This window comes from Streptomyces sp. NPDC007095 (assembly GCF_040634475.1).
Classification (GTDB): Bacteria; Actinomycetota; Actinomycetes; order Streptomycetales; family Streptomycetaceae; genus Streptomyces.
Genome location: NZ_JBEYFS010000014.1, coordinates 1 through 57,315, shown reverse-complemented (window position 1 = coordinate 57,315; position 57,315 = coordinate 1). Strand labels below are relative to the sequence as shown.

Here is a 57,315-nt window from a genome sequence, read left to right as displayed (position 1 = left end):
AGCTGCGCGTCACCGGCGTACAAGCGGCAGTTCTACGCGAACACCGCTTTCTCCGGCACACCGAAGGGGCACGGCTGATCCGGCCAGGCGGCCACCGTGACGATGACCCGCCCCGCGGGCGACGACCGCGTCATCGGCGGGTACCAGTGGCGCGTCACCGGCGGCACGTACGCGCAGACCACGAACGGCAGTCTCACCTGGACACCGCCCACGAGCGGGACCTAAGTCGTCGAGGTGGCCACCGTGGACGTGTACGGGCGCGTCGGCCCGTCCACCCACCTGACGTTCGAGGTCACCTGACCTTCAAAGGGCGGCAAAGATCCGTACAACCAATCCCCTTCCTTGTCGGTCCTGATCGTCAACGGCTTTGCCCGCCGTTGACGATCAGGACCGAAGGAACGCATGAACCCAGCCAGACGCACGACGGCCGTGACCGCCACCGCTCTCGTGCTCACCACCGCAGGCGGCCTCCTCACCGCCACCTCCGCCGCCGCGGCCACCACCTGCACCTCGCCGGTCTACAAGCGGCAGTTCTTCGCGAACACCGCTTTCTCCGGCACACCGAAGAAAACGGACTGCGACGCCGCGGTCAGCGAGAACTGGGGCACGAAGGCCCCCGCCTCCGGCCTCCCCAAGGACAACTTCGGCGTCCGCTGGACCGTGACGAGGGACTTCGGATCGGGAGGCCCCTTCGCCCTTCCCGTCACCGCCCAGGACGGCATCCGCGTCTACCTCGACAACACCCGCAAGGTCGACCTCTGGAAGAACGCCTCCTCGACGGTGAAAAAGACCGTCAACCTCACGATCCCCTCCGGCAAGCACACCCTCCGCGTCGACTACGCCAACTGGACCGGCGCCGCCAACGTCTCCTTCACCTACACCCCCCGCACCACCACCGTCGACAAGGTCAAGCCCCTCGCGCCGACCGGCGCCCGGTTCGACGAGTTCCCGGACGCGGAGAATCTCCCCCTCGTCAAGGTCGACTGGGCCGCGAACAAGGAGATGGACCTCGCCGGCTACCGCGTCTACCGGCGGGTGAAGGGCACCGGCACCTGGACGAAGGTGGCGACGACCACCAGCCGGGGCCACACGGACGCCCCGCCGGCCACGGGCCAGTCGTACTACTACGAGGTCCGCGCCTACGACAAGGCGGGCAACGAGTCGGCAGGCGGCGCCGACCAGGGGCCGGTCACCACGTACGACCACACCGCGCCCGCCGCTCCGGTCCTCACCGCCACCGCCACGGAGGCCTCCAACAACCTCTCCTGGACGGCCTCCGCGGACGCGGCCACCTACCGGATCCTCCGCAAGCGGGACACCTCGACCTCGTACACCGAGCTCGCCGAGACCACGGCCACCACGTACACCGACACCACGGCGTCGTACGGCAAGGCGTACGACTACAAGGTCAGCGCCGTCGACGCGGCCGGGAACGCCGCGGCCTCCGCCGTCGTGCGCAGCGCGCGCACCATCACTCCGCCCACGAACGTGGTGGCGACCACGCCCAGTTGGGGCGCGGTCTTCACCTGGACGGAGCCCGCGGGAGGCGACACCGCCGACTACGAGGTGTTCCGCTCGGAGACCTCCCCGGTGAACATCTCGAGCGCCTACCCCGTCGACTGCCGCAGCCGTAAGACCCGCACCGACGCGGCCGGCAACACGATCCGCAGCTGCACCGACTACGACGGCGACCAGGGCCGCACCTACCACTACGTGATGATCCGGAAGAACACCGCGGGTCTGTGGTCCAGCGGCTCCGCGGAGCTGACCGTCACCCGGCCCGGCGACGAGATCCCGCCGCCGAACGTGACCGGCCTGACCGCCGAGCCGCTGGAGTACGGCGTCGAGCTCGACTGGGACGACAGCACGGCGACGGACCTGGACCACTACGAGGTCTACGAGTACCGGTCGTGCTGCACGCCGGACTTCCTGGGCGAGGTGCCGGCCGGCACCTCGGAGTTCGTCGTCGGCCCGGAACCCGCGGACGGCGAGGAGAAGACCTACGTCGTCATCCCTGCCGACGTCTACGGCAACTACGCCGAGTGGACGGGAGCGTACTGGGACCGTCCCGTCTCCACCGTCACCGTCACCGAACTCGACCTCAGGCCGACAACCGTCCCCGAGGACACCGCGCCCTGCTCCGTGGCCGCGTACACGACCAGCGGCGACGCGGGCGGCATGTACATCGAGTGCGCCGACTCGGTGGCCACGGAGGCCGCCGGCATCAACGTGTACCGCTGGGACCGCGCGACGAGCACCTACGTCCGCGTGACGGACGTCCCCCTGGCGCCCACCGCCACCAACTACACGGACACCACCATGCCCGCCGGCACGACCGTCTACTACCTGCTCTCGGTCGTCGCTCCCGACGGCTCGGAGACCTTCAGCAACGTGGACTCCAGCGTGTCCCCGCCGAGCGGAGCCTGACCTCCCGATGAAGACCACCCTGCGGGCGGCGGCCATGGTGCTGACCACCACGGCCGGTGTCCTCACCACCGTGGCCACCCCCGCCGCCTCCGCCGCGACGAACTGCGTCTCCCCCGTCTACAAAAGGCAGTTCTACGCGAACACCACTTTCTCCGGCACACCGAAGAAAACGGACTGCGACGCCGCGGTCAGCGAGAACTGGGGCACGAAGGCCCCCTCCTCCGGCCTCCCCAAGGACAACTTCGGCGTCCGCTGGACCGTGACGAGGGACTTCGGATCGGGAGGCCCCTTCGCCCTTCCCGTCACCGCCCAGGACGGCATCCGCGTCTACCTCGACAACACCCGCAAGGTCGACCTCTGGAAGAACGCCTCCTCGACGGTGAAAAAGACCGTCAACCTCACGATCCCCTCCGGCAAGCACACCCTCCGCGTCGACTACGCCAACTGGACCGGCGCCGCCAACGTCTCCTTCACCTACACCCCCCGCACCACCGCCACCGTCGACAAGGTCAAGCCCCTCATCCCGACCGGGACTTCCGTCTCGTACGACACGACGGGCGGCAACGCCAAGCTGACCTGGGCGAAGAACAAGGAGATGGACCTCGCCGGCTACCGCGTCTACCGCCGCCTCAAAGGCAGCACCACCTGGTCGGGACTGAGTGCGCCGACCACCACCTCGTACACGGACACGACCGTGCCCGCGACCGGCGACACCTACTACTACGAGGTCCGCGCCCACGACAAGGCAGGCAACGAGTCGGCGGGCAGCCCGGACCAGGCCGTGACCACCACCGACCGGACCCCGACCGCCGCGCCCGCCGGGCTGATCGCCACCTCCCTGTCCCGCGGGCTGCAGCTCGACTGGAACGGGGTCGCGGGAGCGGTGTCCTACCGCGTCTACCGGGCGACGAGCGAGAACGGCGTGTACACCCCGGTGGGCAGTACGGACAAGCTCTCGTACCTGGACACCTCGGCCGTCGAGAGCGTCACCTACTACTACCGGGTGACCGTTCTCGACGCGGCGGGCAACGAGTCCGCGCGTTCCGTGGCCGCCGCCGGGGAGCGTGAGGACCTCACCCCGCCGCCCGCCGTCACCGGGCTGACGGTCACCCCGACCGAGTACGGCTTCGAGCTGGAGTGGGACAAGAACCCGGCCGCCGACCTCGGGAGGTACACCGTCTACTGGGGTGAGCTCTGGGGCGACGAGCAGGTGTGCTCCGGAACGCTGACGGAGTATCTGCCGGCCGACACCACCTCGTACTCGTACACCACCCGTCCGGACGGCGACCGCGTCTGCTTCTTCGTCGACGCCATCGACACCTCCTGGAACTCCTCCTTCAAGTGGACCCGGACGGCCGAGGCGGTGGCCGCGACCGAGCTCGACACGACGCCGAGCGTGCCGACGCCCGAGGGCTCGCCGCTCCGTCTGGAGGCGTCCGCGGCGGAGGGCGACGAGGGCAACCAGCTGACCTGGTCCGGGCTCGGAGCAGGCGAAGAAGGGTCTCCCGAATCCGCGCAGGGCTTTCGCATCTACCGGTGGAACCCCGCCACCGCCGCGTACGAGAAGATCCACGAGGCCCCGGCCGGAGCGTTCGTGTACTTCGACACCGGCGCGAAGCGCGGCACCACGTCCTACTACTGGGTGACCGGTGTGAAGGCCGACGGCACCGAGACCCTGCCCGCCGGCGACTGGACGGTGACCGCGCCCGCCAAGTGACGCGCAGGGGCCCGGAGGCTCAGCCTCCGGGCCCCTGCGACAGATGGGCGTCCAACGTCAGTCCGAGGACTGCTGCCTCTTCGGGCGCCAGACCACCAGCGCGCTCGTCTGCTGGACCTCCTGGTACGGGACCAGGTCACGGCGGTACGAGGCATGCACCGCGGCCTCGCGCTGCTGCATCGCGGCAGCGGCGCCGTCCAGGGCCGATTCCAGTTCCGCGACTCGGGACTGGAGGGCGGCGACCTGGTTCTCCAGCTCGATGATGCGCTTGATGCCGGCCAGGTTGATGCCCTCGTCCTGGGACAGCGCCTGCACCGTGCGGAGCAGCTCGATGTCGCGGGCCGAGTAGCGCCGGCCGCGCCCGGCGGTGCGGTCCGGGGAGACCAGGCCGAGGCGGTCGTACTGGCGCAGGGTCTGCGGGTGCAGGCCGGAGAGCTGGGCCGCCACCGAGATGACGTAGACCGGGGTCTCCTCGGTCAGTTCATAGGGGTTTCGACGACGGCCGTCCATCTGCTCATGCTCCCTTCGCGGCCTGGAACAGCTCCGCCCGCGGGTCCTCGCCCGCGGTGGCCTCGCGATACGCCTCCAGGGCGTCGCGAGCCTTGCCCGACACGTCCGTGGGGACCGCGACCTCGACGGTGACGAGGAGGTCGCCGCGCGTACCGTCCTTGCGGACGGCACCCTTGCCGCGGGCCCGCATCGTACGGCCGTTGGGCGTGCCCGGGGGCAGTTTCAGGGTGACCGGGGGGCCGCCCAGCGTCGGTACACGCACCTCGCCGCCGAGCGCCGCCTCCGCGAAGGTGACGGGCACGGTGACGGTGAGGTTGTCGCCCTTGCGGCCGAAGACCGGGTGGGCGTCCACGTGGACCGTGACGTACAGGTCGCCCGCCGGGCCGCCCCGTTCGCCGGGTGCGCCCTTGCCGCGCAGGCGGATGCGCTGGCTGTCGCTCACTCCCGCCGGGATGCGGACCTGCATCGTGCGCGAGGACTTGGCGCGGCCGCTGCCGTGGCAGATCTCGCAGGGGTTCTCCGCTATCAGACCGCGGCCCTTGCAGTCCGGGCACGGGTCCGTGAGCGAGAAGCCGCCGCCGGAGCCGCGCGCGACCTGGCCGGTGCCGACGCACGTCGGGCACACGCGCGGTGTGCCGTTCGCGTCGCCGGTGCCCGAACAGGCCTTGCAGGGCGCCTGGGACGTCATCCGCAGCGGGACCGTCGCGCCGTCCACCGCCTCGGTGAAGCTGAGCGTCACCTCGGTGTCGATGTCCTGGCCGCGCCGGGGCTGGGTCCGCGTGCCGGTTCCCGCGCCGCCGCGGTTGAACAGGCCCCCGAAGACGTCTCCGATGCCGCCGCCGAAGCCGCCGGCACCGCCCGCTCCGCCCTGGGCGCCGCCTCCGAAGAGGTCGCCCAGGTCGAAGTTGAAGTTGCCGCCGCCCGCGCCGGGACCCGGACGGAAGCCACCGTTGCCGAAGAGGGCGCGTGCCTCGTCGTACTCCTTGCGCTTCTTGGGGTCTCCGAGCACGTCGTTCGCCTCGGAGATCTCCTTGAAGCGCTCCTCGGCCTTGGCGTTGCCCTTGTTGGCGTCCGGGTGGAACTCGCGGGCGAGCTTCCGGTACGCCTTCTTGATCTCTGCCTCGGTGGCGTCCTTGGGGACGCCGAGGACCTTGTAGAAGTCCTTCTCGATGAAGTCCTTGGTGCTCATCCTCGACGCCCCTCCTCTCTCATGCGTTCAACGTCAGCCCTCGTCCGGGCCACCGCTCTCCTTGTCGTCGGCCGCCTCGGCCTCGTCGGCCTTGACGGTCTGCGCCCCCGGCTGGGGTTCGGCGACCGCCACCCGCGCGGGGCGGATGGTGCGCTCGCCGATGCGATACCCCGGCTGCAGAATCGCCACGCACGTCGTCTCCGTGACGTCCGGCGCGTACGAGTGCATCAGGGCCTCGTGGATCATCGGGTCGAAGGGCTCGCCCTCCTTGCCGAACTGCTGGAGGCCCATCTTCGCCGCGACGGTCTCCAGCGACTCGGCCACCGACTTGAAGCCGCCGACCAGTTCGCCGTGGTCCCGCGCGCGGGCGATGTTGTCGAGCACGGGCAGGAGTTCGGTCAGGAGGTTCGCGATGGCGATCTCCTTGACCGCGATCCGGTCGCGCTCGACCCGGCGGCGGTAGTTCTGGTACTCGGCCTGGAGCCGCTGGAGGTCCATCGTGCGCTCGCCGAGCGCCGTACGGACCTGGTCCAGCTGTGCGGTCAGACCGGCCATCTGTGCTGCTGATGCGTCCCCGGCCGGGGCCGCCGCCTCCTCCGTGGAGGAGGCGGCGGCCTTCGGCTCGGCGTCGTCAGGGGTGGCGCCGGAGGGGACGGCAGGCTTCTCTTCGAAGCCCGGGGTCTCCTCCGTCACGCGGCACCGTCCTTGCGGTCCTCGTCGACGATCTCGGCGTCGACGACGTCGTCATCGGCCTTGGCCTGCTCGGCACCGGGGGCACCCTCGGCGCCACCGGCGGCCTGCGCGGCCTGGGCGTCGGCGTACATGGCCTGGCCGAGCTTCTGCGAGACCGCGGCGACCTTCTCCGTGGCGGTGCGGATCTCGGCGGTGTCCTCGCCCTTGAGCTTCTCCTTCAGCTCGGCGATGGAGGCCTCGACCTCGGTCTTGACGTCACCCGGGACCTTGTCCTCGTTGTCCTTGAGGAACTTCTCGGTCTGGTAGACGAGCTGCTCGCCCTGGTTGCGGGTCTCGGCGGCCTCGCGGCGCTTGTGGTCCTCGTCCGCGTACTGCTCGGCCTCCTGGCGCATCCGGTCGACCTCGTCCTTCGGCAGCGAGGAGCCGCCGGTGACGGTCATCTTCTGCTCCTTGCCCGTGCCCAGGTCCTTCGCGGTCACGTGCATGATGCCGTTGGCGTCGATGTCGAAGGCGACCTCGATCTGCGGGACACCGCGCGGGGCCGGCGGCAGACCGGTCAGCTCGAACATCCCGAGCTTCTTGTTGTACGCCGCGATCTCGCGCTCGCCCTGGTAAACCTGGATCTGGACGGACGGCTGGTTGTCCTCGGCGGTGGTGAAGATCTCGGACCGCTTGGTCGGGATCGTCGTGTTCCGCTCGATGAGCTTCGTCATGATGCCGCCCTTGGTCTCGATGCCGAGGGACAGCGGGGTGACGTCGAGGAGCAGGACGTCCTTGACCTCACCCTTGAGGACACCGGCCTGCAGGGCGGCGCCGATGGCGACGACCTCGTCCGGGTTGACACCCTTGTTGGCGTCCTGGCCGCCGGTCAGCTCCTTGACGAGCTCGGCGACGGCGGGCATGCGGGTGGAGCCACCGACGAGAACGACGTGGTCGATCTCGGAGAGGTTGATGCCCGCGTCCTTGATGACGTTGTGGAACGGCGTCTTGCAGCGCTCCAGAAGGTCCGCGGTGAGCTGCTGGAACTGGGCGCGCGTGAGCTTCTCGTCCAGGTGCAGCGGGCCCTCGGCGGAGGCCGTGATGTAGGGCAGGTTGATCGAGGTCTCGGTGGACGAGGACAGCTCGATCTTCGCCTTCTCGGCGGCTTCACGCAGACGCTGGAGCGCCATCTTGTCCTTGGCGAGGTCCACGCCGTGGCCGGAGCGGAACTGCTGCACCAGGTAGTCGACGACACGCTGGTCCCAGTCGTCACCACCGAGGTGGTTGTCGCCGTTGGTGGCCTTCACCTCGACGACGCCGTCACCGATCTCCAGGAGGGACACGTCGAAGGTGCCGCCACCGAGGTCGAAGACGAGGATCGTCTGGTCGTCCTTGTCCAGGCCGTACGCCAGGGCGGCGGCCGTGGGCTCGTTCACGATGCGCAGGACGTTCAGGCCCGCGATCTCGCCGGCCTCCTTCGTCGCCTGGCGCTCGGAGTCGTTGAAGTACGCCGGAACGGTGATGACCGCGTCCGTGACCTTCTCGCCCAGGTAGGCCTCGGCGTCGCGCTTCAGCTTCTGCAGGATGAAGGCGCTCATCTGCTGCGGGTTGAAGTTCTTCCCGTCGAGCTCGATCTTCCAGTCCGTGCCCATGTGACGCTTCACGGAGCGGATGGTCCGGTCCACGTTCGTGACCGCCTGGCGCTTGGCGACCTCGCCGACGAGCACCTCACCGTTCTTGGCGAAGGCGACGACGGACGGCGTGGTCCTGGCGCCCTCGGCGTTGGTGATGACGGTGGGCTCGCCGCCCTCCAGAACGCTGACGACGGAGTTAGTCGTGCCCAGGTCGATGCCGACCGCACGTGCCATTTCAATTCCTCCAGCAATGACTTGAGTGGAACGGACTCAAGTGTGCACGACACTCACCGCTGGGTCAACAGACATGAGTCATGGAGGCTCAAGTCTTATCTCTTGCTTACACGCAGGTGTGCTTGTAGACGTGGCCCGACCTGCGGCTTCTCGGTCAACTGACTCCCGGACGCGGGGGCATGCCGTCCCCCGTAGGTGGGGATCCGAAGCAGCACGAGTACGCCGACACAGGCGCCGCCCGCCACCCACAACGCCGCCGTCGCGCTCACCCATCCCATGTCGATCAGCATCCCGACGAGTGCACCCGCGAAGCCGGTGACCCCCACGACGACCGCGGCACCCCGAGGGGTGACACCGAGGCGCCGCAGCCGGTGGACCAGATGATCGGGGGCGCCGCGCAGCAGCGGACGCCGGGCCCGCCGCCGCGACACCAGCACCAGTACGGCGTCGGCGGTCGCCACGGCCGTCAGCGCGAACGCGGCGCCCACGCTCGACCCGGCCGCCCGCCCGGCGTGGACCAGTACCGCCGCCGAGGTCAGCATGAACCCGACGAACAGCGCGCCGCAGCGCCCCGGCACGATCCGGGCCGGGGGCCAGTTGTGCATCAGGAACCCGGTCAGCGCGGCGGACAGCACGCTCAGCAGCGCCGCGAGCCCGTCCATGACCTCGGCGGCCGCGCAGCCGCTCAGTGCGAAGGCGGTCACCACCGCGACCGTCCCCATCACTCCGTCGGCGTGATCGAGCGAGGTGAAGGCATGGGTGGCGAGGGCGATCCAGCCGACGGCCACCATCCCGGCCACCGGTCCGAGCTCGTCGTAGGGCACGGTCAGCGCGGCGGCGCCGGTCACGACGGCCGCCTGGAGCGGAACCCGCAGAAGAGCCGGCGGGGGCCACAGGTCGGCGACGAGCCCGAGGGCACCGACCCCGATCCCGGCGGCCAGCAGCCGCCCGGCCGCCGGCCCCAGCGGCGCCACGTCCGTCCAGTCCCCGACCCCGGCGACGAACGCCGTGACCGCCACCACGGCCACCCCGCCGAGCAGCGGCACCGCGCGCGCCCGCCGCCGTTCGACCACGCCGAGGCGCAGAGCGAGGAGCCGCAGCAGGGCGGCGAGCACGGCGGCGAGGAGCAGGGCGGAGGTGGCGGCGACGATTCCGTACAGCACGCCGCCAATTTAGTATTAAATGTCGCAAATACGCCGCAGATAACACGATCGGGTTTACGTGTCGGCCGGTGACCCCGCGACCGCGGGTCGGCGACTTCGGCGACTCAGGTGGACCTCAGCGACGCAGATCACCGCACCGCTGGCTACAGTGCGGCGGAAGATATGGGTAGTCTCAGACGGACTGCATAAGTTACCGCTTAGTAATCAGCTGAAGGTCGGCCTTCAGCTCCCCCCTCGCAGGCCCGAGGAGCCCCCAATGCAACTCGCCGCGATCATTGTGTCGCTGACGCTGACCGTGGTCGGCGTTGCTCTCATCGCACGAGCCGTCGCACAGATCTACCGGTTCATCAAGCTGGGCCAGCCGGTCCCGGCCGGTTCCCGAACCGACGACTGGAAGGCCCGCAGCATCACGCTGGCCAAGGAGTTCGTCGGCCACACCCGGATGAACCGGTGGGGGATCATCGGCGTCGCGCACTGGTTCGTCGCCGTCGGCTTCCTGACCCTCGGCCTGACGATCGTCACGGCGTACGGTCAGCTGTTCAAGGCCGACTGGACGCTGCCGGTCCTGGGCGGCTGGCTGCCCTACGAGCTGTACACCGAGTTCATCGCGCTGTTCACGACGCTCGGCATCCTCGTACTGATCGCGATCCGGCAGCTGAACCGGCCGTCGAAGCCGGGCCGCAAGTCGCGCTTCGCGGGCTCCAAGACGGGCCAGGCGTACTTCGTCGAGGCCGTGATCCTCGTCATCGGCCTCGCGATCATGACCCTGCGCGGCCTGGAGGGCGCGATCCACGGCGTGCACCACTACGAGGCCGCGTACTGGGCCTCGTACCCCCTGGTCGCCGCCTTCAAGGGCCTGAGCCTCGGCACACTGCAGAACCTGGTCTACCTGACCGCCATGATCAAGCTCGGCGTCACCATGGGCTGGGCGATCACGGTCGGTCTCAACACCAACATGGGTGTCGCCTGGCACCGCTTCCTCGCCTTCCCGAACATCTGGTTCAAGCGCAACGCCAAGGGCGAGACCGCTCTCGGCGGACTGCTCCCGATGACCAGCGGCGGCAAGGCCATCGACTTCACCGACCCCGGCGAGGACGACGTCTTCGGTGTCTCCCAGGTGGAGCAGTTCTCCTGGAAGGGCCTGCTGGACTTCTCCACGTGCACCGAGTGCGGCCGCTGCCAGTCGCAGTGCCCCGCCTGGAACACGGGCAAGCCGCTCTCCCCCAAGCTCCTCATCATGTCGCTGCGCGACCACGCGCACGCCAAGGCGCCCTACCTGCTCGCGGGCGGCGGCAAGAACATGGAGGGCGAGGAGAAGGCGAGTGAGGAACAGCTCGCCGGTGTGCCCGCCGCCGCGCTCGCCGAGGCCGAGCGCCCCCTCATCGGCACGTTCGAGGAGAACGGCGTCATCGACCCCGACGTGCTGTGGTCCTGCACCACGTGCGGCGCGTGCGTCGAGCAGTGCCCGGTCGACATCGAGCACATCGACCACATCGTCGACATGCGCCGCTACCAGGTGATGATCGAGAGCGCGTTCCCGTCCGAGGCGGGCACGATGCTCAAGAACCTGGAGAAGAAGGGCAACCCCTGGGGTCTGGCCAAGAAGCAGCGCCTCGAGTGGACGAAGGAAGTCGACTTCGAGATCCCGGTCGTCGGACGCGACATCGAGGACCTGTCCGAGGTCGAGTACCTGTACTGGGTCGGCTGCGCCGGTGCCCTCGAGGACCGCGCCAAGAAGACCACGAAGGCCTTCGCGGAGCTCCTCCACATGGCGGGCGTCAAGTTCGCCATCATGGGCGGCGACGAGAAATGCACCGGTGACTCCGCGCGCCGTCTCGGCAACGAGCCCCTGTTCCAGGAGCTCGGCATGGAGAACGTCGCCGCGCTGAACATGGCCTTCGGCGAGGATGACGAGGACGAGTCGACGAAGAAGCCGAAGTCGGCGAAGAAGATCGTCGCGACCTGTCCGCACTGCCTCAACACCATCGGCAACGAGTACCCGCAGCTCGGCGGCGACTACGAGGTCATCCACCACACCCAGCTGCTCCAGCACCTCATCGACGAGGGCAAGCTGCTGCCGGTCACCCCGGTGGACGGCCTCATCACCTACCACGACCCCTGCTACCTGGGCCGCCACAACAAGATCTACACGCCGCCGCGCGAGATCATGTCGGCCGTCCCGGGCCTGCGTCAGCAGGAGATGCACCGTCACAAGGAGCGTGGCTTCTGCTGCGGTGCCGGTGGTGCGCGGATGTGGATGGAGGAGCGGATCGGCAAGCGCATCAACAACGAGCGCGTCGACGAGGCTCTTTCGCTGAACCCGGACATCGTGTCCACGGCCTGCCCGTTCTGCCTCGTGATGCTGACCGACTCGGTCAACGGCAAGAAGAACGACGGCCAGGCCAAGGAGTCCGTCCAGGTCGTGGACGTGGCCCAGCTCCTCCTCGACTCCGTCAGGACGCCGGTTGATCCGGCGGGGGCGGCGGAGGCGGAGAGTGAGCCCGAGCCGGAGCCGGTGAAGTAACCGGCTTGATCGTCCGGACGCCGGTGGGCCGAGATTCTCGCCCGCCGGCGTCCGCGTTTCCTCGCCCCCGCCGCCCCTGCCCGACCCATCCCCGGGGCTACGCCCCGGACGAGCCCGCGCCCGACGCGAGCGCGCTCAAGGCGAAGCCACCGGCTACGGCGACTCCGGCGGTCGCGCCGATACCCATGACGACGGTCCTGCGCTTCACTGCCCTGTGCTTCGCGGAAAGCCTTCTCCCTGTTCACGGCGGCCATACGGCGGCCGAAACGGCCGGTCAGGGGCGTTCGGTCCATTCTTCGCGCCGGGCGCCGCCCCCGTCTGTCCGGTCCTTGCGAACGTAAATCGAGCCGCGCAATATTGTCAACAATTCTGTAAAACTCATCGCTGACACACGGTCCTTTCCGAGGTGGCGATACCGCTCCCACCGAATCCGGAGCATCATGGCGAGGTTGTTGTCAGTGGGGCGGATGAGGTGAACGGTGGGCGGGCGAAAAGCCGGTGTACGGGCCGGAGCGATCAGCTTCGTACTGCTGCTCGGGGGATGCGCCGGCACCGGGAACACCGGTTCCGCGCGACACGAACCCGTGACCGTCGCCAAGGCCCCCGCCCAACTCCCCGTCCCCCGCGGCAAGGGCGGCAAGGCCGTGGACGACTTCAACGGCGACGGCCGTCGCGACCTGGTCCTCAATGACCTCGTCAAGGGCCCGGACGACGCCCACGGCGACGACGCGGGCATCGGGATCGTCTACGGAACGGGAACCGCACATGGACTCGCGCCCGGCGCACGGCAGTTGCTGAACCCCGCGCGCCAGGCGGCCCGCACGAAGGGCCGGTCGCCCGCCGTCTTCGACGCGGAGGCGAGCTGCGACCTGGACAGGGACGGCTTCACCGATCTCGTGGTGTCGACGGACCCGCCGTACGACGGCCAGGGCCGGCCCCCCGTCCCCCTCCAGATCCTCTTCGGCTCCCCGGCCGGCCTCACCGGCAGGGCGGTCGAGCTGGTCATCCCGGAAGGGGCCCGCGCCGGCAACGACTGGCCCGACCAGCCCGTGTGCGGCGACTTCGACGGCGACGGCGCCGAAGACCTGGTCGTGCACGCCTCGGACGGCCGACTCAGCTATCTGCGCGGCCCGTTCACCAGGAAGGGCACCCCGCGCGCGGCGGGCAGGCCCCTCCCCTCACCCGGCACCGTGCCCACCGGCCCCGCCCTCGACGTGAACCGCGACGGCTACGACGACCTCCTCGTCCGTACGGCGGAAGGCCCAGGCACGTCCGCGCTCGTCCTCGGGGGCCCGGCCGGCCCCACCCGCACCGGCACCGCCCTGCCGAGCGGCATCGACGTCGCCCTCGGCCGCTTCGGCAGGGGCCGCGCCCTCGACGCGGCGGTCGGCTCGATGGACGGAACGTATCTGCGCTACGACCTCCCCGCCGCCGTACGCGACAGCATCAGCACCCCCGGTTCGGTGCTGGACGCCGGGGACTTCGACGGGGACGGCGTGAGCGAACTCGTCTCCAGCGGAGCGGAGTTGCGGATCCTGCGGGGCCGTACGACCGGACTGTCCGCGACGGGGATGGTGACCGTGCCGCCACCCGCCCGGGGCACCACCCGGGTCCTGACCGTCGCCGACTTCACGGGGGACGGGCGGGCGGACCTGGCCGTACGGACGTACGACGGGGAGACGAAGGACACGGTCGCGGTGTACGCGGGCAGCAAGGAGGCGCTGGTGACGGCGAAGCCGACGGTCACGTTCTCCACGTCCGAGTTCCTGGGAATGGGCTCCTGAAGCACGAGTCACCTCACCAACAGAGGCACTCGCCACAGGCGTTACGGGAATTAATCAAACTCACGTACAACCCTTGCCCCCCTTTCAAGGTCTTCTGTTCGCCGACCAGCCTCCGACCCCCGGGACAACTCCCGGTGAACGCGGGCGGTCCGCACCCCATTGACTGGGAATGCCCGCCAGGCATCCCCGCATGCCGCAGGAGACCCCCGCATGCACAAGCAGTACTCGCAGCACCGCACACACGCCTTCAGACTCGCCCTCGCGACGGCCACCGCGGCCGCGCTGACGGGCGGTCTCCTCACGTTCTCGGCCGCGACGGCGACGGCCGCCGACTCCACGAAGGTCCCGCAGGCCGACTTCAACGGCGACGGAATCGGCGACGTGGCCTTCTCGGCCCAGGGCGCCTATGTCAGCGGCCAGAAGGCCGCCGGCCAGCTCGTCGTCCTCTACGGCACCCACAGCGGCGTGTCCGCCGCCAAGCGCTCCACGCTCAGCCAGAACACCGCCGGGGTCCCCGGCACCGCCGAGGCCGGGGACGCCTTCGGCGCGGAGACGGCGTACGCGGACTTCAACGGCGACGGCTACGACGACCTCGCCGTGTCGTCCCCGCACGAGAAGTTCGGCAACGACGCCGACGCCGGTGGCCTCGCGGTCCTCTGGGGCTCCCCGAGCGGCCTCACCGGCAAGGGTGTGGCCATCGCCGACCCGGCCTCCTCCTCGCACGACCTGTGGGGCAAGAACCTGGCCGCGGGCGACTTCGACGGCGACGGCAAGGCGGACCTGGCCGTCGGAAACACGTCGAGCACGATCTACGTCTACAAGGGCGGCATCACCTCCAGCGGCACGGCCGGCCTCGCCCGCACCACGATCAAGCCCCCGATCCAGTCCGGCGGCAGCGCCCGCGGCCCGATGAACCTCACCGCCGGTGACATCAACGGCGACGGCCGCACCGACCTGGTGGTCGACGGCTTCGAGACCAAGACCGACTACGGCTGGAACACGAACTACTACGTGCCCGGCACGGCGAACGGCCTGAACGTCTCCGCCGCGAAGACCCTCAAGACCGGCATCATCACGGCCATCGGCGACATCAACGGCGACGGCTTCGGCGACATCGTCAGCGGCGCGCCCTGGGACAACACCAAGCTCAGCGACGGCACGACCCCTCCGGACTCCGCGTACGGCGGCAAGGTGAACATCACCTACGGCTCCGCGTCCGGCCCCGCCTCGACCGCCGGGATCAGCCAGAACACCGGCAGCGTGCCCGGCACCGCGGAGAAGAACGACAGCTTCGGCTACGAGCTGGACCTCGGCGACATCAACGGCGACGGTTTCCAGGACCTCGTCGTCAGCACCGCGTACGAGGACCTCGACGGCCACGCGGACGCCGGCATGGTCACCGTCCTGTACGGCTCCGCGCACGGCGTCAACACCTCCTCCGGCGCGCAGGCCTTCGCCCAGAGCACGCCCGGCGTCCCCGGCAACGACGAGAAGGGCGACCTCTTCGGCCTGGACGTGAAGCTCGACGACGTGAGCGGCGACGGCAGGGCCGACCTCCTGGTGGGCTCCGACGAGAACGCCGGCGACGGCACGGTCACCTACCTGCCCTCCACCGGCTCCAAGATCACCGCGACCGGCTCCCGCGCCATCTGGCCGGCCGACGCGGGCGTCTCGACGACGGGCACACCGTCGTTCGGCTCCAACTTCGCGGACTGATCCCAGCTGCCCCCGGCCGGGCCCGCACCCGCGGGCCCGGCTTCCCCCTCGCACGGAACCCGAGGGCTGTGACCCCGTAAGGGACACCGGTGCACTTCCCCTTAGGGGATGTCACAGCTCGGACCCAAACCCCCCTCCGATGGCCCGCACCCGGCACGCCACTGTGCGGGACCAGGTACGTTCGATTACGTGGCTGGATTCAGGATCGGACGCGGCCGGGACGACCGGGCCCCGCAAGCGCGACCGCAACAACACCGACCGTCGTACGGACAGCAGGCTCCGCAGGGAGGCCGGCAGCCGTACGGCTACCCGCCCGCGCCCTCGCAGCAGCAGCCGTACGGGGGTCAGCAGTACGGCGGCGGACAGCAGGGCGGGCAGCCGGGCTGGCCCCAGGCGAACGGCGGCGGCGCCGGCGGTCACGGCGAGCCGGAGTACTTCGGCGACGGTCACCCGCAGCAGGGTGGCGACCCGTACGCGGCGAACAGCCCCGGTCACACCCAGGCCTTCTCGGTCGGCGAGGACCCCTACACCCAGGGCGGGACCTACCGTGCCGGCCAGGCGGCGGCCCCGCCGATCGGCCCCCGTCTGCACTGGAAGGACCTGCTGAGGGGCATCGTCACGGCCCCCAACCAGACCTTCCTGCAGATGCGCGACTACACGATGTGGGCCCCGGCCCTGATCGTGACGTTCCTCTACGGCCTGCTGGCCGTCTTCGGCTTCGACGGCGCCCGCAAAGACGCCATAAACGCCACCCTCTCCAACGCCGTCCCGATCGTCCTGACGACGGCCGTGGCGATCGTCATCAGCACGTTCATCCTGGGTGTGGTCACCCACACCCTGGCCCGCCAGCTCGGCGGCGACGGCGCCTGGCAGCCCACGGTCGGCCTCTCCATGCTGATCATGTCCATCACGGACACCCCGCGCCTGATCGTCGCCATGTTCTTCGGCGGCAACGCGTCCTTCGTGCAGCTCCTCGGCTGGGCGACCTGGGTCGCTGCGGGCGCCCTGCTGACCCTCATGGTCGGCAAGTCCCACGACCTCCCGTGGCCGAAGGCACTGGCCGCGTCGGCGATCCAGCTGATCGCGATCCTGTCGATCATCAAGCTGGGCACGTTCTAGCGAGGACGCGCGGTACGCCGCGTACGCCGAGTACGTACGAGAGGGCCCCCGGCACCGAACCACTGCCGGGGGCCTTCTCCATCCCTTGCCGGGGCCAGGTCAGAGCGCTTCCTTCGACGGGGTGACCGGCTCTCCGGACTTACGCACGGGAGGCAACACACTCCAGGCGTCGTTGACTTGTCCCCCGGCTTGTTGCGCAGAACGATCAGGACACCGCAGGCACGCAGGTGGGGCTGGAACGACGACCAGCCTTCGATGTCCTTTGGGCGACTGCTTGCGGTCAACGGTGCCGGCGCCCGTGATGCCCCCGACCGGCAGCCGGAATACTGGAAAGTCGAGCTGCAGCTCGTCTTCGGCGAGGACCCGGCTTGGGCAGGGCTCGACAGCCTCGGGCATCAGGACACCGGGTTCGACTACGACGAGATCGGCATGCCCAGGACTGTCGCGCTGAGAGAGATGCGCCGGTTCATCGAGTCCTACCCCCAGCTGGCGGCCATGTGGCGAGCCGAGCCCATTCGCAGCAACCTGACCCTGGAGCAAGCGGGCTAGAGATCTTTGACGGTGCGGGTTACGTCGGGTCGTGACGGCTCCCGTGGGATGCGCTATGCCGGGAGGTGAGGTATCCCGATGGCGGTGGGCCGGCGGCCGAGGAGCGGGCTCGGCGTGAGCAAGTGCGGTTCGAAGCCGCTGATCTGATCGAGGCCGGGGCCAGTGACCGGGAGGTGGCCCGGCGGTTCAGGGTGACCCGGATGTCGGCGAACCGGTGGCGGCGTGCGTTGGCTTCGGGCGGTCGGCAGGCTTTGGCCTCCAAGGGTCCCGGCGGGGCGCGCGGGAGGGCGACTTGGAACAGGCGCTCGTCATGGGCGAACGCGCCCTCGAAGGCGAGCGCCAGTCCGTCCCTTCGCTCATCATGACGAGCCGCGAGCCGGCAGCCGAGATGAGGAGTTCCCACCCGCCACGTGCTTCCGGGCCGACTCGGACCCAGCGTGCCCGACGGGTCGGCACGGTCCCTGCGACTCTCCCGGCTACGCTCGCGCGGGAGCGCCCCGCAGCGCGTGGCTGCGGGGCGCCTAGTGGGGTTTAGTCGACCATCTGCCCGTCGAACGTACCGCCCCTGCAGGTGTTGGTCGCCCAATTGACAGTTCCGCCGCCCTGCTCGCACTCACCCGGGGTGAGGCTGGCGGCGGTGGCGGTGGCCGCGCCTGTGAGGCCGAGTCCGGCGAGGGCTGCCGTGGCGATGACGGCGGCGAGGATTCGTCGAATGCGCATTTGGTTCCCCTTTCACGGAATGCCTCAATTGGGGCACTAGTCAGCTTGATCTTCACCCATGTGGGTGGCACGCCATGTTGCGCCATTCGGGTGACATTGCTGGCGGGTGCGGGGTCGGTGACGCGACCCGTCAGACAGGCCCCAGGAGATCTCCAACGGTGCGGGTTACGTCGGGTCGTGACAGCTCCCGTGGGATGCGCTATGCCGGGAAGGTGAGGTGTCCCGATGGCGGTGGGCCGGCGGCCGAGGAGCGGATCAGAAGGTCACCGGCATCCCGAACAACACGAGAGCCCCTCGATGATCTTCGAGGGGCTCTTGCACATCTGCAATCTACGAAGAAACAGCGGGTCAGAGCGCTTCTCTAGACGGCGTGATCGGCTCGCCCGACTTACGTACTACAGGCAAAACACTCCAGGGGAAGTTGATCCAGTCGTCGGTCCGCTTCCACACGTACTCGCACTTCACCAGCGAGTGGGACTTCTCATAGATCACGGCGCTGCGGACCTCGGCGACGGTGTCGACGCAGAAGTCGTGCACGAGCTTGAGCGTCTTGCCGGTGTCGGCGACGTCGTCGGTGATCAGGATCTTCTTGTCGGAGAAGTCGATGGCGTTCGGGACGGGAGCGAGCATGACGGGCATGTCGAGCGTCGTACCCACACCGGTGTAGAACTCGACGTTGACCAGGTGGATGTTCTTGCAGTCGAGGGCGTACGCCAGTCCACCCGCGACGAAGACACCCCCGCGGGCGATGCTGAGCACTATGTCGGGCCGGTAGCCGTCGTCGGCGATGGTCTGGGCGAGCTCACGGACCGCGGTCCCGAACCGCTCGTAGGTGAGGTTCTCCCGCGCGTCGGACAAGCTCATGTCCCCGCTCCCGCTCACACCTGGGTCCGATGGAAGTTGAGGAAGGACCGGGAGGCGGTCGGCCCGCGCTGGCCCTGGTAGCGGGAGCCGTACCGGTCGCTGCCGTACGGGAACTCGGCCGGCGAGCTCAGCCGGAACATGCACAGCTGCCCGATCTTCATGCCCGGCCAGAGCTTGATCGGAAGCGTCGCGAGATTGGACAGCTCCAGGGTCACGTGCCCGGAGAAGCCGGGGTCGATGAACCCGGCGGTGGAGTGCGTGACGAGCCCCAGCCGTCCGAGCGAACTCTTGCCCTCCAGCCGCGAGGCAAGATCCACGGGAAGCGAGATCACCTCGTACGTGCTCGCGAGCACGAACTCCCCGGGGTGCAGGATGAACGGCTCGTCCCCCTCGGGCTCGACGAGCCGAGTCAGATCGGCCTGCTCGACGGAGGGGTCGATGTGCGGATAACGGTGATTCTCGAACACCCGGAAGTAGCGGTCGAGCCGCACGTCGATGCTCGAGGGCTGCACCATGGATTCGTCGTACGGGTCGATACGGACCCGGCCGGCGTCGATCTCGGCCCGGATGTCCTTGTCTGAGAGAAGCACGCCCCGAGGATACGCGGGGACTGTCAGCATTTCGCACAGTCCCCGCGCCCCAGGTCCTACCGCTGAGTCCTACCGCTTCTCGAGCGTGACCGGAACGACGCTCCGGAGCCGCGCACATCGCGGACACCGGACCAATCGACCGGGGCCGAGACGCTCGGCCTGCTGCATCGGGAACGAAGCGGTGCTGAACACGTGCCCCTCGGCACAACGGACGACGGTGCGCTCCATCAAGTCCTCAGAGTCCCTTCCCCAAGAGCCGCGTCTGACTGACGACGTAAGCCACATTACGGGATGAAAGGGACGGCTCTCCAGGCGGCACTCCGGCCCCGCCCAGACCCTCTTCCACCCCTCCACCGTACGCCCCAACTCCCGTCCCCCGCACCCGCGTCCACCCCCCGAAACGCGCACCGGCCCCACGGCGTCAGCGCCAGGGACCGGGCATGAGGTAGAGTGAGCGAGCATTCGACACCGGACAACCGGCGTCTTACGCGGGTGTAGTTTAGTGGTAGAACATCAGCTTCCCAAGCTGAGAGTGCGAGTTCGATTCTCGTCACCCGCTCCATGTGAAACCCCCAGGTCGATGACCCGGGGGTTCTTTGTTGTCTAGACCGGTGGGCGGGGCGTGCACCACATCCGCACCATAAGGGCTCGACTAGGTGCCAGTGGGCTTCCCTTTGTGGTGCACAGGGTCGTCGTCGTGGTGCTTCGCACGCTCGGCACGAACCATGCCATCAAGCCCCGCGGCTACGTCGCGCTGCCGCTCCTCGTCGGAGTGCTGATAGATCAGCGCGGCCTTCTCGGAAGACTGACCGGCCCGGACCATCGTGTCCTTGAGGGTGGCGCCCGAACGAGTCGAGAGCGTGTGTCCGGTGTGACGAAGGTCGTAGAAACGGAAGCCGTCCGGGAGGCCCACGGCTGCACGGGCCCGGCGCCACTTCCGGCCGAAGGAGGTGCGCCGGAAAGGAGCTCCCTTCTCGCCGACGAAAAGCAGACCGTCCGGGCCCTTCTCGGCGAACCAGGCGAGGTGCTGCCTCACCTCCTTGTGCAGGAAAGCCGGAAGCAGGACGGCACGGACGCCCGCGTCCGACTTGGTCTCACCGGGAGCGCGCTTGCCGTTCGTCCGCTCCGGCTCGGCGACGCGGACACGGATCACCAGGTTGCCGGGGTCGACGTCACGACGGCGCAGGCCGGCTAGTTCCTCGGGCCGCATCGGACCGTACGCGCCGAGGTAGACCATGAGGCGCCAGCGGATACCGATCGCATCGGCGAGGGCGTCGACCTGGGCGACGGTGGCGACGAGGCGTTCAGCGGCGGACTCCTTTCCCGCGCCCTTGATCCGGCACGGGTTGCGGCTCACCAGATCATCATCTACGGCCGTCTCGAAGATGCCCTTGAGGAGGCGGTATGCCTTGGCGACGGTGGTCTTGGCTCCGGTGGTGCGGAGGCGCTCAGACCGCCATTCACGGACGCGAGGAGCGGTGATCTCGTCCAAATCGAGCGCGCCGAAGGTCGGAAGGAGGTGCTTGTACAGATCCTCGGTGCGAACGGCCAACTCCCGCTCCTCGACCCACTTCTCGGCGTAGACGCGGAAGTTGACCGCCCCGGCGTCGGGAGCGCGCCAGTCCCCTCGGCTGAGATCTGCCTCAACCTGGGAGAGCCAGATCGGCGGACGGGATGGGAGCTGGGGTGAGTGGTGGGTCGAGGAGAGTCCAATGGCTACGGGCGTCGCATAAGTAGCCACAGGAGGGTCGTCCTCGTTCCGGCAACCGTCTGCGCAGAAAGCGTCATCGAGATTCCTAGGCGGCGCCGCTCGTCCCAGACTCGGGTCACACCTCCGCTCGCCCTCCGTGTGCTTTCACAGCCCGGCATCCTCTCCTTCTGCGGACCGGGGAGGCTGTAGAAACAGCAGAACATGGCTGCACCGGTCACACACCAAGACCCTGGTCCCGCGCTGACGCGCCAGCCTTTTACCCGCCAGACGGACCTTTATGGATAGCGGGTGCATACCCGCGGCAACTCCCTCCGCCCTAACGAGCGGCCCCTCACACAGCGGACATTGAGACGGATAAAGGCCTCCTACTGGCTCACCACTCAGCTCGTCAAGCACCAATGCTCCTTGATCTCCTAGCAGTTAGTAGCCTGGAGGCTATCCATGGCAGACAACACCGATGCGCCGTGGTCCCCACCCCGTAGCGTCCCCAATGCAGCCGAAGGGCGACCTGTATGACCGTCCGTGACCGATCTCTGTAGAGCTACGGATCAGAAGGTGCGCCGCGGCGGACTGAGTGTTCAACCGCGGTACAACGGCCTTGCACTACGGCTGATAGCCGCGGAAGGGGACGTGGAGACGTCTGTCGTCGGCGGGTGAGGCGGACCGCTCCCTCATCCATAGCCGGGGCGCCAGTCTTCCTGGCACAAGAGATCGATCTGTCCAGAGATGAGCCGCACGTAAAGAACACGGATCGTGTCGGGCGTAAGTCCCCGCAGATGCTGAGTGGTGGTTTCAGCCTCATCCTCCAGGACGACGAGACCAGCATCCCCCGCGAAGGCGAGGAGGCTCCATCCTGACTCATGGTCGGTGATCCAAAGGTCAGGGTGCTCAACATCTTCAATGTCGCGGGTTAGCTCGGAGAGCAACGCGTCGAGTTGCTCGTCCGTTACGACGTCGGCCTCAGTGCAGTCGCCCCAGCGGTGGTTCAAGGAGTAGCGCACAGCATGGAGACTACGGGGCCGACCACCGCGAGCTTCCAGCGAGTCTCATGCCACAGCCGTGCCAGAACGGGCGGGGCCCCACGGGGAATCAGGGTGCGCAAGGGTGCGTGATGCCAGACTCCGCCAAGACAAGGAGCCCAAGGTCAGGCCTGGACCGCCCAGCCTCTCTCCTAAAGCGGTTGTCCGCACTTGCGGGTGAGATCATCGAGGATGACAGGCGCTCAACTACCCCCAGGCTGGACCCTCCAGCGGATCCGCGACGTATCCGGGGACCGGGAGGCTGTCGCACTGGATCCAAACCGGGAGGTGCAGTGGGTGGTCGGCACCGGAGCCCACGAGGTCCTGCACCCAGCGATCATTCTCGGGTTCCACAGTCTGTGCCTCGTGAAGCCTGTCCAAGACGACGACTGGTACATGGGCAGCCTGAACGACGACGGCAGCGTCGACTGTTGGTCAGCCTACGGCGATCTGTACGAGGCGCTACGCGGTCTGTAGCGGCATGCGGGCTGGGCGAAACGGCGCCACCACTCGCTACGGCCCGGGCCGCCTCGGGGCCGTCGGAGGGTGCTCAACGTCGACCAACGCTGACAACCACCGACAGCTAAGTCGCAGGTCGCAGCGTTGATCGATTACACGGCCGCAGGTCAGAGACCCGGCCCTTCACTTCCAGAAGAACTGATCTCGCGGCGGTACAAGGTTAGTTGTAAGGTCGGCGCGTGACAGACAAGCGTGCAGGCACAGGTTCTCCTGACTGGGCCTACAACTGGGCAGACGGTACAGGTCTGCTCGGGATGGACCAACCGGAGTAAATCGACGCGGCATTTGAACGCGGCGAGCCGCACGTCGGATTGGCCGTGATCGGCATTGCCCTCAATTACTCCGATCCCGTGGCCATCCTTCCCCGGATCGCCCGCGCTCTCCGCTCGGACTCGGAAGAACTGCACCGACAGGGCACGGTCGCGCTAGCGCACGTTGCACGTCTTCACCACTCGGTCGATACCGAGTGCCTGGCCCTCTTGCGAACCCGCCCCAGGGGCAACGAAGCCGACGACGATCTCTGGACGTTTGTCCCGCACCGGCGCCTGCCTCTCTGGCTCTGGCGTCATCACCTGCCCCAGCACACGAAATGGCTACTTTGGGACCGCTGGCGCGCTTGAGACCGCGCACCCCCCAGCCATCCACCGTTGGAGGCGAGTGCTAGCCGTGCTCGTTGCGTGCCCGATCCGGCGAGATCTCCCGAGGTCTCACGGGGAACCGTGGGGCCAGTCGCGCTCCAGCCCAGGTCAGAGACTTCCCAGGTCAGCCGCCATCCACATACGCCGTCTTCCAAACTGGCGCTCTACGGCACCGCCAGGCCACAGACCAAAGCCGTTCCGCCCGTGCACTAGCCTTCCCATGGAGGGGTGCCATGTCCGCGTGGATCATGTTGGGTTCCGGCTGCGTTTTCGTAATTCTGGGCGTGTTGACCTTGAACGGCCGGGGAACCGCGGCGTATGCGCCGTCACCCAGGGCTGGTTGGGGTTGGATAGCGATGGCTGGCGGCCCCGTCCTGGACGGAGGACCCAAACTCCTCGGCTTCCCTTCCGGAGCGGCGATGGTTCTTTCCACCGTAGCTCTGGGGCTCGTCGCGCTCGGTGCGGTGCTTCTGGTCCGGGGCGGAGCATTCGCCAAGGCTCGTCGTGCCGGCGACGACGACTGAGTGCCGCCCCTCACCCCTATCTAGGGCGACCGTCAAGTGGGCCACTGATGTCTGACAGCAGCGGCCGACACCAACAGCGGCGGACGAAGGCGTATCACGGCGAACCCTAGCGACCACTCCCACGCCGCATGGCGGCCAAGATCCAGTGCCGACAGCTCGCGATGATCGACCTGATAAGTCTTGGCCTCGAACGGGCGCCGTCCGTAGTGTCGGCCGGCGCCCGTCGCCTTGACTCGGTCATTGACCGGCTAATGAAATCGTGAAGCCTCAGACGTGCATCTGTTCGTCGGTGGCCGAGCGTCGGCCACGGTACGAGGTGACCAACGCGTCAGCGACGGCCCCCGCGTCTGCGTCGGCTACGTCTGCCGGGTACTCCGGCAGAAGGTCGTCCCAGACGGGCATCCACGACCCATAAAGCTGGGCCTGGCCCTCGGGCCGGGCGAAGAACCAGATGTGCAAGTGTGCAGCTCCGTCCCCGATCCGGTAGACGTGGGCTCGGGAGATATGCGGTAGTGCCTGCACATGGCGGACGATGTGAGTGGTGAGCACCCCGAGTTCGGCGGCCATTTCGTCAGACAGATCCGCCATGTCGAAGTGGTCTCGGGAGTACAGCATCAGTACCAGAGGCACACCGACGCCTGTGACCCGGGCCAGTCGCCATCGTTCGTTGAACCAGATTCCTTCGTCTCGGGCGCGGCACACGTCGCAGTTCGCCGGGTCTTCACCGTGCCGTTTTGGCTCGGGCAGAACGGGCGGGCGCAGCGGCGCGACGCGAAGTCCATCAGGCTCGAACGGACTTATGTCCCAGCTGGTCATCCGTGCCAACGGAAGTCGAAGCTCACCATCCGCGGCCGCACGTGCGTGGTCGTAGAACTCATCAGGTCGCAAGGCCATGATCGGAGACTAACGTGACCCATAGGCACCCTGACCCGTGCCAGACGCGTGCCAGATCGTGCGGGGAGCCACGGGGAACAGCGGATACTCAACTCCGCAGATGGAACGCGCCTGCACCGCTGTAGTGCAGGTCAGTTCCACCACAACTGGTAGATCACCTCAGCTTCCCAAGCTGAGAGTGCGAGTTCGATTCTCGTCACCCGCTCCATAATTGAGGCCCAGGTCCGAGACCTGGGCCTTGTTTGTTGTCCAGTCCTGTGGGTGGCACACCACGACGGCATCATGGGACGGCCTTCTTGGACGAACGGACTGCCCGAGGGACGTACGAGTAGCGGGACCGCTCGGTCGATGTCAGACCCTTGCGGAATCATGACGCTCGGAAGCCTGGTCGACCCTGCTGGAGGGGCACGTGGTGAACGCGGACCTGATACGGGACCTCGGCAGGCCAGACCGACACGAGGCAGCAGCAGACGCGTTGGTCACGCTCGGCGCCGGCGGGGTGGAGCAGTTGGTGCGGGAGGTGATGGACGCGGAGTCCCCGGTGGACTGGCGGCCGATCACCGCCGTACTCGGGCGGATCGGGGATGCGGGGTTCGACGGTCTGCTCCAGGGGCTCGTCTCCGCGTCCACCGAGGAGTCCCGCAAGCGAGTCGGCTTCGCGTTCTCCCGGCTCGGCGTGGCCGTTCTCGACCGTTACACCGCGGCCCTCGCCCACCCCGTGCCGCTCGTGCGCCGTCAGGCCGTCCGTGGGATCGAGCACTGCGGGGAGGCCGGCCGGTCCGCCGCCGTCCTGCTGCCGCTGCTCGGCGACCCGGACCAGGAGGTCGCCCGGCAAGCCCAGGACACCCTGATCCGCACCGGCGAGCACGTGATTCCGCTGCTCCGGCGCGTCCGGGAACGGGGGCCGGGCCGGCAGCGGGCGCGGGCGTTGCCTGTACTCGCCGAACTCGGTGGCGAACCGGCTCTGTCGCGCGCCGACACAGCCGCGATCGAGCGACTCATCCGCATCAAGCTCCCGGACGATCGGCCCGAACCGCTGTGGGCCTGCTGGAACTACTGGATGGCCGTCCCTGGCGGAGACCAGGCCGGGATCATGCGCACCCTCCGCCTGACCGACCCACGACCCGTGACCTTCGCACTCGGCAACGACATCGTCGACGCCGACGGTCACGGCTGCGACACGGACGAACACACCGGCTACGAACGGGTCTTCGTCACCCCGGAACTCGATGGCTGGACCCTCGTCCTCGGCGCCTGGTGCGACCCGCACGGTCAGGAGCGCCGCGAGGACGTGCTACGCCTGTGCACCGAGCTCAGTGCCCGCTACGGCCGGGCACAGGCGTACTACTACGGCGGCCAGGGCGACGGCTCCGCCTGGCTCGTGGCCGAGCACGGCACGGTGATCCGGCGTTACTGCGAAACCGGCGAGGCGGAGGACGAGTTGCTGACCCTCGGCGGGCCGCTGCCGTACGAACGAACACGCCGTACGGAACTGGCTCTGCACCCCGACTGGGACGCCGCGCAGGAGAGCGAGGACGACGAGGACGAGTGGCGCTGGACTGCTCACGAACTCGCCCCGGACATCGCCCGCTCCCTCGGCGCCGCAAGCCCTCTCGACCTCACTGCAGACACACCGTCACGCGGCACCGGCGTCATTGCCCTGACTCCGTACGGCGTCGCCCATGGCGTACCGGCGGGCGCCTACCGCATCTGAGTCACGGCGGCAAGGATCGCCGATGCTCCGTACTCGACAAGCAGCGGCGCAGCCTCGGCTCACTCAAGCAGCGCGCCGTCCTCCCCGACCTCACCACCCAGCAACGGCTCGACGATGCCAACGACGACGTGCACGGCCACTGGGCCGGATTCTGTCCGACGGCTCCAAGCCACCTCTGCCCGAGTTGTTCGGTCACTGCCGAGCTGCCCTCGATGTGCTCCCGCAACGGCACCCTTCCGGCCGGTGCTCGCTTCCCGTGCTCGGCCGCTCGTGGACCACCCCGAGGGGCTCTCCACGTCTCGGAGCCGACGGCGTGCCCATAGCGTGCCCTTAAGACCGGTAAACCACGGTCGACAGCGGTGCGAACCCGCACTCCCGGGCGCAGCACTGCAAGGTATACGCCCAGGTCAGAAGCCATCCAGCTCGCCAAGCGCCGTCGCTTCCCAAGCTGAGAGTGCGAGTTCGATTCTCGTCACCCGCTCCATGACAAAGGCCCCGGTCATCGACCCGGGCCTTTTCGCTGTCCGCGGTGATCAGTTGTCGCGTGCCAGATTCGTGCCAGAAGGCTCATCGGGCTTCGTCCTGGTGCAAGCGTCCCGAGCCCCCGGACTGTGGTGTCCGGCCCGGCGGCGACCTCCTCTTGCCGCTCGTCGTCGGAGTGCTGATGCCAGGTCCACGGGACGGCCGCGGCATGTCGGCGACTACGGTGCTTGTTCGCACGGCGGCCGGCGGGACGTCACGACGTGATGTCCACCAGGACCTTGCCGACGGCGCCGCTCTCCACCGCCCGGTGCGCGTCGGCGGTGCGGTCGAGCGGAAAGCGGACCAGTGGCAGGCCATGTTCCTCGCCGACCGGCAGGGCGCCGTCACGGACTGCGGCGGCGACGTCCTCCATGGCTGCGGCGAGCGCCTCCGGTCCGGCCGTGTAGAGCACCAGGAACTGGAAGCGCGCGTTCAGCACCATGTTCTGCAGCACGTCCATTTCGACCGGCCGGCCACCGTCGTTGGCGTAGGTCGAGACCGTGCCGCGTGTCCGCAGCACGGCCAGGTCCAGTGCGAGGTTCGCGCCCAGCGCCACCTCGGCGACCATGTCGACGCCGTCCGGGGCGATCTTGCGGATCTCGGCGGCCGGGTCGCCCTCGCGATAGTTGATCACGTGGTGAGCCCCGGCCGCGGTGGCCAGCCGGGCCTTCTCCAGGCTGCTGACCGTGCTGATCACGGTGGCGCCGGCCCTTCGAGCGAGCTGGGTCACCGCGTGCCTGACCGCCCCGGCCCCGCCCGCGGCGAGCACCACCCTGCCGTCGAGCGCCCCGGGCCGCAGACGGCGCGGCCCGTCCTCGGCGACGGTGAGCGCACGGTGCGCGGTGAGCGCGGGGACGCCGAGTGAGGCACCGACATCGAAGCCGGCCTCGTCGGGCAGCGGCACGGCCCGTTCAGCGGGCACGACGGTGAACTCGGCGGCGGTACCGGTGGGCCGCCCGGCGGCGGCCATGAACAACCAGACCCGCTGACCGACCCGGTTCTGGTCGATCCCCTCACCGACGGCGTCGATCGTGCCGGCACCGTCGAGGTGCGGGGTGACCTCGGAGAAGTGCTTGGGGAGGGCCGCGCCGGAACGGGCCTGCCAGTCGGTCGGGTTGACCCCGGACACGGCGACCCGGACGCGAACCTCGCCGGGGCCGGGCGCGGGCAGGTCACGGTCGACGAGCCGAAGAACGTCGGGGCCGCCGTTGTCGCGGTAAATGATGGCCTTCATGATCCGTCCTTGGAGCTGGTGAAGAAGGGGTTCCCGGCGCGGCCGGGAGGTCCGCCACGGGGGCCGGCGCGTGCTCGCGCCCCGGGTCTCGTCGGTTCCGGTCAGCCGATGGGGACCTCGCTGGAACGGGACTCGATGGCATCGAGGGTGGCGAGGGTCGCGGCGTCGAAGGTGATCTCGCCGGCCGCCATATTGGCCTCGAGGTGGGCGGCGTCGGCGGTGCCGGGGATCAGTAGCACATGTGGGGCGTGGTGCAGCAGCCAGGCGAGGCCGACCTGGGAGGCCGTGACGCCCAGGGACTCGGCCACGGCGTGCACCGCCGGCTCGTCGGTCGCCTTGGGCAGGCCCGGGAAGGCTCCACCGAGCGGGAAGAACGGCACCCAGGCGACGCCCTGGGCCGCGCACAGCCGCAGCATGTCCTCGTCGTCGCGGGAGACGAGACTGTAGGCGTTCTGCACGCAGACGATGTCCGCCGGCAGGGCACGGTGCAGGCCGTCGAGGGTGACGCTGCTCAGGCCGATCGCACCGATCTTGCCCTCGTCGCGCAGGGCGGTCATCACCGCGAGCTGGTCGTCGAGGTCGACGACCTGGTCGCCCTCGGGACGCAGGCCGGGGCCGGAGTCGAGACGGCGGAGGTTGACCACGGGGAGCTGGTCGACGCCGAGGCTGCGCAGGTTGTCCTCGACGCTGGCGCGCAGTTGCTCGGGCCGCTGTGCCAGACGCAACGGCCGGCGTCCGCCCGGGTCGGGGTCGGCGCCGACCTTCGTGACGACCAGGACGCCGTCCTCGGGGCGCAGCGCCTCGCGGATCACGGCGTTGGCGAAACCGAAGCCGTAGAACTCGGCGGTGTCCACATGGTCGACGCCCAGCTCGACCGCGCGGCGCAGCAGCGCGACGGCCTCGCCGCGACGGTCGTGCAGGCGCTCAAGCTGCAACGCGCCATAGCCGACGCGTAAGACGGTGCGGCCGGCAAGCAAAGCGGTCGGGGTGGTCATGACGCTGTCTCCTCGGTCGGTGATCGCAAGGCGGTGTACAGCAGTTCGGCCTGATAGAGCGCCATCACCCGGTGAGCGATCGGGGTGGCGCTCTCCCGGGCCTCGGCCGGCTCGTGGTGCTCGACCTTGACGAGCCAGGCGGTGACGCAGTCGTGCAGCATCGCGCGCATCCGGTCGGTCATGTCGACGACGATGTCGCGGATGGCCGGATTGGTGGTCGCCTCGCCCCAGGTCTGCACGCCTACCCGGGCCTCGGCCGGGTCGATCGCTGCGATCAGGCGGGCGAGCAGTTCGTCGGGGTCGGGCGGGGTGTCGCTCGCGGCGTGCTCGCCGAGGACCTTGGCGCGCTCGGCGAGCACTTCGCGGGCGGCTGCCTGGACCAGGTCGGCCTTGTTGCGGTAGTGGGCGTAGATCGAGCCGGCCGAGAGTCCGGACTCGGCGATGATGTCGGCGATCGAGGTCCGTTCCAGGCCGTTGCGGCCGAAGCAGCGGATGGCGGCCTCGGCGATCTGGGCGCGCCGGAGTTCCTTGCGCGCGTCGGTGAGCCGCGGCATCACACCCCCCACAAAAAGAATCCTGGTTCCCCTTGCGAGGAGACACTAACAGAATAGCTGTTCTTTTTGCGGTGAGGTGCGTCGCGTGCGAACAGGCCCGGTCGTGACGACCGAGCCTGTTCGCGACGGGTCAGAGCGCAGGCAGGGTGCGCTCGCAGGAGCGTGAAGTCGGCCTTCACGACCGCGTACGCCGGATCGTGAAGGCCGATTTCGTGCTGGGGACCGCATGCCCCGGTCGGCGTGGCGCGCCGCGTCTTCGCGGGGCCGGGGCTACTTGATGTAGACGAGGCCGTCGGTGGTGACGGTGGGACGGCCGCTGGTGCCGACCACGACGATCTTGATGGTGTGCTTGGCGCTGCTGGACCAGGTCTTGGTCCAGATCGCCTGCCGGTACAGGGTGGTGGAGGACTTCAGGTCGACGGTGGAGACCTTGGTGCCGTCGACGTAGATGTACGCCTGGCCGGAGCTGGCTGCCCGGGAGACGACCCAGGCGGCGGAGCGGCCGGTGAAGGTCCAGGTGAGGCCGGCGCCCTTGGAACCGCTGGAGTAGGACTGGCCGCCGAGGTAGCCGCTGGAGGAGCGGGAGGTCCAGCTGCCGGACTTCGTGGCGGCGGTCTCCTGCAGTAGCACCGGGGTGTACGAGGGCGAGGACGTGCGGTAGTTGCCGGCGTAGTCGTAGGCCCGCATCGACCAGATGGTGGCGGCGCCGGACTTGGCGGTGCGGTTGGAGGTGGTGGTGGTCGGGCCGAAGGCGGCGGTGGTGGGGGACAGCAGCTTCACCTCGCGCAGGGCCTTGTCGTCGGTGGCCTTCCAGCCGAGGGTGACGGGGATGGCGCTGGTGCTGACGGTGCCGGAGCGCAGGGAAAGCTTCGGGTTGGTCGTGAAGGTCGGCGCGGTCGTCTCCGCGACGACGGTCAGCGCGGCACTGGTCGCGGTCTTGCCGGACTGGTGCACGGCCCGCACGGCGACCGTGTGGCTGCCCAGGGCCAGGGTGACGCCGGCGGACGTGGCGGTGCCGGAGGTGGTGGCGACGCTCTTGCCGTCGACCAGCAGCTCGAACTTGGAGATCAACGACGCCGGTGTGGTGGCCGTCCAACGGACGGTGATGCCGCCCTTGGTGTAGTACGTCGAGCCCGAAAGGCCCGCGCCGTCGACCGAGCTGACCTTCAGTCCCTGCACCGGGCCGGATGCCCAGCTGCGGATGGTCGGCAGTTGGTCGTAGAGCAGACCGCCGGGGCACTGTGTGTTGTAGCCGTCCCGGTGGCCGGAGATCCGCTGGAAGGTGTATTTGCTGCCCGCGGTGAAGTCGGTGTTGAAGTAGTTGTGCTGGCTCGCGCCCGCCGTGAGCTGGGTGGTTCCGGCGGGATCGGCGCCGTACTGGCCGAGCTTCCAGGCCGCCAGGCGGGCGACTGATGCCAGCGTGGCGTTGGTGGCGCTGGTGGTGGTGTAGTCACCGAGCACCGCGACGCCTGCGGACTCCCGGTTCCAGCCGTAGGTGTGTGCGCCGAACACCGGAAGGTCGACGCCGCCCTTGCGGCCCTCGAAGATGGTGCCGCACTTGTCGACGAGGAAGTTGTAGCCGATGTCCTTCCAGCCGCTGACCTGGACGTGGTACGCGTAGATGCTCCGGATGATCGACGGCGAGTCGGCGCAGGAGTAGTCGTTGGCCCCGTCGGTGTGGTGGACGAAGACCGCCTTCACGTCCGCGTTGTACTCCGGCGCCTCGGGGCTGATCGACTCGTCGGCACCCCAGTCGGCGCGCGAGACGATCGGCGGTTCGGGCACGGTGGACGGCGGCGCCGAGGGCGGCGCGCTGGAGGACGTGCTCGGCGACGGCGACACGGAGTCCGTGGGGGACGCCGAGCCGGAGGGCGGGACGGAGTCCGTGGGGGACGCCGGCGCGGAGGGCGGGACGGAGTCGGTGGCCGCCGGCGTGGTGTCCGTCGCAGCCGGGGATGTGGTGGTCTGGCCGTCCGTCGGCATGACGGTGGTGCCGTCGGTGGGCGCGGCGGAGTCGGTGGGCGCGGATGCCGTGGCGCCGGGACTCTCATCGGCGACGAACGCGGCAGGCTCGGCCGCGGTGCCGCCGGCCTTGGTCTCGGCGTCGGTCACCACCCCCGGGTCGACCAGGTTGACCTCAAGGCCCTTGGGCAGAGCGGAGCTGCTGGTGCCGTTCTTGCGGATGACCTGCACCTGCATGCCGTCGGAGGGACCGACCCACAACGGCTCGGATGCTCCGCGCACTCCGACGCCGGGGTTCTCCAGCGGGTCGACGTTCAGTTCGAGGTCCTGCCAGGCGCTCCACTGGCCGGTCTTGAGGCTGCGGGTGCGTACCTGCGCCGTGCCGTCGAGCCGCTTGGCCGCCCCCGTCCAGGAGACGCCGAGCATCGAGAACTGCTCGGTGTCCGTGCGCGGCAGCTCCCGCTTGTCGCCTGTGCCGCCTTTCAGTGCGAGGTCGTACACCTTCGCCGGCCGCTTGGCCCGGCCGGCCGCGCCGGGATCGGAGGACGGGCTGGCGACGGCGTAGGTCACCACGCCCCCGCCTCCGAGGACCACCGCACCGAGCGTCAGCCACGCCCGTCGTTTCATGCTCAGCGGTCTGTACACATGCGACGTACGACGACCCACCACGTATCCACCCTTAGAAGGCCCGGAAAGGCCACAGAAAAAGGTCACATGAGGCACACCTGCCACACAGGCGGCCGCCCCCTACAGCGCACCGTGTCCGACGAACATCACGGGGCGACAGGCCTCGGTGATGCAGATCACTAGGATGGCGATGTGTCATGCGTGCCACGGATGGTGCGGGCCGTCGAGGTCCGTCCGAGTGAGGCGGGCGATCTGCTGATGCCTCCTGCCGTGGCCGATACTGTCGCGGTCAACGGCACTTGTGGCGGTGGCACTTGGAACCGGTTGCCGGGGCGCCCGGTGTGGGGGCGGCAGTGGTGGTCGTCCTCTTGCCGGTCTTGCCGCCCCGCTTGGCGGGGGCCGCGGACGGGGAGGGCGTGGGAGCGCCGGGCTCGTCGGTGCCGCGGCCGAGGGCGGCGGGCGCGGGGAAGGTGGCGTCGGGCAGGCCGGCGAGGGCGTCGCGCATGTACTGGGTCCAGATCTCGGTGGGGATGTCGCCGCCGAACACCTTCTGGAGGCCACCGACGCCTGCCAGGGACTGCAGCTGTGGGTGGTTCGAGTCCTCTCGGAAGAGGACGACAGAGGTGGCGAGTTGCGGGGTGTAGCCGATGAACCAGGCGGAACGGTAGTCGTCGGTGGTTCCGGTCTTGCCCGCCGCCGTCCGGCCGAGAGCCTGGGCCTTGGTGCCGGTGCCCCGGGCGATGACGCCCCGGAGCACGTCGGTCACGTTGCCGGCGACCGCCGCCGGCAGGGCTCGCACGGGGGCGGGGGCGGCGAAGCCGGCCAGTGCCGAGCCGTTGTGGGTCACCTTCGTCACCGAGTACGGGGTGGCCTGCATCCCGTCGGCAGCGAAAGTCGCGTACACGCCTGCCATTCGAATGGCGCTCGGTGTGGAGGTGCCGATGTAGAAGCCGGCGCTGGGGGCGGCGAGGCTGCCCGGGCGCAGGCCGAGAGTCTGTGCCGTCCTCGCCACGTTCCCGTAGCCGACGTCCTCTCCCAGTTGCACGTACGGCGTGTTGACCGACTGCTCCATGGCCTTGCGCAGAGAGATGTAGCCCCAGCGCCGGGGGGTGTCGTTGTGCTGGTGGAGGAGCCCGGTGGGGTCCTTGGGATCGGCGACATCGTCGCCCTGCTGGTCCTTGATCTCGATGCCGTCGTCACCGTTGAACTTGCCGGCCGGGGTGATCGGCTCCGGTGACTCGCCGGGTCGCAGTACCGCTCCGTGCTGGAGTGCGGCCGCGAGGACGATGGGCTTGAAGGTCGATCCCACCGGGACGCCGGAGGTGTCGGCGTTGTCCGAGTAGTGGGCGTGGTCGAAGCCGGGGCCGCCGTAGACGGCGAGGATCCTGCCGGTCGTGGGTTCCACCGAGGCGGCTCCGACCTGGACGTCCCGGTCGACCTGCCGGTGGGCGGGGTCGAGGCGTTGCCCCCGCACCGTGGCGACAGCCCTCGTCAGTTCCGCCGTCTTCTTCCTGTCGAAGGTGGTGTGGATCTGGTAGCCGCCCCGGCTCAGGCCGCTGTCGGTGATGGTCGGGTCGTGTGTCTCGGCATACGACCTGGCGAGTTGGACCAGATAGCCGGTCTCGCCCGTGAGCCCTGAACCGCGGGTCCACTTCCTGGGTGTGGGGAAACCGGCGGCCGCGTACCGTGCCCGCTGCCCGGGTGTCAGCTTGCCGGTCTTCACCATCCGGTCGAGCACCCAGGACCAGCGTGCTTCCGCCTTTGCCCTGGCCGCGGGATCGGAGTCCGCGTACTGGAAGAGACTCGGCTCGTTGACCGCCGCGGCGAGGAAGGCTCCCTGGCTCGCGTCGAGCCTCTCCACCGGGAGGCCGTAGTACATACGCGCCGCGGCCTGGATGCCGTTGGCCTGACGACCGAAGAAGCAGGTGTTCAGATACCCCTGGAGGATCTGCTCCTTGGTCATCCCGGCGCCGATCTTGGTGGAGATCAGCAGTTCCTTGAACTTGCGTGAGACCGTCTGCGACTGGTCCAGGTAGGTGTTCTTGACGAACTGCTGGGTGATCGTCGAGCCGGACTGGACGGAGCCGCCCGCGGCCATGTGGACGACGGCGCGGAGGATTCCCTGCGGGTCGATGCCCGGGTCGGTGTAGAAGGAGGCGTTCTCCGCGGCGATGAAGTCCCACCGCACGTCGGCGGGTACCTGCGAGAGGGTGACATTCTGCCGGTTGACGCTGCCGTCGGTCGCCAGGACCGTGCCGTCCGACCAGTAGTAGACGTTGTTCTGCAGCAGTGTCGTGGGATTGGGGTCGGGGATGGTGACCGTGGCGTAGGCATAGCCGACGGCCGCTGCCGTGCCGCCGAAGAAGAACAGGAAGAACGCCAGCAGTTGACGCACCGACGGCAGCCAGCGGCGCGGGCCCGTCCGGCCTCGGCGCGGGTAGTCGATCCAGCGTTTCTTCTGCGGCGCCTTTCTCCGGGCACGGCGTGGCACGTCCTGTCGGGGGGCCTGGTCACGACGTGCGACCCGGTGGCCCGTGGCGCGGTCACCTTCGGCACGCGTGCCGCCGACGGAGCGCTGCGGCGGTCGGCGCCGGTGTCCGCTCATGGGCTCTGATCACTGTCCTCTCAGTACGACTGCGGTGTCTTGGACGGTCCGGGCTGCCGGAGACCGGGGAAGGCGGAGGTCTGTGGAAGGCCGTCGTACGGTGCCGGCCGCGGGAGGGGGTCGTACGGCGCCTGCTGCGGGAGGGGGTCGTACGGCGCCTGCTGCGGAGAACCGGGATCCTGCGGAGGGAGGTCATTGCCGCGCGCCTCCGCGCCCACCGGGGCCTGCAGGCTGCCGTACCGCTCCATGCGCTGCCAGCGCAGCCGTGAGCCCGACACAGCGGTGAAGACGGACTGGATCACCACCAGGTACATCAGCTGCCGGTAGACGAACTGCTGCAGCGGCAGACTCCACAGCGGGCCGGGCCGTTCTCCGTCCAGGCGGAACGCGTACAGGCCCATCATGAGTTGCAGCAGCAGGAAGGCCAGCCACAGCCCGATGATCCGGACCGGGTCGAGAAAGAGCAGCCCGTACAGGGCGAAGATGTCCACGACGGGTGCGAGCAGTGGCAGCAGTACCTGGAAGAGCAGCAGATATCCCAGGCCCCGGCGGCCCAGCTTTCCGGCCGCACCGCGCTGCACCAGCGCGCCGCGGTGCTTCCACATCGCCTGCAGGGTGCCGTAGCACCAGCGGTAGCGCTGGCGCCACAGGGCGTTCAGTGACGCGGGGGCCTCGGTCCAGGCCTTCGCGCCCTCCTCGTACACCACACGCCAGCCGGCGCGGCACAGTGCCATGGTGAGGTCGGTGTCCTCGGCGAGGGTGACGTCGCTGACGCCGCCGAGGTCGAGCAGTGCCTGGCGGCGGAACGCGCCGACCGCTCCGGGTACGGTCGGCATGCATTCGGCGAGGTCGAACAGGCGGCGGTCGAGGTTGAACCCGACCACGTACTCGATGTGCTGCCAGCGCCCCAGCATGCCGCCACGGTTGACGACCTTGGCGTTGCCCGAGACGGCCCCCACGCGGGGATCGGCGAAGGGCTGCACGATCGTGCGGACGGTGTCGGGTTCGAAGACCGTGTCACCGTCGACCATGACCACCAGGTCGAAGGTGGCGGCGGCGAGTCCCGTGTTGAGTGCGGCGGGCTTTCCCGCGTTCGGCCGGCGGATCACCCGTACCGGCAGGCGGAGCGACTCCACCAGGTCGGCGGTGCCGTCGGTCGAACCGTCGTCCACCACGATGATCTCCACTGGATGGTCCGAGGCGAGCAGTGAGCGCACGGCCGCCTCGATCCCGGCGCTCTCGTTGTACGCGGGAACGATGACGCTGACCGGCTCGGTCACGGGCGGTCCCCAGGACCGGCTCCGGCGCCCGGTGCGCAGGCGCCGGTGCCGCCGGGCGGCGATCAGCACGACCACTGCGCGCAGCACACTGAGCGCCCCGGCCGCGTACATCAACACGCCCAACAGCCACACGACCCGGTCGCCGCCCTGCAGCACCTTGATGAGGGCCAGCCCCTGCAGATGGTCGCCGAGCCCGACGGGCCGGACGGGTGCGGTCATGCCGACCGCGTCGGAGACCGTCGCGAACTTGAAGCCCTGTGCCTTGAGCCGTGGCACCAGTGCACCCAGCGCGGCGACGGTCTGGGACCGGTCACCGCCGGCGTCGTGCATGAGCACGATCTGTCCGGCGTGGCCGTCGGGTGTCGCATTAGCGACGATGCGGTCCACGCCGGGACGCTGCCAGTCCTCGGCGTCCCGGGTGGAGAGCACCGTGACATAGCCTGCCGCGTCGGCCTGCTCGAGGACGGACCAGTCGGCATCGTCCAGCGCGTCGTTCTCCGAGGAGAACGGCGGCCTCAGCAGTGCGGTGGTGACCTCCGCGGCGCCGGCCACCGCCAGCTGCGTCTCGCGCAGCTCCAGGGACCGCTGCCAGGGAGCGAGCCGGGCCAGATCGGGATGGGTGAAGGTGTGGATGCCGATCTGATGGCCCTCGGCGACGATCCGGCGGACCAGCTCCGGGTGGGCGGCGACCTGGGTTCCGACGACGAAGAAGGTCGCGTGCACGTGGTTGCGACGCAGCACGTCCAGGATCCGTGGCGTCCAGACGGGGTCGGGGCCGTCGTCGAAGGTGAGGGCGATGGTGTGGGCCTTCACCTGGGCGGTGTGCGCAGAGGTGGCGGCGTCCGCGATCACGGGGCCGCCATGGATCACCTGGCTGGGCACAGCCTCGTTCCGCCCATGGGAGCCGGTCACGTGGTCCGATGCGATCCCGAACATGTGGTGGGTGTAGCCCTGCAGCAAGAGGGCCGTCGACAGGGTCACCGCGAGCACGCTCAGCAGCAGCCAGTGGGTTCGGGGCGTGGTCCGGCGGGTGCGGTTGCGGCGGCGAGCAGGAGCGTTGCGGCATCGGCGATCGGTCACGTCAGGGCCTTTGATCACTTCACGGGACGGTGGGACGAGCCGATGGCACGACCCTTGCGTGCAGGGGTGGAGACGGGGGCGGGAGCGGCGCTCGAGGTCGGGGACGTGATCCTGGTGGGCGCTGCGATGGGCCCGGACGTGGCCGCGGGAGCGGTGGAGGCGGCCGACCGGTCGGTGGGACCGGAGGTCTCCTGCACCACAGGGCCGGAGTTCCGCTGCCCTGCGGTGGGACTCGCGGTCCCTGTGGAGTGGCCCGTGCCGGGCAAGGCGTCGGGCGCGGTCGCCCGGGGCGTGGTCGGGTGCGTGGAGTCCGGCTGCGGGACGAACGGAGAACTGATGGTGGGTCCGCCCAGCATCGTGCTGATCAGCAGGGCGACGTAGCCGCCGGCGGGGATCACGAGCAGCCGGGCGGCGCGGAGTACGCGGCGCCGGCGTCGCCCCGAGGAGTCGACGAAGACGGGCCGCACCGACTCGTTCGCCGGAGTCTCCGGTTCCGGTACGGGGGCGCCGGTGTCGAACTCCGGGGGCGGCACGGTGAGGACGTCGCCGTGGGAAGAGCCCCACGCCGCCGTGGCGGGGTCCGGTCCGGCCACGTAGGGATGTGTTCCGGTGGCGTGGGGGTCCGTCCCCGTCGCATGGGTGCCGTACTCCGGGTGCGTCCACTGCGCGAGTTCCACCGAGTCCGAGGACCTCGTGCCCGTGTCGGTGCCGACGCTGCCGCCGTGCTCGTAGCCGTAGGCATACGCGTGCCCGGCACGGCCGTACGGATCCTCGCCGTACGCCCCGCCGCTTTCGTCCGTTCGCTGCACGAGTCGTGCCCCCTGTCCTTGGCCGACCGACGCGGTCGTCCGCATGGAAAGAGCGCACTCGGCCGGAAGTGTTACACCTCGGCCTCGCCGTACGGGCCTGCTCGACCGCAAGGAACGAGCCGGACGAAAGGTGAGCAATCATGACGACGGCTTGCCCGGGGCCCGCGTGCGGGAGAACGGCCGGCGTGGAGCAAGCGCACCGGTCGCCCTCGGCGAGGCGCGCACGCGGCGCCTGTGTCGGCCGCAGATTCCTGACCCGCGCCCTACGCGCGCCTCAGGTCGGCAGCCACTTCACCACCGCGTCCCCGCACTCGGCCGTCTGTGCGTAGAACGCCCTCAACTCCTGGTGCGCCACCGCGAACGCATGCCACGTCTCGGGCTCCGCGGTCACGCCGCCGTAGCGCGGGAGCAGTTCGGCGCGGGCGAAATCCCACAGCGCGTCGAAGTCGGCCATCGCCAGGAACCCGGCCACCCGGCGGGCCTGGGCCGCCGTCAGCACCAGGAACGGCGATTTGTGCCGGTCGGCGCGGAACACCGGCCGGCCACCGAGCACCACCTGGGTCTGAGGCCGGTCTTCGGCACGATGCGGGGGAGCCCCGGCGTAGATGCGTTCCTGGTCCAGATAACGCTTGTCCAGCTCCTCTTCACGGTGCCGACCGACCCGGCGTCGGACGGTCTCCGAGTCGTCCTCGAAGAGTCGTTCGAGCCAGGTCGTACTGTTGCGCAGTGCGGGGGGCGGCACCGCTCGCAGACGGAGGTACGTACTCATGCCAGAGGGAGCGCACGGGGACACCGAAGCATTACGCGGCCCGACGGACCCGCTTCGGGGGAAGACACCTCGACCGTCGTGCGCGCGGGGGTGGGGCGGTACCGCGCCGGTTGCCGGGAATCCCCCCGGAACCGCGTAACGGATCGACCGCCGACCTCGCTCTCTTCGTATGTGACGACAGATCAGGAGACGAGACCCCATGCGGCGGCCAGGCCCGTGCGGTGGGCGGCGGACACGGTGGCGACGATGCGGGAGGGGGCACGGCTGCGCCTCGACTACTCGGCATCCAGCCTGTGGCGCGTCGACCGGATGATCGACGACCTGCGGCGGGAGGACACACCCTACGCCGCCGTGGAGAGCGTGCTGCGCGGCTTCGGGGCGTATGCGGGTGAGGTGATCGTCCGTCAAACGGGCGCCGAGTGGTGGGAGGCGGACGGCCACCACTGGATCCGCACGGCCGAGGGACGGCTGTGGGATCCCATCGACGAGGCCCGCGACTGCTTCGCCGGACACGGCTCACTGCGGCTGCTGTGCCGCGACGCGACGGCGGGCACACCCGAACCCCGGGATCGGCGGCCGCGGTGAGGTCCGTGATCCGCGCCGGACCGCCCGCCACCGGCCCGATACGTGCGTGGGGCGGCCGGAACCGCGTGCAGTGGGCGGGGTTCCGGCCGGCGCCGTCCCTCTCCGTGCCGCTCACGGGGGAGTGAAGAACGGCACGGAGAGAGGTCCGGGGGGTGCGGCGCCGGCGTCCGGTGGGCGGGCGCCCTCGGCCTGCGCGGTACCGGACCCGGCACTCACCCGGCGAATGGCCGGCGCGAAATGTCACCCGACCGGGACAGTGCCGGTCGCGCCGCGTCTTGGGCACACCGGATCCACGGGGCTCCGAGGAGCCGTCAGGCGGCCCCGGACACCCCGGCACGGGCACGTGTCCCCGGCGCGGCGCGGCTCTCAGGAGCTCCCCGCGCCCGCCCTCGCGTCCTCGGCGGCCGGGTGGCGGTCGCCGGCGACGACGTGAAGGGGCGCCCAGGCGTTGTGACATTTCTGTGAGGACAGACGCTGGTCACCATGGGGCCGTCGATGCGACCGGAGCACGGCGGACGGCACGCACTCGCCATGAACCCGGTACGAACGAGGACAGTCTTGGGCCAGGTACGGCAACCCCGGCGTGTACAGGCGTACGACGGGGAATTGGGCGCGGCGGTCGCGCGGGCCCAGGACGGCGACGAGACCGCTTTCGCGGTCGCATACCGGATCGTGCAGCCGGGCCTGCTCGGCTATCTGCGCGGCCTGGTCGGCGACGACGCGGAGGACGTGGCCTCCGACACCTGGCTGGAGATCGCGCGTGATCTGGGCCGTTTCAAGGGGGACGGGGCCGGGTTCCGCGGCTGGACCTCGACCATCGCCCGGCACCGGGCGCTGGACCATCTGCGCCGCCAGCGCGTACGGCCCCGGACAGGAGGGACCGAACAGGACGTACTGGACCTGCCCAGCCGGCACAGCACCCATGAAGAGGCCCTGGAGTCCCTGTCCACCGAGCGGGCGCTGGAACTGGTCCGCGGACTGCCGCGGGACCAGGCCGAGGCCGTGCTCCTGCGGGTCGTCGTCGGCCTGGACGGTCCCGCCGCCGCACGCGTCCTCGGCAAGCGCCCGGGAGCGGTGCGCACTGCCGCCCACCGGGGCCTGAAACGCCTCGCCCGCCAGCTGGGCGTCGCCGGTGCATCGGACAAGGGTGTGACGAATGAGGCTTCCCCAACGCTGGGGGAGTCGAAATGAACGACGCCGGCAACAGTGACCGACCGACAGGCATCAGGCTCGGAACGCCGGACGAATCGAACCGGTCGAACAGGAACGGAAACGGACATGGGTGAACGGCTGGGCGGCGACGGAGTTCCTGGCCGTCGACGTGTGCACCCTGGCGGCGCCGCGTCCGACCCGTGGGAGGTGCATGACGCCGCCACGCTGGAGACGGAGCTGGGCGCCGTCCTGCTCGGAGGCCATCTCGACCCGGAGGCCGAGCAGCGGGCCCTGACCGCTTTCCGTGCCGCCCATGACGCAGGCGCGCACCGGGCGCGTACCCGGCGCCGGGACGACTGGCGGCCGCCCGCGCAGCGACGTGCCAGGCGTCCTGTGAAAATGACGCTCGGCGTGGTGTTCGCCAGCCTCACGCTGGGTGGGGTCGCGGTCGCGGCCATCGGTTCAGTCGGCTCGTCCACGGACGGTGACGGTGCCGGGCGGGGCACCGCGCACCCGTCGGCGGTCGCCCCGGACCAGCCGGGCGGCGAGGCCTCGTCGGCGCCCTCCGGTGTCCCCGGACCGACGGACGGCCCGGCCACCGCCCAGGACACCGAAGCCCACTGCCGCGCCTACGAGCAGGTCAAGGATCGCGGCAAAGCGCTCGACGCGCGGGCCTGGCAGCGGCTCGTCACGGCCGCCGGCGGGAAGGACAAGGTCGCCGCGTACTGCTCCGAGCAGTTGGCGCGGGCGACGGCCGCGCCGAGCAGTACCGCCGGCAACGGCAAAGCGGGGAGCGCCGGCGCCTCAGGCAACGGCACCTCCGGCAACAGCCCCGGCGGCACGGGCAACGCGGCCGGAAACGGCCAGGCAAGCGGCAAGAAGGGCGGCGGAAGGCACAAGTAGCCCCCGCCGTGCCCGTAGGGGCGGACAACCACGGTTACCAGCGGTGCGATCAGGTCTGCGCGGCGGCGTCGGCACAGCGTGTACACGCTGGTCTGCCGCCGGGCAGCCGGCAAGCGCCGCCACTTCCCGAGCCGAGAGTGCGAGTCGTCTCACGCCTCCGCCGCAGCCCCACGACCCCAGGTACGCGTTCCAGGCCGGGGGGGCATGTTCGAGTCGACCACGCGGACGTGCATGGACTCGATGACGACGGTTTCGTCCCCGGTGCCCTGGACGGTCAGCGCCACCCGCTGCCCGTCGGCGGCGATGGCGCCGTGCGCCTTCACCCAGCCCGGCACGTCCTGCCCCATCACCGGTGGCGAGACTTCGCCGGGAGGCCGGTTGATCAGGTACTTCCCCTCGCACTGCGGGTCGTCCCAGGCATAGGTGCGGGTGCTCACCGTGAGCGGGACCTCATCACTGTCCTGGGCACTCGTGTCAGTGCTGTGCACCGACGGCTTGGCGTCCGGCGTTCCGGGGGTCGGGGCCGGGGAGCGGCTCGGACGCGTACGGTGCCTTCTTCAACAGCGCTGCCACCGTCACCTACTGGCAGGACAACGCGGCGGACGCCCTGTCCTGGTAGCCACCCGGGCGTCCCAGCGGTCTCACGGCCCGGGCAGTCGGCCCAGCGGGTGACCATCAGGGCGTCCAGGGCGACGGCGGATCTTCCGGGTGTGCTGCCGGAGAGGATCCGCAACTGCACCTTGTGGGTCGTGATCGTGGTGCCGAGTGTGCGGGTGAACACCACTTGCCGGTAGGAGGTCTTCGCGGCGTAGGTGTTCACCGTACCGACCGTTCTTCCGTCCACCAATGCCGCTCCGCCGACCGCGTTCGCCGGTGCCACTGCGTGCGGGCCGGACGCGGAAAAAGAGGTGCGGCCGACCAGGGAGTCCCGCGCGGGCCGGGCCACCGGCTCCGGTCTTCGGCTGTCCGAGGAATTGTGCTCATCAGTTCGGGTGACCATCTGCGGCGCCTTCGCCCCTCGTACGCATGCCGCGCATGAACTGAGCCCTGGAACACGGTGAGGGCAGGCAGCCGGTCATCGGGACCGGCTGCCTGCCCTCGCACGGCGCCTGGCTGGCGCCGGAAGAGAAGGGACACCGGATGCGCGTACTGCGCGCCTTCGCGGGGAGCGCCCTCGCATCGCTCCTCCTGCTGATCGGCATCTCACCGGCAACGGCCCAAGCCGGTCATCCCCGTGCGGGGAACGCCGCATACTGCCCGACCACGCACCACAACCGCGGGTCCAACACCGCACCGCAAACGGCATACCAGCGCTACTACCTCGACGATTGGCGGCTGGGACCGAGATACCTCCCCCAGAGTGGCGCCTTCGGCAGCATGCTGCGGGGCTATCACCGTACGGACCACACCTCCGCGTACTGGTTCCTCGGGTGCTATTGGCAGACGGATCCCCAGACGGGGAAGTCGGGCTGGTGGTATCCCGACCACAACGGCTTCGTGCTGAGGAACGGCAAGCCGGTCGAGCATTCCGTGACGCTCCGCCAGGGCCAGTTGGTCGACCTCTTCGGCAGCGGTTTCGGCAACTTCCTCGCCCCCGCGGGCACGCCGTACGCCAAGCGCGCGATTCCGCCGAGCAATCTCGACACCTACGTCAAGGACTATCCGTACAGCTACCACCTCTACCGGGTCCTCAAGCCGTTCGCCGTCGAGGCCGGCCCGATCAGGCCCTGGTTCGGCCAGCCCGGCCTGGGTCTCCAATACGTGACGAAACCGTCGGTCGCGGACCTCGTCACGACGAAGTACCTGGACGCGTTGCCGGTAGCCTGACCTCACAGCGCCCGGGGTGGCCTCGGACTCACACGTCAGGGGCCACCTTGAACCGGGCGACGGGACGGACCTGATGGACAGCGCGGAACTCGTCGAAAGACTTCGCGAGGCGGACGTGCCCGAGGCGTTCTACGAGATCGCCGGTGTGCACGACGTGCCCGTCCAACCGGACGCCTACTACTTCCTGCGCCGTGCGGCGGATGCCTGGACCGTCGGCTTGCGCCAACGCTCCCAGGACAGTGTCGTGCGGCGCTTCGGCACCGAAGCCGAAGCCTGCGAGTACCTCTACGACACGCTCACGCGGGTGCCCCCTCCCCCTTCAGGGCCCGCGGAGCCCCTGGACAAGCTCCTCGCGAACGCCGAGGAGATCCAGCGACAGGCATGGGAGGACTTCGACGGTCGCCGTGGGGCGGCTGACGACGGTTGACCACAGGGCATCCATCGCGCACCGGGCTTCCCAGGCCGAGAGCGCGAGTTCGGTTCTCGTCACCCGCTCCTCCTCTTCTTGCAGCCCCAGGCCAGTCGCCTGGGGCTTTTGCATGGCCGGGCCATTTCAGGACAGTCAGGTCTCGTCATGAGAGTTCACTTGCATAAAGAGAGCCGACCTCCTAGATTCATGAGAGTCAGCTCTCACCACGCGATGGCAAGGACCTCAACATGACCACCCCCACCTCCCGCACCGTCGACCTGTCCGGCGGACCGTCCGTCACCATCCAGGAGTACGGCGAGAACACCGAGGGCACCGGCGTGCTGATGCTGCACGGCGGTGCCGGCCCACGCACGGTGGCCGGGATCTCCTCCGCACTGTCCGAGCACGTGTACGTCGTCACGCCGACCCACCCCGGCTTCGACGGCACTCCCCGCCCGGAGCGGTTCGACACCGTCGCCGACCTGGCCGTCGCGTACCTGGATCTGCTCGACACCCTGGACCTGAAGGGCGTCATGGTGGTCGGCAACTCCATCGGCGGCTGGATCGCCGCCGAGATGGCCCTGCGCGACAACCACGGCCGGATCGGCGCGCTGACCCTGCTGAACGCGGTGGGCATCCACGCCCACATGAAGGAGAACCGGGTCGTCGACCCGCGCACCCTGACCCCGGTCGACGTGAGCCAACTGTCCTTCGCCAACGCGCAGTTCCGCCCCGACTTCGCCTCGTTCAGCGATGCGCAGCGGGCCGCGGCCGCCGCCAACCAGAAGACCCTCGCCGTGTACGGGGGCGAGGGGTTCACGTACGACCCGAAGCTGCGCGGCCGACTGCACCGGGTGACCGTGCCGGTGCTGGTCGTCTGGGGCGAGGAGGACGGCATAGCGCCCCTGAAGTACGGGCGCGGCTACGCCGACTCGTTCCCCAACGGCCACTTCGCCCCGATCCCCGACGCCGGGCACTTCCCGCAGATCGAGCAGATGGGACGCACTCTCGGAGCGATCGGGGACTTCGTCAGCACGATCGTCAAGCCCGACGCGTCGGCCTGACCGCGTCGTACCCCTGCCCGTTCCGTTCCGCCCCGCTCGCCGTGATGCAACGTACGCACGGTCACCCCGGCGAGCGAGGAGACCTGCCCCACGGAGCAGCCCATGCATCTGCCCTTTCGTCCGACCTCAGCCTTGAGCCTGACGTAAGGGGAGGGTCAACCGGCTCGCGTCCGAGGGGTGCGCGTGGTGCCGGATCCCGTTTGCCGGGGGAGGCACCTGAAGCGTCGATACGGAGTTGGGGTGCTGCGAGTCGGATGGAGCCGCGTGGCCGCAACACAGGTGTGCAAACTGCCTGCTCGGGGCCCTGATGGCATGATCAGGACATGATTGGTGAACCTGCTCGGCCCGGAGCCAGGAAGTACGTCCTGTTCGACGTCGATGGCACGTTGATCGATGCCGTGGACAACCAGCGCCGGGTTTGGGGGGTGTGGGCGGAGCGATACGGACTCGACCCCGACGAGGTCTACCAAGTGGCCTTGCGGACAAGGCCGTTGGAGACCTTCGCGCAGGTCGTTCCGGACCGTGACCCGCAGGAGTGCCTGGCCGCACTGCATGAACTCAAGGACGAGGACGTCCGCTCCGGCGCGTATGCGGCCTTCGACGGTGCGTCCGAGCTGCTGGAGGCTCTGCCGCCGGAGGCTTGGGCACTGGTGACGTCGAATTACGAGCACCGGGTGCGCGGCCGCTTCGCCCGGACCGGCTTGCCGGTCCCGAGCCTCATCGTCGACGCCGCCTCCGTCGAGGAAGGCAAGCCCTCGCCCGTCCCTTATCTACTGGCCGCCGAGCGGCTCGGTGCCGAGCCGCAGGACTGTCTGGTCATCGAGGACGCACCCTCCGGTGTGCAGTCCGGGCTGCGTGCCGGGATGACGGTGTGGGGGGTCAACGCACCCGTTGCGGTGGACGGCGTACACCGCCACTACGGGAGCCTGCGGGAAGCGATCAACGACATCCTCGCCGTCACTTCCGGAACCCGTCCTCACGAGCCGAGGGGATCAGCGGCAGCGGGATGATCTCCCTGTGGCCGGCGTGATCACGGCGTCGGAGCGCCGCATCCGGACGCGCAGAGCGCTCGTACGCTTCGAGCCGTTGATCCTCTTGCGCGGATGAGTGTCGGCCCGCTATCCCAGTTCCGGGGGTGCGCTTTGACGGGAACGGGTTCGATGGGAACGGGTGGGTGGCGGGAGAGCCGACTCCTGCTGGTCGTGGCCGGGTCGGCGGTGTTGGCGACCGCTCCGGCTCTGTTGGGCACGTTCAAGATCACGAACCAATGGGCGGTCAGCGCCGCGGTCGCGGGTGCGGCCGTCCTGGTGGCGGTGGCCGCGGTGTGGCAGGAGCGCTACAAGCGCCGTGCAACAGCGGGACGAGCGGGCACTGAAGATCGAGAACGGCTGTCTGGTACTGCCCGACGGGCGGCTGCCGAAGGTGGCCCAGGCGGCTGATCCGCTCCGCCTGGGCGTGCATCCCGCCCCGGACGGCGTGGTCTCCCCGCCCGGGCACGCTGCTGCCACGACGGCGGAACGGGTTCCGGTGTAAGTGCCGCGCGACATCGACGAGGAGTTGCGCGAGCAGTTGGCGCGGGACGGATTCGTGCTGCTGGTGGGGGATTCCACCGCAGGGAAGTCCCGCGCGGCCTACGAGGCGATGCTCGCCACGCTTCCGGATCACGTGTTGATCGCACCGCAGGATCGTGCCGCGGTACCGGCGGCGCTGGCCCAAGCGGCCGACGAGCGGCAAGGCCGCTATCGAATCGCGGAGATCAGCTGGCGCCTGGTCTTCGACGACAGGTGCCGTGCGACCAGTCGGTGGTCCAGCAGCGGATCACCGTGCACAAGCCGGTACGCATTGATGTCGGCGGCACCACGGGGTCGACCGGGGTGATCGCCTGGCGGATCGACACCATCTGATCCGGGCCGTGCCAGAGCCGGCCGGTCTTCTCGCCCCGGCGCTGGGCGAAGACGAGTTCCTCCCCGAACTCGTTCATGAAGTAGCCGACGCAGTTCTTGTCGGTGACCTCGCCACCACACAGGCGGGCCAGGAACGGTTCGATCGCGGGCCGGGGGTCGTTCACGCGGCGGGCTCCTCGTCCGCGTCGGAGTCCCGCCGTGCCGACGAGAGGGCCGGCATCCGGGAGGCCGACTCCAGCAGTCAAAACCCTGCACGTTTCAAGGGCGATGCCACTTCTGGCGCTCCGGCCTTTCCGGGCGGGAAGACGGCCACTGGTCGAGTGTCTCGTCCGGCGCGAGCCGGGACAGCGCCTCCGTCAGGCGCTCGCAGGCCCCTTCGATCTCCCGGAGGGTGTGGTTCTGCTCGGTGATGACCGCCGAGAGCAGAAGGGCCGTCAGTGAAACGGTGCCGTTGAAGGCCTGCAGGATGACCATCTTGGCGAGGAGATCGCGACCGGAGAACGGACCCGTCCCGGCGGCACCCGCGTCGATCGCGATCACGGAAGCGATCAGCACACAGGGCGCGGCGCCCACCAGCTGGAAGCGGAAGGCCGCCCAGATCAGGAAGGGGACGACGAGAAAGAGAAGGTCGACCGAGCTGTGAGTGGCCACCACGCCGACCACGGCCGTGCCGCCCAGCAGCGCCACCGCCTCGACCCAGCGCAGGACAGGTACGCCGCGTGGCCATCGGACGGTGCGTACGGCCAGCAGGAACGGCGCGATGACCAGGACCCCCATCGCGTCGCCCGTCCACCACACCGACCAGGTCGGCCAGAAATCATGGGCCGCCAGCGCGCCGGAGGCCACCAGGACTCCGGTACCGAGCGTCGCGCTGATCAGCATCCCGCCCAAGGCCCCGAGGAAGACCAGAGCCAGAGCGTCCTGCAGCCGGTCGAGTGCGGCATGGAATCCCACACGCCGCAGGAGGAGGTAGGCGCAGACCGGGGCGAGCGTGTTGCCCACCGCGATGGCGAGCACGGGTAGGATCGACGGCCCGAGCATCACGTTCACCACGAACGCCCCGAGAGCGATTCCTGGCCACATGCGAAGGCCCCAGAGCATCAGGACGACGACAGCGACGCCGGTGGGCGGCCACAGCGGCGTGACCTGCCCTCTCACCAGTTGCTGCTGCAACCCGATCTTGGCACTGACGTAGTAGGCGGCTGCGACGGCAGCCACCTGGAGGCCCTTGACGGTGTACCGCCGGAGCCGCTCGTCGCGCGCCGCATCGCTCATGCTCGCCCACCCCGGCGGTCACAGCGGGCGAGGCGTACCCCGCCGGGGTCGCGGATGCCTCGCATGCCGTTCATCTTTCGCCCTGCCGCTGTTCCTGGAGGCCTCCGTAGCGAAGGACAAGGACCGCGGCGTCGTCGCTGTGGCCGGTGAGATCCGCCACCTTGATCACCTGTGCGGCCAGCTCTTCGGGGTCGGTGCGGCAGGCTCCGACGAGCAGGTCGGCCACCTGCTCGAGCCCCTCCTCGATCGGATAGCTGGGGCCTTCCACCACACCGTCGGTGAGCAGCACGAACGCGCCCACGCCAGTGAGCGGTCGGCGGGTCGACCGGTAGCTCTCGCCGGCTTGGATGCCGAGCGGCAGACCGCCGTCGTTCAGGACGATGTCGCAGCAGCCGTCGGCCGTGGCCCAGACGGCGGGGACGTGCCCGGCGCGGGCTTCGGCGAGCTCGCTCGTGGCCGGGTCGAAGCGCAGGAACGAACAGGTCACGAAAAGCCCGCAGTCCATGGCGACGAGCAGATCGTTGGTGCGCCGGAGCACCTCCGCCGGGTCCGTGGTGGCGGTGGCGACGGCGCGCAGGCAGGTGCGCACCTGCCCCATGAGAGCCGCGGCCTCGACATCGTGGCCCTGTACATCTCCGATCACGAATCCCACCGAGCCGTCCGGCATGAGGAAGCCGTCGTACCAGTCGCCGCCGATGTCCAGCCCGGCCCGCGCAGGTGCGTACCGTCCCGCCACCTGCAGGTATGGCAGGACCGGCAGCTCGGCGGCGAGGACCTGGCGCTGCAGCGCGGCAGCGAGTTCCACGCGGGCCTGCTGGACCTTGATCAAGTCCAGTATCCGGCCGGTGAGATCACCGAGCGTGTTCAGCAGCTCTGCGGTCCCACTGGACGAATCGGTGCGGCGGCGAGGCATGGCATCACATTTCAGGTTTTTTCGCATTTGCGCCATAGGTCACGAGTTCACGGTACCCCTGTTGGAGGCAGCTCATCCTGCTGGCGCACACGGCGCCGTCACTGCCACGACCAGCGAAAACAGAACCTGAGGGCCTCCGTGCCGCGTGACCGGCACCTACGCCGCGAGTGGCGCCGCCGGGGCTGATGAATCACCGGAGGCGACCGACCACACGGCCCTTCGCCGGTCGCACGGGGTCAGTTCGTGGCCGGGACCACGGGGCCGAAGGAGGCGGCGGCGATCTGCTGGACGTAGCGAATCTCGGTGCCGTCGAGGTTGGTCGGGTCGACGGAGTAGACGACCTTGCGGGAGAGGTCGCGGGTGGCGAACACGCCGCTGGTCCAGCCGGGGCGGGAGCCGGTCTTGCCCCAGACCACGACACCGTTGGAAGCCTTGACCCGCATGATGCCCATGGTCATGCAGGCACGGCCGGCGTCGGCCTCGGTGCGGCACTGGCTGCTGTGGAAGCTGGGGACGTCGGGGACGGTGAAGAGCTCGGCCTGCTGGGCCGGCGGGAGGAAGCGGCCGCGGAAGAGAGCGGTCATGAAACGGTCGAGGTCGGCGGGGGTGGAGATCATGCCGCCCTCGGCCCAGGGCCAGGGACTCTGTTCGGTGACGTCCACCGGGTGCGTGGTGCCGTCCGAGGACGTGACCGTCAGATAGCCGTGGGAGTGCGGGCCGGGCAGGCGCGGGTCGTCGGCGGCGGGGACGTAGGTGTCGTGCAGTCCGAGCGGCCGGGTGATCCGGGATCGCACCTCGTGGGCGAAGGTGTGCCCGGTGATCTTCTCGACCAGCAGGCCGGCGACGTAGTAGTTCATCCCGTTGTACTGCTGCGCGGTGCCCGGCGCGAACTCCATCGGCCGGCCTGCCATCAGGTCGACCACCTGCTGCGGGGTGAAGCTCTTGAGGCGGTTGGCGGCGAACCATTCGGGGCTGCCGTCGCCGAAGTCCGGGCTCGCGGCGCCGCGCGGCAGGCCGCTGGTGTGGTTGAGCAGCCGGCCGACCTCGACGGGCGGCAGGTCGGCGGGCAGGACGCCCGGAAGGTACTGCTGGACGGGCTTGTCCAGGTCGATCCGGTGCTCGGCGGCGAGCTGGAGGACGATGGTGGCGGTGAAGACCTTGGAGATGCTGCCGATCCGGATGTGCGCGTCGGTCGGGACACCCTGACCGGTCTCCAGGTCGCCCACGCCCGAGGTGCCCGACCAGTGGCCCGCGCTGCCGGTGATCCGCAGCAGCGCGCCGGTGACGTCCGCGTTCGGCAGGCCACCGATGGCCGCCCGGAGCTCGGCCGGGTCGAGCCCTGGCAGCGGCGCGCCGGTCGCGGCGGCGGTGGCGGGCGCCGGTGCCGGGGTGACGGCAGAGGCCGGCGCGGCCATCCCCGCGGCCAGGGCGACCAGCACGGCGCCGGACGCGGTCACGGTGGTCCAACGGGTAAGGGCGGCAGAGGAGTTCACGGTGAGGCTCTCCGGAGTGGTGGCGGTCGGACCGACGGTCGACCGGCCCGCCCACGAGTCTCTTGCGCCCGCCGGCCCAGCTCATCAGGGAACATCCCTGAGCAAACCCTGACCACACCCCGACAACCGACTGCGGGTCAGGTCAGCGCGAAGTGGCCCAGGTGATAGGTGGCGAAGTGCAGTTCCGGCCCTCGGGGGTACGGGGCGGCGGAGGCCCCGTCGCCCCGGCGTTTGTTGTCCTTCGCCCTCCCGGACGGGAGCAGCGAGAGGTACGTCTACGGGTACCGCCTCTACCGCAGCGCGGACACCCGCGACTTCGTGATGGACGTGAAGCCCGCCGAGGACCGGACAAGGAGACCGTGGCGGTTCTCAGTGGGAGAGGAGTTGCTGGCCGCCGTCGATGTCGTACGTGGCGCCGGTGAGCGCGCCGTTGCACATGATGTGCACGGCGAGAGCGGCGACATCGGCCGGGCCGACCACCCGTCGGATGGGAAGCCTCGTGCGCAGTTCCTCGCGCCGGGCATCGACCTGATCCCCCAGCAGTGAGGCCGACAGGGGTGTGTCGACGAACCCGGCGGCGATGAGATTCACCCGGACCGGCGCCATTTCGAGCGCCAGGTTGGCAACGAGGGCGGGCAGAGCCGCGGTGGCGGCCGACGCGATGGCCAGGCCGACACCGGGGCGTCGGCCGCCGGTGCCGCCGATGAACAACAGGGTGCCGCCGGCGCGGATCTTGTCACGGCTGTAGAGGGCGACCCCGAGTGTCATGCCGAGGCGCTCGTCGAACGCGCGGCGGGCGTCGGCGAGGTCCATGCTCTCCAACGGCATGTAGTAGGGGCCGCCGGCTGTGACCAGTACATGGTCGACCGGTCCGGGCAGGTCCTGGAAGAACTGCCGGAGGCGGTCGGTGTCGGTGGCGTCGAACGCTGCCGTGGCGACGGGGTCCAGCTCCAGCGCGGCCTGCCGCAGCCGTTCGGGGTTGCGGCCGACCAGGACCACCCGGCCGCCGTCCGCACGAACCTGGCGGGCGGTCTCGAGGCCGATTCCCGCGCTGGCGCCGATGACCACGACCGTCCGGTCGGCGAGGCCATGGCCGTGGTCGGGTTCGCTGCCCGTCATCTCTGCCTCCGGGTATCAGCCTGGTTCTCCTGTCATGGGCACGTGGTGTCAGCGGCCGGGGGCCCGCTTCCTCACCTCCTGGAGCACCCAGCCGTTGCCGTCCGGGTCGCTGAAGGTGGCGTAGGAGCCGTAGTCGGCGCGGTCGGGGTGCGGGCCGGGCACCCGCTCCGCCTCCCCGCCCTGGTAGGTGACCCCCTGGGCTCCATGGCCGTGCTGGAAGATCCCTCCGGCGTCGTGGAACACCTCGCTCATCTCGACGCCTCGGCCGCTCAGCTCCGCGTGGGCCTTCTCGATGTCCGGGACGATGAGGTAAAGGCCCCGGACCGAGCCGGGCTCGGCGGAGGTGACCCCCTTGCCGAAGATGATGGCGCATTCGGAGCCGGGCGGCGTGAACTGCACCACCCGGTAGTCGTCATTGGCGGCGTGGTCGGCGTCCATCCGGAATCCCGCCGCCTCGTAGAAACTTCTGGCACGGTCGACGTCGGAGACGGGCAAGACGATGACTTCGAGTTTCAGGTCCATGCGGAGGTCTTTCTTCTCGTCGTCGACGCACCGCCCACGCCGGCGTGCGGAACGGGGACTCAGTTTCCTGAAGGGCCGTCAACGGTGATGTGGAAGGTGAGGTTGCGCACCGTCTTCCCGGCGGGGACGGTGTGGACGTAGCCCCGAGCCGAACCGAAGGCGCCCGAACCGCCGGTGACGGCGATGTCGATGGAGGGGGCCGGCGGCAGGTGGAGCAGCGCCTGCGAGGTGATCTGCCCCTGCGGCAGAGCGAAGGTGCCCACGCACTGGAGCTCGCTCGGATCGAGGTGGACGTAGACACAGACCACGCTGTGGTCGCCGATCTTCCGGCCGTCGCGGTACAGGTCCTCGGCGATGACGAGCTGGTCACCCCGGCCGATCCCCTTCTTGCCCAGGTCGAGGGATTCGGACTGGGTCTGTTTGGCGACCAACTGGAACGTTTCCGTGCGTTGTTGGGTGTTCGGCAGACTGTGCGGGGTCGATGTCGCGGCCGACACCGGCGGGGCGACGACGAGGACGGCGGCCAGGCCCGCGACCGCGCTCAGGCAGCGCTGACTGATCCTGCGCATGGTGGGACTCCCACAGGGGGCGGAGATGTGCCCTTCACTCCCAACGTACCGGTTTGTACGGACCCTCGCGCGACGTCGCCCACAGTGTCGCGCGCGGCTGGGCGGCGTTCGCTACATGGCTCGCCAGCCGGGTTCGAGGCGGTCGAGGAGGACACGGAAAGCCGCGTCGGCCCGGTCCCAGTCGCCGTCGGCCAGGGCTCCGACGACCAGACCGGCGCACGCGTCGACCAGGAGGACCGCCTCCGTGCGGGCTCGTGCCTCAGGCAGGCCCATCTCACGGAAGGCGGAGGTGAACAGGCCCTTCCACTCGGCGAACGTGTCGCGCATGACGGGTCCGTACCGGTCGGGACGGAGCAGACCGGTGACCATGATCTCGAGATAGAGGGGGAGCGCGGCACGCAGGCCGGGGGCGCTCAACCGCTGCCAGACCTCCTCCACGAAGCCGCGGAGCCACGCCAGGTCCCTGTCGGCGTCAACGGCACCGAGCAGACTCCGGGCACGCAGGAGCGGTCGCCGCTCGTCCAGGGCGAGCGCCTCGGAGACCATGCGTTCCTTGGTGCCGAAGTAGTACAGGAGCATGCGGTCGCTGGTGCCCAAGGCCCGGGCCAGCGGGCGCAGGGACAGGTCCGCCAAGCCGTTGCGGATCATGTACTCGCGAACCTGGTCCAGCAGGTCGCGTCGTTTGGCCGGGTCGGGCGGGCGCGGCATGGGGGCTCCCAGTGCGGTCGGGTCGGCGGTTGCCGTTGCGCGGGGCGGAGCGGAGCGGAGCGGGGCGGAGCGGGGCGGAGCGGGGCGGAGCGGAGCGAGGCTGGGGCGGGGCTGGGGCGGAGCGGGGCGGGGCGAGGCGGGGCGGGGCGGGGCGGGGCGGATTCAGTATGTCCGATTTATTGCCTTCATCGAGGTATTTACTGTAGCGCCCGCTACGCGTATATTTGGGGATGTAGCGAGTGCTACGCGAATGCGAGGCCCGGCATGCCCTGCCCGGTCAGCGACGCACTTCCCGCCGCCGCGGCAACCCCGGCCGCCGACGCTTCAGAAGGGACTGATCCTCCATGGCCTTCCAGGCCATCGGCCTCACCGCGACCTCGCGCCTGGGATTCGTTGCCCGGCTTTGCCGCCGCCGACAGGAAGAGTCGGGGCGGAAGGCCGCAGTCACCTCGTGGTTCGCCCGGCACCAGGCCCTCTGGGCGCGCACACTGGCACCCGTACGCCCCTTCGACGCGCCTCGCGGCCGTGCCACCGACTGGGACGCCTCCTGGCCCCTGCCGCGGGAACTGACCTCGGTCCGCCAGGGCCGACGCCTGGTGACCGGGCAACTGGGTGACTGGGGCTTGCAGGACCTGACCGACACGGCCGAGCTCCTGGTCAGCGAACTGGTCACCAACGCCCTGCGCCACACACGCGGCCCGCTGCGGCTCAACCTGCAGATGCGCGACTCCCGCCTGCGGTGCGAGGTCGAGGACACCGACCCCACCGGGCCCGTACGGCGTGTCGTCGACGCCGACGCCGAAAGCGGGCGCGGCATCGACCTGCTCGATCTGCTCGCCGAGGCCTGGGGCAGCACCAGTACGGCCACCGGCAAGACCATGTGGTTCCAACTGCCGGTGAACGCATCCTCGCCGCAGGAGTCACCCGCCTCCGACTGAGCCGGTGCGCGCGCCGACCGCCGATCAGGCGGTCGCGACCGCCCGCGGTTCCCTCTTACGGGCGCGGTAGGCCGCGGCCTTGATCTTGTTGCCGCAGGACTCCATGCCGCACCACTGCCGACGCATGCCTCGCGAGCGGTCGACATAGACCCGGGTGCACTCCGGGTTGCCGCACTCCTTGAGCAGCGGCACATCCGGTCCGCCCAGCAGCTCGACGGCGAGCCGCGCCACGGTCGACAGCGCTTCCTCCGGGGTCGCCGCCGTCCACCGGCCCGCCGGGGTGAGCTGCGGTGTCGCCGCGGGCTTGCGGGCCGCGGCGTTCAGCACGGCCAGGGTCTCGTCGTCGTACGCGTCACCCAGCCGGCGGGCGGTGACCAGCGCGTAGACGGCCTCCCGCACGGCCGTCGCCCGCCCGACGTCGGAGTCCTGGCTCCCGGCGACGGAGTCGACGACTCCGGACTCCAGGTACCAGGCGTCCAGGCGGTCCGGCGAGGCGAGCATCTCGAACCGTAGCGAGCGGCGAGCGCGGAGTGTCGCGGCGAAGTCGAGTGCCGGGTTCCCGCAGACGAAGACGTGATCCAGATCCACATCACCATCTTGACAGGTGATGCGCGAGGCCGGAACATCTGGACACCATCACCAGTTGAACAGGTGACTGACCGATGTCACCGACTGCGGTGCTCATACCGAAGTGCTCATACCGAAGCGAGGTACGCGAGATGACACAGGCGGAGCGGACGGAGAAGGCCCCCGACGCCGCGGAGGCGGCACGCCGGGCGCGGTTCGGCGCGCTGCCGGAGCGTATTCGGCTCGAGGACACGGTCGAGGAGCGGCCCGCCACGGTGCCCGACCCGGCGCGGGACGCGTACAGCGCGGACGACTGGCTCGTCCGCAACTGCCTGTGAACAGAAAGGAGTCCGGGATGACGACGAGAACACCACAGGTCCTCAGAGCCCTCACAGCGGTCGTGGCGGTGCTCGTGATCGGCTTCGGCTGTTTCACGCAGGTCTTCTGACAGCGCTAGGTTCCCCATGTTCCCCCGGGCGCCGCGTGGCCGGTGATCCGTTACGCTGACCGCCGCTGACCTCAGGGGGAGACATGTTCGGCAAGCGGCTGCTGGTGGCCGGAGCGACCGCGGTTCTCATAGCCGGGCTGGGCGCGTGCGGCGGCGGTGGCGGGGGCGGCTCGCGCGGCGTGGACCCGGAAGCCGTGACCGACGTCGGTCAGAGCAGTGCGGGCACCGGCCAGGAGGCCCCGCCGAGCCCGGACACCGTCTCCGGGCTCCGGGACTCGGTCCGCCACCTCGCCGCGAAGACCACCAGGGCCACCCGCCCGCACCTGGTCAGGAAGTGCACCTCCGCCACCAGGCAGGTCAGGCACACCCAGCGCACGGGCACGGGCACGCACCGGACGACCCGCACCTGGTACACCACAGAGCGGTACCAGAGCTGCAAGAAGGTCCGCAGCGGCACCGAGACGTACACCCGAACCGTTCGGCCGCAGCGGTGGTGCGTGAGCCTGGACAACGTCGACGGCGACACCGCCAGGGACGACGTCTGGTACCAGGTCACCCCGGCCACCTACGGCAAAGCCCGCGAGGCGGACGAGCACGCCCGCATGGAGTTCACCCCGGCCGGCACCGGCTGCTGAACGACACTCACCGCGCGACTCTCCCGGGGAACAGCCCGGTTCCGAGAGCCGCTGCGGCATGTTTTGAACAGTTAACTGTAAAGAACCTTGACAGACAATTGGTCTAGTCCAACCATGGTCCCTGTTCGCCCTTGGTCATGGAGAGCTCTCCGGCGTGTACCGACCGGTGGACATCGCACGCACCTTTCCGGATTCCCGCTGCCCCACCTGCTCTTCCTTACACCATGGGAGCCTCAATGAGACGATCTGGGCCATTCCGCGCGCTGCTGTCCGGCGCCACCGCGACCGCTCTCGCAGCCGGGCTGGTCGCGCTCGGCGGAGGCGGGGCGCTCGCCGCGGAGCGGGCGCCCGCGCATGTCGCGCGGCACATGCCCGCGCATGTCGCGGCGCCGTACTTCGAGGCGTGGACGGGCGAGAGCCCCGCCGCGCTCGCCGCCGAGTCGGGCAACAAGTACCTCACGATGGCCTTTCTCCAGACGGCCGCGGCGGGCTCGTGCACCGCGTACTGGAACGGCGCCTCCACCCAGCCGATCGCCAAGGCGACCTTCGGCAGGGACATCGCCACGATCCAGGCGCGCGGCGGCAACGTCATCCCGTCCTTCGGCGGCTACAGCGCCGACACCACCGGCACCGAACTGGCCGACAGCTGCACCGATGTCGACTCCATCGCCTCGGTCTACGAAAGCCTCGTCAAGACCTATGGCGTCACCCGGATCGACCTCGACATAGAGGCCGACTCCATCAACAACACCGCCGGGATCGACCGCCGCAACAAGGCCATCGCCAAGGTGGAGCGCTGGGCCGAACGGACCGGCCGCAGCGTGCAGTTCTCCTACACCCTGCCGACCACCGCCACCGGCCTCGCACCCAACGGCGTGGCGCTGCTGAAGAACGCCGTCGACAACGGCGCGCGCGTGGACGTCGTCAACATCATGACGTTCGACTACTGGGACGGCGCCACCCACGACATGGCGGCCGACACCAGGACCGCCGCCTCCGGGCTGCACGGCCAACTCGCCGCGCTCTACCCGAAGAAGAACCCGGCGAAGCTCTGGCACATGATCGGCGTCACCGAGATGCCCGGCATCGACGACTTCGGCCCGGAGGAGACCTTCACCCCGCAGGACGCGGTGAAGGTGGAGAACTGGGCGGTCGCCAAGGGCATCGACACGCTCTCCTTCTGGGCCCTCCAGCGCGACAACGGCGGTTGCGTGGGCACGGCCGGCGCCAACTCCTGTTCCGGCATCGCCCAGGACACCTGGTCCTTCAGCCACATCTTCGAGCCGTTCACGCGCGGCGTCGGTATCGGCATCGACTAGGCCCTGTCGTCAAATTCCCGTCTGCCCTGCGACGCCATGCACGCACTCTCACCGCACCAGGCACAGACCCAAGTACGTCCAGTACGAGGGCCTGTGC

The 57,315-nt window shown here is 69.5% G+C and carries 53 protein-coding genes and 1 tRNA gene (1 of these 54 only partly in view); 25 read left to right on the top strand and 29 right to left on the bottom strand.

Going from position 1 to position 57,315, the window contains the following annotated elements:
- The 4 genes from ABZ656_RS07505 to ABZ656_RS07490 form a co-directional block, all read left to right on the top strand.
- Positions 1-78: the final stretch of a hypothetical protein gene (locus ABZ656_RS07505; protein WP_129592049.1), read on the top strand. Its footprint begins 105 nt before the window's first position; the window shows 78 of its 183 coding nt (coding positions 106-183); the start codon falls outside the window, past its left edge; the stop codon is at positions 76-78.
- Positions 79-96: 18 nt separating this feature from the next.
- Positions 97-225 carry a hypothetical protein gene (locus tag ABZ656_RS07500; RefSeq protein WP_360265510.1) on the top strand — a complete coding sequence of 43 codons (129 nt, stop codon included), beginning with the start codon at positions 97-99 and terminating at the stop codon, positions 223-225.
- A 177-nt stretch (positions 226-402) separates the two neighbouring features.
- The gene (locus ABZ656_RS07495; RefSeq protein ID WP_360265507.1) at positions 403-2,427 is read left to right on the top strand and encodes a PA14 domain-containing protein; all 2,025 of its coding nucleotides are present in this window, start codon (positions 403-405) and stop codon (positions 2,425-2,427) included.
- A 7-nt stretch (positions 2,428-2,434) separates the two neighbouring features.
- Positions 2,435-4,144 carry a PA14 domain-containing protein gene (locus ABZ656_RS07490; RefSeq protein WP_360265504.1) on the top strand — a complete coding sequence of 570 codons (1,710 nt, stop codon included), beginning with the start codon at positions 2,435-2,437 and terminating at the stop codon, positions 4,142-4,144.
- Between the two features lie 57 nt (positions 4,145-4,201).
- Here ABZ656_RS07490 and ABZ656_RS07485 read toward each other — a convergent pair whose 3' ends face one another.
- From ABZ656_RS07485 to ABZ656_RS07465, 5 genes are all read right to left on the bottom strand, one after another.
- Positions 4,202-4,654: a helix-turn-helix domain-containing protein gene (locus ABZ656_RS07485; RefSeq protein ID WP_030617286.1), complete on the bottom strand. Its 453-nt coding sequence runs from the start codon at positions 4,652-4,654 to the stop codon at positions 4,202-4,204.
- A gap of 4 nt (positions 4,655-4,658) precedes the next feature.
- Positions 4,659-5,843 (bottom strand): molecular chaperone DnaJ, encoded by a 1,185-nt coding sequence (gene dnaJ / locus ABZ656_RS07480; RefSeq protein ID WP_054231330.1) that lies wholly within the window; start codon positions 5,841-5,843, stop codon positions 4,659-4,661.
- A gap of 33 nt (positions 5,844-5,876) precedes the next feature.
- On the bottom strand, positions 5,877-6,536 hold the full coding sequence (gene grpE / locus ABZ656_RS07475; protein ID WP_101399452.1) for a nucleotide exchange factor GrpE: 660 nt from the start codon (positions 6,534-6,536) through the stop codon (positions 5,877-5,879).
- Complete coding sequence (gene dnaK, locus ABZ656_RS07470) at positions 6,533-8,383, bottom strand: molecular chaperone DnaK (RefSeq protein ID WP_067374231.1); 1,851 nt, start codon at positions 8,381-8,383, stop codon at positions 6,533-6,535. The genes grpE and dnaK overlap by 4 nt, the downstream gene beginning before the upstream one ends.
- Before the next feature lie 95 nt (positions 8,384-8,478).
- Complete coding sequence (locus tag ABZ656_RS07465) at positions 8,479-9,546, bottom strand: MraY family glycosyltransferase (RefSeq protein WP_360265499.1); 1,068 nt, start codon at positions 9,544-9,546, stop codon at positions 8,479-8,481.
- A 256-nt stretch (positions 9,547-9,802) separates the two neighbouring features.
- Here ABZ656_RS07465 and ABZ656_RS07460 point away from each other — a divergent pair, with 256 nt between their 5' ends.
- From ABZ656_RS07460 to ABZ656_RS07435, 6 genes are all read left to right on the top strand, one after another.
- Positions 9,803-12,070 carry a (Fe-S)-binding protein gene (locus ABZ656_RS07460; RefSeq protein WP_101399447.1) on the top strand — a complete coding sequence of 756 codons (2,268 nt, stop codon included), beginning with the start codon at positions 9,803-9,805 and terminating at the stop codon, positions 12,068-12,070.
- 527 nt (positions 12,071-12,597) lie between these two features.
- Positions 12,598-13,854, top strand: coding sequence for a VCBS repeat-containing protein (locus ABZ656_RS07455; RefSeq protein WP_360265569.1), 1,257 nt, complete (start codon positions 12,598-12,600; stop codon positions 13,852-13,854).
- Between the two features lie 210 nt (positions 13,855-14,064).
- On the top strand, positions 14,065-15,570 hold the full coding sequence (locus ABZ656_RS07450) for an FG-GAP and VCBS repeat-containing protein (RefSeq protein ID WP_101399445.1): 1,506 nt from the start codon (positions 14,065-14,067) through the stop codon (positions 15,568-15,570).
- 108 nt (positions 15,571-15,678) lie between these two features.
- Positions 15,679-16,689, top strand: a complete 1,011-nt coding sequence (locus ABZ656_RS07445; RefSeq protein ID WP_360265495.1) for a Yip1 family protein — start codon at positions 15,679-15,681, stop codon at positions 16,687-16,689.
- 255 nt (positions 16,690-16,944) lie between these two features.
- Complete coding sequence (locus tag ABZ656_RS07440; RefSeq protein WP_360265492.1) at positions 16,945-17,238, top strand: hypothetical protein; 294 nt, start codon at positions 16,945-16,947, stop codon at positions 17,236-17,238.
- Between the two features lie 65 nt (positions 17,239-17,303).
- Positions 17,304-17,603 carry a helix-turn-helix domain-containing protein gene (locus ABZ656_RS07435; protein WP_360265489.1) on the top strand — a complete coding sequence of 100 codons (300 nt, stop codon included), beginning with the start codon at positions 17,304-17,306 and terminating at the stop codon, positions 17,601-17,603.
- Positions 17,604-17,769: 166 nt separating this feature from the next.
- Here the strand turns inward: ABZ656_RS07435 and ABZ656_RS07430 are convergent, their stop codons facing one another.
- The 3 genes from ABZ656_RS07430 to dcd form a co-directional block, all read right to left on the bottom strand.
- A complete protein-coding gene (locus ABZ656_RS07430; protein WP_101399435.1) occupies positions 17,770-17,958 on the bottom strand; it encodes a hypothetical protein in 189 nt (62 codons plus the stop codon).
- Between the two features lie 348 nt (positions 17,959-18,306).
- Entirely contained in the window at positions 18,307-18,822 is a 516-nt protein-coding gene (locus ABZ656_RS07425) for a phosphoribosyltransferase (protein ID WP_101399433.1), read from the bottom strand.
- 14 nt (positions 18,823-18,836) lie between these two features.
- On the bottom strand, positions 18,837-19,412 hold the full coding sequence (gene dcd / locus ABZ656_RS07420; RefSeq protein WP_054231394.1) for a dCTP deaminase: 576 nt from the start codon (positions 19,410-19,412) through the stop codon (positions 18,837-18,839).
- Between the two features lie 488 nt (positions 19,413-19,900).
- Here dcd and ABZ656_RS07415 point away from each other — a divergent pair.
- Positions 19,901-19,974: transfer RNA gene (locus ABZ656_RS07415), tRNA-Gly, on the top strand.
- 90 nt (positions 19,975-20,064) lie between these two features.
- Here the strand turns inward: ABZ656_RS07415 and ABZ656_RS07410 are convergent.
- The gene (locus ABZ656_RS07410; protein ID WP_360265566.1) at positions 20,065-21,126 is read right to left on the bottom strand and encodes a tyrosine-type recombinase/integrase; all 1,062 of its coding nucleotides are present in this window, start codon (positions 21,124-21,126) and stop codon (positions 20,065-20,067) included.
- A 668-nt stretch (positions 21,127-21,794) separates the two neighbouring features.
- Positions 21,795-22,124: a hypothetical protein gene (locus ABZ656_RS07405; RefSeq protein ID WP_101399431.1), complete on the bottom strand. Its 330-nt coding sequence runs from the start codon at positions 22,122-22,124 to the stop codon at positions 21,795-21,797.
- Positions 22,125-23,532: 1,408 nt separating this feature from the next.
- Here ABZ656_RS07405 and ABZ656_RS07400 point away from each other — a divergent pair.
- Positions 23,533-23,823, top strand: coding sequence for a hypothetical protein (locus tag ABZ656_RS07400; RefSeq protein WP_129592047.1), 291 nt, complete (start codon positions 23,533-23,535; stop codon positions 23,821-23,823).
- 267 nt (positions 23,824-24,090) lie between these two features.
- Here ABZ656_RS07400 and ABZ656_RS07395 read toward each other — a convergent pair whose 3' ends face one another.
- Complete coding sequence (locus ABZ656_RS07395; protein WP_360265484.1) at positions 24,091-24,639, bottom strand: hypothetical protein; 549 nt, start codon at positions 24,637-24,639, stop codon at positions 24,091-24,093.
- A gap of 487 nt (positions 24,640-25,126) precedes the next feature.
- Here ABZ656_RS07395 and ABZ656_RS07390 point away from each other — a divergent pair, with 487 nt between their 5' ends.
- Positions 25,127-26,431: a HEAT repeat domain-containing protein gene (locus tag ABZ656_RS07390; protein ID WP_360265481.1), complete on the top strand. Its 1,305-nt coding sequence runs from the start codon at positions 25,127-25,129 to the stop codon at positions 26,429-26,431.
- 736 nt (positions 26,432-27,167) lie between these two features.
- On the opposite strand, the gene ABZ656_RS07385 is transcribed toward ABZ656_RS07390, so the two are convergent.
- From ABZ656_RS07385 to ABZ656_RS07350, 8 genes are all read right to left on the bottom strand, one after another.
- Positions 27,168-28,187, bottom strand: coding sequence for an NADPH:quinone reductase (locus ABZ656_RS07385; RefSeq protein WP_360265478.1), 1,020 nt, complete (start codon positions 28,185-28,187; stop codon positions 27,168-27,170).
- A gap of 101 nt (positions 28,188-28,288) precedes the next feature.
- A complete protein-coding gene (locus ABZ656_RS07380; RefSeq protein WP_101399421.1) occupies positions 28,289-29,182 on the bottom strand; it encodes an aldo/keto reductase in 894 nt (297 codons plus the stop codon).
- Entirely contained in the window at positions 29,179-29,736 is a 558-nt protein-coding gene (locus ABZ656_RS07375) for a TetR family transcriptional regulator (RefSeq protein ID WP_101399419.1), read from the bottom strand. Before ABZ656_RS07375 ends, ABZ656_RS07380 begins: the two co-directional genes overlap by 4 nt.
- A gap of 270 nt (positions 29,737-30,006) precedes the next feature.
- Positions 30,007-32,325: a peptidoglycan recognition protein gene (locus ABZ656_RS07370; RefSeq protein WP_360265474.1), complete on the bottom strand. Its 2,319-nt coding sequence runs from the start codon at positions 32,323-32,325 to the stop codon at positions 30,007-30,009.
- 289 nt (positions 32,326-32,614) lie between these two features.
- The gene (locus ABZ656_RS07365) at positions 32,615-34,930 is read right to left on the bottom strand and encodes a transglycosylase domain-containing protein (RefSeq protein ID WP_360265471.1); all 2,316 of its coding nucleotides are present in this window, start codon (positions 34,928-34,930) and stop codon (positions 32,615-32,617) included.
- A 20-nt stretch (positions 34,931-34,950) separates the two neighbouring features.
- Complete coding sequence (locus tag ABZ656_RS07360; RefSeq protein ID WP_360265468.1) at positions 34,951-37,290, bottom strand: glycosyltransferase; 2,340 nt, start codon at positions 37,288-37,290, stop codon at positions 34,951-34,953.
- Between the two features lie 14 nt (positions 37,291-37,304).
- Complete coding sequence (locus ABZ656_RS07355; RefSeq protein WP_360265465.1) at positions 37,305-38,099, bottom strand: hypothetical protein; 795 nt, start codon at positions 38,097-38,099, stop codon at positions 37,305-37,307.
- Positions 38,100-38,373: 274 nt separating this feature from the next.
- Complete coding sequence (locus ABZ656_RS07350; protein ID WP_101399413.1) at positions 38,374-38,868, bottom strand: DUF1877 family protein; 495 nt, start codon at positions 38,866-38,868, stop codon at positions 38,374-38,376.
- Positions 38,869-39,039: 171 nt separating this feature from the next.
- Between ABZ656_RS07350 and ABZ656_RS07345 the strand changes: the two genes are divergently transcribed.
- The 3 genes from ABZ656_RS07345 (at position 39,040) to ABZ656_RS07335 (ending at position 41,508) form a co-directional block, all read left to right on the top strand.
- Positions 39,040-39,453: a hypothetical protein gene (locus ABZ656_RS07345; protein ID WP_360265462.1), complete on the top strand. Its 414-nt coding sequence runs from the start codon at positions 39,040-39,042 to the stop codon at positions 39,451-39,453.
- 558 nt (positions 39,454-40,011) lie between these two features.
- Positions 40,012-40,644, top strand: a complete 633-nt coding sequence (locus ABZ656_RS07340) for an RNA polymerase sigma factor (protein WP_360265459.1) — start codon at positions 40,012-40,014, stop codon at positions 40,642-40,644.
- An 87-nt stretch (positions 40,645-40,731) separates the two neighbouring features.
- Positions 40,732-41,508: a hypothetical protein gene (locus ABZ656_RS07335; protein WP_360265456.1), complete on the top strand. Its 777-nt coding sequence runs from the start codon at positions 40,732-40,734 to the stop codon at positions 41,506-41,508.
- A gap of 149 nt (positions 41,509-41,657) precedes the next feature.
- On the opposite strand, the gene ABZ656_RS07330 is transcribed toward ABZ656_RS07335, so the two are convergent.
- Positions 41,658-41,945 carry a hypothetical protein gene (locus tag ABZ656_RS07330; RefSeq protein ID WP_360265453.1) on the bottom strand — a complete coding sequence of 96 codons (288 nt, stop codon included), beginning with the start codon at positions 41,943-41,945 and terminating at the stop codon, positions 41,658-41,660.
- A 703-nt stretch (positions 41,946-42,648) separates the two neighbouring features.
- On the opposite strand from ABZ656_RS07330, the gene ABZ656_RS07325 reads away from it, so the two are divergent.
- The 5 genes from ABZ656_RS07325 (at position 42,649) to ABZ656_RS07305 (ending at position 46,341) form a co-directional block, all read left to right on the top strand.
- Positions 42,649-43,335 (top strand): TNT domain-containing protein, encoded by a 687-nt coding sequence (locus ABZ656_RS07325; protein WP_101399408.1) that lies wholly within the window; start codon positions 42,649-42,651, stop codon positions 43,333-43,335.
- 73 nt (positions 43,336-43,408) lie between these two features.
- Entirely contained in the window at positions 43,409-43,762 is a 354-nt protein-coding gene (locus ABZ656_RS07320; protein WP_101399406.1) for a hypothetical protein, read from the top strand.
- A 230-nt stretch (positions 43,763-43,992) separates the two neighbouring features.
- On the top strand, positions 43,993-44,808 hold the full coding sequence (locus ABZ656_RS07315; RefSeq protein WP_101399404.1) for an alpha/beta hydrolase: 816 nt from the start codon (positions 43,993-43,995) through the stop codon (positions 44,806-44,808).
- A gap of 323 nt (positions 44,809-45,131) precedes the next feature.
- Positions 45,132-45,818, top strand: coding sequence for an HAD-IA family hydrolase (locus ABZ656_RS07310; RefSeq protein ID WP_360265449.1), 687 nt, complete (start codon positions 45,132-45,134; stop codon positions 45,816-45,818).
- Between the two features lie 337 nt (positions 45,819-46,155).
- Complete coding sequence (locus tag ABZ656_RS07305; RefSeq protein WP_360265446.1) at positions 46,156-46,341, top strand: hypothetical protein; 186 nt, start codon at positions 46,156-46,158, stop codon at positions 46,339-46,341.
- A gap of 223 nt (positions 46,342-46,564) precedes the next feature.
- Here ABZ656_RS07305 and ABZ656_RS07300 read toward each other — a convergent pair whose 3' ends face one another.
- From ABZ656_RS07300 to ABZ656_RS07265, 8 genes are all read right to left on the bottom strand, one after another.
- Positions 46,565-46,876 (bottom strand): hypothetical protein, encoded by a 312-nt coding sequence (locus tag ABZ656_RS07300; protein WP_360265443.1) that lies wholly within the window; start codon positions 46,874-46,876, stop codon positions 46,565-46,567.
- 94 nt (positions 46,877-46,970) lie between these two features.
- A complete protein-coding gene (locus tag ABZ656_RS07295) occupies positions 46,971-47,987 on the bottom strand; it encodes an MASE1 domain-containing protein (protein WP_360265440.1) in 1,017 nt (338 codons plus the stop codon).
- A 70-nt stretch (positions 47,988-48,057) separates the two neighbouring features.
- Positions 48,058-48,900 (bottom strand): PP2C family protein-serine/threonine phosphatase, encoded by an 843-nt coding sequence (locus ABZ656_RS07290; protein ID WP_101399391.1) that lies wholly within the window; start codon positions 48,898-48,900, stop codon positions 48,058-48,060.
- A 236-nt stretch (positions 48,901-49,136) separates the two neighbouring features.
- Positions 49,137-50,393: a serine hydrolase domain-containing protein gene (locus ABZ656_RS07285; protein WP_360265437.1), complete on the bottom strand. Its 1,257-nt coding sequence runs from the start codon at positions 50,391-50,393 to the stop codon at positions 49,137-49,139.
- Between the two features lie 369 nt (positions 50,394-50,762).
- Entirely contained in the window at positions 50,763-51,512 is a 750-nt protein-coding gene (locus ABZ656_RS07280) for an SDR family oxidoreductase (RefSeq protein WP_101399390.1), read from the bottom strand.
- Positions 51,513-51,560: 48 nt separating this feature from the next.
- Positions 51,561-52,034 carry a VOC family protein gene (locus tag ABZ656_RS07275; RefSeq protein WP_101399388.1) on the bottom strand — a complete coding sequence of 158 codons (474 nt, stop codon included), beginning with the start codon at positions 52,032-52,034 and terminating at the stop codon, positions 51,561-51,563.
- Positions 52,035-52,093: 59 nt separating this feature from the next.
- Entirely contained in the window at positions 52,094-52,603 is a 510-nt protein-coding gene (locus ABZ656_RS07270; protein ID WP_360265432.1) for a hypothetical protein, read from the bottom strand.
- A 111-nt stretch (positions 52,604-52,714) separates the two neighbouring features.
- The gene (locus ABZ656_RS07265) at positions 52,715-53,311 is read right to left on the bottom strand and encodes a TetR/AcrR family transcriptional regulator (RefSeq protein ID WP_101399384.1); all 597 of its coding nucleotides are present in this window, start codon (positions 53,309-53,311) and stop codon (positions 52,715-52,717) included.
- A gap of 344 nt (positions 53,312-53,655) precedes the next feature.
- Here ABZ656_RS07265 and ABZ656_RS07260 point away from each other — a divergent pair, with 344 nt between their 5' ends.
- On the top strand, positions 53,656-54,249 hold the full coding sequence (locus ABZ656_RS07260) for an ATP-binding protein (protein ID WP_360265429.1): 594 nt from the start codon (positions 53,656-53,658) through the stop codon (positions 54,247-54,249).
- 24 nt (positions 54,250-54,273) lie between these two features.
- On the opposite strand, the gene ABZ656_RS07255 is transcribed toward ABZ656_RS07260, so the two are convergent.
- Complete coding sequence (locus ABZ656_RS07255; RefSeq protein ID WP_101399382.1) at positions 54,274-54,837, bottom strand: ABATE domain-containing protein; 564 nt, start codon at positions 54,835-54,837, stop codon at positions 54,274-54,276.
- A 131-nt stretch (positions 54,838-54,968) separates the two neighbouring features.
- On the opposite strand from ABZ656_RS07255, the gene ABZ656_RS07250 reads away from it, so the two are divergent.
- The 3 genes from ABZ656_RS07250 to ABZ656_RS07240 all read left to right on the top strand — a co-directional run bounded on the left by ABZ656_RS07250 (position 54,969) and on the right by ABZ656_RS07240 (position 57,218).
- The gene (locus ABZ656_RS07250; RefSeq protein ID WP_101399380.1) at positions 54,969-55,154 is read left to right on the top strand and encodes a hypothetical protein; all 186 of its coding nucleotides are present in this window, start codon (positions 54,969-54,971) and stop codon (positions 55,152-55,154) included.
- 193 nt (positions 55,155-55,347) lie between these two features.
- Positions 55,348-55,899, top strand: a complete 552-nt coding sequence (locus ABZ656_RS07245; protein WP_360265425.1) for a hypothetical protein — start codon at positions 55,348-55,350, stop codon at positions 55,897-55,899.
- 236 nt (positions 55,900-56,135) lie between these two features.
- Positions 56,136-57,218 (top strand): chitinase, encoded by a 1,083-nt coding sequence (locus ABZ656_RS07240; protein WP_360265422.1) that lies wholly within the window; start codon positions 56,136-56,138, stop codon positions 57,216-57,218.
- The last annotated feature ends 97 nt before the right edge of the window (positions 57,219-57,315 follow it).

Excerpts from the sequence above, each read along its gene's own strand:
- dnaK (WP_067374231.1), bottom strand. The coding sequence starts at position 8,383 with ATGGCACGTGCGGTCGGCATCGACCTGGGCACGACTAACTCCGTCGTC.
- ABZ656_RS07365 (WP_360265471.1), bottom strand. The coding sequence starts at position 34,930 with ATGAGCGGACACCGGCGCCGACCGCCGCAGCGCTCCGTCGGCGGCACG.
- ABZ656_RS07270 (WP_360265432.1), bottom strand. The coding sequence starts at position 52,603 with ATGCGCAGGATCAGTCAGCGCTGCCTGAGCGCGGTCGCGGGCCTGGCC.
- ABZ656_RS07315 (WP_101399404.1), top strand. The coding sequence starts at position 43,993 with ATGACCACCCCCACCTCCCGCACCGTCGACCTGTCCGGCGGACCGTCC.
- ABZ656_RS07335 (WP_360265456.1), top strand. The coding sequence starts at position 40,732 with ATGGGTGAACGGCTGGGCGGCGACGGAGTTCCTGGCCGTCGACGTGTG.
- ABZ656_RS07350 (WP_101399413.1), bottom strand. The coding sequence starts at position 38,868 with ATGAGTACGTACCTCCGTCTGCGAGCGGTGCCGCCCCCCGCACTGCGC.
- dnaJ (WP_054231330.1), bottom strand. The coding sequence starts at position 5,843 with ATGAGCACCAAGGACTTCATCGAGAAGGACTTCTACAAGGTCCTCGGC.
- ABZ656_RS07430 (WP_101399435.1), bottom strand. The coding sequence starts at position 17,958 with ATGCGCATTCGACGAATCCTCGCCGCCGTCATCGCCACGGCAGCCCTC.
- ABZ656_RS07295 (WP_360265440.1), bottom strand. The coding sequence starts at position 47,987 with ATGAGCGATGCGGCGCGCGACGAGCGGCTCCGGCGGTACACCGTCAAG.
- ABZ656_RS07245 (WP_360265425.1), top strand. The coding sequence starts at position 55,348 with ATGTTCGGCAAGCGGCTGCTGGTGGCCGGAGCGACCGCGGTTCTCATA.
- ABZ656_RS07370 (WP_360265474.1), bottom strand. The coding sequence starts at position 32,325 with ATGAAACGACGGGCGTGGCTGACGCTCGGTGCGGTGGTCCTCGGAGGC.
- ABZ656_RS07490 (WP_360265504.1), top strand. The coding sequence starts at position 2,435 with ATGAAGACCACCCTGCGGGCGGCGGCCATGGTGCTGACCACCACGGCC.
- ABZ656_RS07380 (WP_101399421.1), bottom strand. The coding sequence starts at position 29,182 with ATGACCACCCCGACCGCTTTGCTTGCCGGCCGCACCGTCTTACGCGTC.
- ABZ656_RS07460 (WP_101399447.1), top strand. The coding sequence starts at position 9,803 with ATGCAACTCGCCGCGATCATTGTGTCGCTGACGCTGACCGTGGTCGGC.
- ABZ656_RS07425 (WP_101399433.1), bottom strand. The coding sequence starts at position 18,822 with ATGAGCTTGTCCGACGCGCGGGAGAACCTCACCTACGAGCGGTTCGGG.
- ABZ656_RS07450 (WP_101399445.1), top strand. The coding sequence starts at position 14,065 with ATGCACAAGCAGTACTCGCAGCACCGCACACACGCCTTCAGACTCGCC.
- ABZ656_RS07310 (WP_360265449.1), top strand. The coding sequence starts at position 45,132 with ATGATTGGTGAACCTGCTCGGCCCGGAGCCAGGAAGTACGTCCTGTTC.
- ABZ656_RS07385 (WP_360265478.1), bottom strand. The coding sequence starts at position 28,187 with ATGAAGGCCATCATTTACCGCGACAACGGCGGCCCCGACGTTCTTCGG.
- ABZ656_RS07325 (WP_101399408.1), top strand. The coding sequence starts at position 42,649 with ATGCGCGTACTGCGCGCCTTCGCGGGGAGCGCCCTCGCATCGCTCCTC.
- ABZ656_RS07375 (WP_101399419.1), bottom strand. The coding sequence starts at position 29,736 with ATGCCGCGGCTCACCGACGCGCGCAAGGAACTCCGGCGCGCCCAGATC.
- ABZ656_RS07495 (WP_360265507.1), top strand. The coding sequence starts at position 403 with ATGAACCCAGCCAGACGCACGACGGCCGTGACCGCCACCGCTCTCGTG.
- ABZ656_RS07320 (WP_101399406.1), top strand. The coding sequence starts at position 43,409 with ATGGACAGCGCGGAACTCGTCGAAAGACTTCGCGAGGCGGACGTGCCC.
- ABZ656_RS07265 (WP_101399384.1), bottom strand. The coding sequence starts at position 53,311 with ATGCCGCGCCCGCCCGACCCGGCCAAACGACGCGACCTGCTGGACCAG.
- ABZ656_RS07260 (WP_360265429.1), top strand. The coding sequence starts at position 53,656 with ATGGCCTTCCAGGCCATCGGCCTCACCGCGACCTCGCGCCTGGGATTC.
- ABZ656_RS07290 (WP_101399391.1), bottom strand. The coding sequence starts at position 48,900 with ATGCCTCGCCGCCGCACCGATTCGTCCAGTGGGACCGCAGAGCTGCTG.
- ABZ656_RS07280 (WP_101399390.1), bottom strand. The coding sequence starts at position 51,512 with ATGACGGGCAGCGAACCCGACCACGGCCATGGCCTCGCCGACCGGACG.
- ABZ656_RS07250 (WP_101399380.1), top strand. The coding sequence starts at position 54,969 with ATGACACAGGCGGAGCGGACGGAGAAGGCCCCCGACGCCGCGGAGGCG.
- ABZ656_RS07445 (WP_360265495.1), top strand. The coding sequence starts at position 15,679 with ATGTCACAGCTCGGACCCAAACCCCCCTCCGATGGCCCGCACCCGGCA.
- ABZ656_RS07240 (WP_360265422.1), top strand. The coding sequence starts at position 56,136 with ATGAGACGATCTGGGCCATTCCGCGCGCTGCTGTCCGGCGCCACCGCG.
- ABZ656_RS07485 (WP_030617286.1), bottom strand. The coding sequence starts at position 4,654 with ATGGACGGCCGTCGTCGAAACCCCTATGAACTGACCGAGGAGACCCCG.
- ABZ656_RS07400 (WP_129592047.1), top strand. The coding sequence starts at position 23,533 with ATGTCCGCGTGGATCATGTTGGGTTCCGGCTGCGTTTTCGTAATTCTG.
- ABZ656_RS07275 (WP_101399388.1), bottom strand. The coding sequence starts at position 52,034 with ATGGACCTGAAACTCGAAGTCATCGTCTTGCCCGTCTCCGACGTCGAC.
- ABZ656_RS07395 (WP_360265484.1), bottom strand. The coding sequence starts at position 24,639 with ATGACCAGCTGGGACATAAGTCCGTTCGAGCCTGATGGACTTCGCGTC.
- ABZ656_RS07440 (WP_360265492.1), top strand. The coding sequence starts at position 16,945 with ATGTCCTTTGGGCGACTGCTTGCGGTCAACGGTGCCGGCGCCCGTGAT.